We start from the raw sequence: 57,671 nt of genomic DNA on the forward strand, positions 1-57,671 counted from the left end.
TTATCCTGTTAGTTGCTACCTAACAAAATAGGGGATATGCTTTTACCGCTGCACCTGCGGACTGGGACTTGACTTAATGCCTCACCCATAAGTGTAATCAGTTATCACTAACTTCTAGGAGTTAGGCTAACCGTCCCTGGATAGGAGAACCTACCCATTTAGGTTAAACGAATCGCACACCGGACATGATATAATATCATGTCCAGTCGAGCGATCGCGATTTTTGTAGGGGTTCCCCTCACCAACAATACCTGCCAATAATTGACCATCTCAAAAACCCGCCCCCACCGGGATATTATGGTTAATCGATCGGACATGATATTAGCGATCGTTCTGATACAACCGGATTCCATATTATCTACAAACCAGGTAGTCCAATTACTGTAAAATCCTGTTGAGTGATGAGATTAGCTGGCACACCTTTTAGGCTAGCTAAGATTTGATCCGTGTTGGCAATTTTGATAAAAGTTGTAGTGTTTTCTTCAACTATGCTGAGTCGATCGACCGTTAACCCTCCCGTCAAAATTAATAAATCTTCACCTTGCGTAAAATCAGCGATGACATCGCGGCCTTCTCCCGCAGTCAAGAAAAAGTAATCGCGCCCGCTTCCCCCTTGCAGCGTATCGTTTCCGAAGTCTCCCCTCAACCAGTCGTCGCCAATTCCCCCAATCAAAGTATCATCACCATTATCGCCGTAGAGAGTATCGCTACCGTCACCCCCGAACAATCGATCGGCATCTTCATTACCAAAAATTAAATCATTGCCACTACCGCCGCACAAATAATCTTTTTGACTGCTAGCATCCCTCGCGATATTGTCAATATCTCCGAAAATCGTATCCTCGCCATTGCCGCCGCAGATGGTGTCATTTCCCAACTCTCCAAACAGCAAATCATTGCCAGAATCACCGCAAATTATATCGTTATCTTTGCCGCCGTGTAAGGTATCATTGTCCTCGCCGCCAGAAAGAGTATCTTCGCTTTCTTGTCCGTATAAAACGTCGTTGCCATTATTGCCAAAAAGCAAATCTTTTCCTGTCAAGCCACCGTCAGACGCCTCAGAAGTGCCACCAAATAAACTGTCATTACCTTCATCGCCAAGTAGGGTATCGTTGCCTTTGTCGCCCCAAACTATGTCATTATCTTTGCCTGCGATCGCCACATCAGAATCTTTACCCGCATAAATAAGGTCATTCCCAGCGTGGCCGACGAGATAGTCGTTATTTTCGTTGCCAAATATGGTGTCGCTGTCTGCATCCGCGCCAACAGTAACTGGGCTAGCAAGGCCACCGTAAATATTGTCGCTGCCGAATAAGCCCTTTAGCCAGTCGCTGCCATTGAAACCGTTGATGATGTCATTAATATTGCTGCCGGTTAGAGTATCTTTACCGTCAGTACCGTTGAGGGTATTTTCAGGGATATTCGGGCCGGGAATGGAAGTGCGATCGGCTAAAGTAATTCGATCGCACATACAGTCTTCCGAAGCAGCAGGAATTAGCGCCGGTGTGGGGGTTTCTGTTGTTGGAGATGTGGTTTGGGCGATCGAATTGTCAGTTGCGATCGGTGTTTCCCCAGGTTTAGCCGTTGGGATTGGAGTTTCTCCAGATGTCGAAATTGGTGTCGGAATTGGCGTCGGAGTTTCCGCAGGCGTCGGAGTTTCCGCAGGAATTGGCGTCGGAATTGGCGTCGGAGTTTCCGCAGGCGTCGGAGTTTCCGCAGGAATTGGCGTCGGAATTGGCGTCGGAGTTTCCGCAGGCGTCGGAATGGGAGTTTCCGCAGGAATTGGCGTCGGTGTCGGAATTGGCGTCGCAGTGGAAATAGGCGTCGGAGTTGGAATTGGCGTCGGAGTTTCCGCAGGCGTCGGAATGGGAGTTTCCGCAGGAATTGGCGTCGGTGTCGGAATTGGCGTCGCAGTGGAAATAGGCGTCGGAGTTGGAGTTGGCGTCGGAGTTTCCGCAGGCGTCGGAATGGGAGTTTCCGCAGGCGTCGGAGTCCGAGTTGGCGTCGGAGTTTCCGCAGGCGTCGGAGTTCCCGTGGGAGTTGGAGTTTCCGCAGGCGTCGGAGTCCGAGTTGGCGTCGGAGTTTCCGCAGGCGTCGGAGTTCCCGTGGGAGTTGGAGTTTCCGCAGGCGTCGGAGTTCCCGTGGGAGTTGGAGTTTCCGCAGGCGTCGGCGTCGGAGTTGGAGTTGTATCTACAATAGTCAAAACAGCACTAGAAATTGCTCCTAAATCTGCTTTGTTAGTGGGATTGTTCAGAGTTAAATTAACAGTTTCCTTCTCTTCTATCTCTGAATCATCCACAATTGGAATCGTGAAAGTTTGAGTAGTTTCGCCAATGCCAAAATTTAATGTTCCCGATTTCTGGTTATAGTCACTACCAGCATTAGCAGTGCCATTACTTGTACTGTAACTGACAGCAGCAGCCACATTAGCATCAGTGCGAGTAACGGTAATTGTGGCAAATTGACCGTTTTCATTAACGCTGTAGTTGGCGTTGCTGAAATTAAATGTGCCTGGATTAGTGAGGTTGATAATGAACGATTGGGTATCAGAAGTATCGAGTCCTTCGTTATCTCTACCGCCATTATCTCTCAGGTTTAGAGTTATATTAGCACTGCCGATCGCCCCCGGCATCGGTGTAAAGGTTAGCGTCCCCACCGAGTCGATCGCAGGTTGTACACTAAACAAAGCAGCATTATCATTCCCTACCACTTGAAAAGCCACAGTTTGTCCTGATTCGTTAGGGCCTGGAGAAATCGCAGTCGCCCATCCGGGGATGGTTTGTGGCCCCGAATTGCTGCTGAGAGTGCGATCGACCCCTTTGACAAACGAAGGTGGATCGTTGACTGGATTAACTGCGATCGAACTTGTTAAACTATTAGTGCTAAACGGCGTTGTTCCCCCAGTAACTGAAGCATTGACGCCCGCAGTACCGTTACCCACTCCGTTACTTCCATCCCATGCCCGAAAAGTAATTGTTGGTTCGCTTCCAGGGGTACTGTAATAGTCTGGGTTGGGTACAAAGCGGACTCTCGCAGGCGTTTGCAGGGAAACCCCCGTCAGGTTGATGTTAGCTTGCGCCGAGTTAGTGCCGTCACCGAGGAATAGAAAATTAGGAGTTTCGTAAGGATCTATCTGGTCGCTAAATCCTGAATAATCGCGCAGCGGGCCGGTTAGTATGATATCGCTGCCATCGGAAAGAAAGTAATTGTCACCTTGAACTCTGAGAGTGTAGTTAGTAGCAATATTGGTGTTATAAGCAACATTCTCTGCTGCAACAAATAAGCCGTTGGTTTGTCCGACTAGGTTGGGAGTAATGCCGTCGCCTTGTGCAAAGATATTGCCAGAGTTTTCAGATAGCCGCTGGAAACCGATTTCAATGGCTTTGCGATCGCTAGTAACAGCAACAATGCTAAAACCCGCCCGATTTTGATTAGTGCGGGATTCCGAGATAATTTGGAGATTAAAAGACAAGCTAAAGCCTGTAGTGCGATCGAGCGGGGGAAATGACGGATTTAAAGGATTATTTGTATAGCCAGCATAAATGCTATTGTCCGCACTGCTGTTTAAATTAACTCCATTACCGCTAAAAAATTCTGAAGCTGTAGCGGTAGGAGAAGCAAAATTTGAGTTAGTCAAAGACAGCCAATTTTGAGAACTGGGAGTGTTACCAAGTAAGCCATTATAAAGAGGAGTCGGGCCGAGCACTGTTGCTGAAGTTTCCGACACTGCACCGAAATTTGTCCAAGTATTGCCATCTGTTGAAAATTGCCAGTTACCGTTAGTATTGTCTGCAGCGGTGACTGCGACACCCAAAGGATCGCCATTAGCGTCACTTCCTAACTCGCTAGTGATGTTAAAAATACTAAAGCCTGTGTTAGCGACGCTGGGTATATTTTCATTAATTGCGATCGGCGGATTAACATTAGGAGTTGCCAAATTGGGAGCAATGTTAACCGATCGGTTGCGGAGACTGTTAATATAAATACTGTTAATTCCGCCGTTGGGCAAACCCAAGGAGCCGGGACTATCTATAGTATAACTAGCAGTTCTGTTGATGCCGCCAATAGCGCTGGAAAACTCAACATTACCCCCGTTGGGTGGTGCTGGAATTTGCACCTTAGCTGCACTCCCAAAGGCTCCGTGAGTTCCTGTTCCTGGACTCCTCCAGGCGATCGAATCTATTGTATCGGTATTTGTAGTGCTAGCATTATCAACATAAACAACATCTGACTCCGCGAAATTCCCATGAAAATTTCCGGCTGGGAGCAGCTTTGTCAAAAATCCACCTTGGGGACTCAATCGAATGTTCCAATCGTTGTTTGTTCCCGACGGTATGGGGTTGTAGGCAATCTCTTGATCGGCAGGCGAACCGCCGATCGTAAGTATTGTTCCTGCTTTAAACACAGGAGCAATACTTGCCATATTAGTAAATCGATAAGCTGAATATTTAGCTACTGTTGGCTCAGTTGAGTCGCCTACAAAATAGCTCTGAAGCTGAGTTGCGCTTACATCTTCCGTCAACAGCAGTTCCACATACTCATTCCCCTGGAATTGCCCGTCCCGCCGGAATTCGTTAATAATTATCTGTCCCATCTAGATGCACCTAAATTTGAGATGATTATGTATTAGCTGCCAACTACTATCAATTTTTTTACATTTAATTTTTATTTACGTAAATACACTGTCAGTAGTTTCTCCGTAAAGTGGCTTTTTTAAGTCATTTTTATTACTAAAATAATACCGGGAGTGCAGAGCAGTGTCAAGCAAAAGCTTGGAGTATTGTCGATCGCACTCCCGGACGCCAAAAGTGATTTGATACACTGCTCATAGGGGCAAGCTACGCGCTGTGCACCCTACATAATTAACTAAGGTGCGTACTCCGCACCTTAGTTAATTAAGTTGTGCTTACCCGAAGATGGTAAAATCATTCAGATCGATCGCACTAGCTTGCACTCCATTCAAAGCAGCCAACAGTTGACCGTTCTCACCAATCCTGATGAAAGCTGCATTAGCGCTTTGGGTAATACTAAGTTGAGAAAAAGTTAGACCGCCCGCTAACACCAGCAAATCTTCACCTTTTGTGAAATCAGTAATTTGATCGCTGCCTTCACCTGCTGTTAAAACAAAGCGATCGCGCCCAATGCCGCCGTTGAGAATATCATTTCCCAAACCCCCAATCAGACAATCGTCACCTTTGCCGCCGTAGAGAGTATCGTTGCCCTCATCGCCGCACAGTTTATCGGAACCGCCGTTGCCAAACATCAGATCGTTGCCAGCAGCGCCGCACAGGGAATCTGCCTCGCCGTTAAAGTCGATCGCACTGTCTCCGAAAATAGTATCGTCCCCATCGTCGCCACAAATGCTATCACTGCCGCGATCGCCCAACAGCCGATCGTTGCCAGTACCCCCCACCACAACGTCATTGCCCTTGCCGCCATAAACCGTATCATTGCCCTCGCCACCGCTTAGAGTATCCGCAGCATCTCCCCCATTCAAGAAGTCGTTGCCCGCACCGCCAAACAGCAAATCGCGTCCAGTCGAGTCAAGGCTAGACGGGTCAAAATTGCCGCCAAACAAGCAGTCGTTACCCTGAGCCCCAACTAGAGTGTCATTGCCCTTGTCGCCCCAAATCAAGTCATCGTCTTTGCCACCGATCGCCACATCATCGCCCTTACCCCCGAAAATGCGATCGTCGCCGCCGGCGCCGTTGAGGTAATCATTGCCATTGCCGCCAAACAGCAAGTCTTTGTCTGCATTCGGGCCAAGGGGGATATTGGTGGGCAGTCCCCCGTAAATATTGTCGTTGCCCTTTTCGCCCAGCAGAACGTCGTCGCCGTTGAAACCGCTGATAACGTCGTTGAGATTGCTGCCGATGAGGAAGTCGTCGCCGTCAGTGCCATTGAAAGTGCGATCGACAGAATTCGGGCCCGGAATCGAACCGATCGCGGGTAGGGTAATCTGTTCGCAAATGCAATCGGCATCGCCCCCTTGAACGCTGTCAGAGTCAACAGGAATTCCGGTGGGAGTCGGAGTGCCGGTGGGAGTCGGAATTCCGGTTGGGGTTGGAGTTTCCGTGGGAGTCGGAGTTTCCGTGGGAGTCGGAGTTCCGGTTGGAGTCGGAGTTCCGATGGGAGTTGGAGTTCCGGTTGGAGTCGGAGTTCCGGTTGGAGTCGGAGTTCCGATGGGAGTTGGAGTTCCGGTTGGAGTCGGAGTTCCGGTTGGAGTCGGAGTTCCGATGGGAGTTGGAGTTCCGGTTGGAGTCGGAGTTTCCGTGGGAGTCGGAGTTTCCGTGGGAGTCGGAGTTTCCGTGGGAGTCGGAGTTGGAGTTCCGGTTGGGGTTGGAGTTTCCGTGGGAGTCGGAGTTCCGGTTGGAGTCGGAGTTCCGGTTGGAGTCGGAGTTCCCGTGGGAGTCGGAGTTTCCGTGGGAGTCGGAGTTCCCGTGGGAGTTGGAGTTTCCGTGGGAGTTGGAATTTCCGTGGGAGTCGGAGTTCCCGTGGGAGTTGGAGTCGGGGTTCCCGTGGGGGTTGGAGTTCCGGTTGGAGTCGGAGTTCCCGTGGGGGTTGGAGTTCCGGTTGGAGTCGGAGTGCCGGTTGGAGTCGGAGTTCCGGTTGGAGTCGGAGTTGCGGTTGGAGTCGGAGTTGCGGTTGGAGTCGGAGTTTCCGTGGGAGTCGGAGTTTCCGTGGGAGTTGGAGTCGGAGTTTCCGTGGGAGTCGGAGTTTCCGTGGGAGTCGGAGTTTCCGTGGGAGTTGGAGTCGGAGTTTCCGTGGGAGTCGGAGTTTCCGTGGGAGTCGGAGTCGGAGGGTTATTGACAACAATGCTTGCCGTGACGATCGCAGAATCAGCTTTCCCGTCATTAGCCTTGTAGGTAAAAGAGTCTGTCCCTGCAAAACCAGCATTCGGAGTATAAGTGAAAGAACCGTTAGCGTTGAGGGCGATCGACCCTGTAGCCGGATTTGTCACCAGAATCGCCGTCAGCGGGTCATTTTCCGGGTCTGTATCGTTGATTAAGACTCCCAAACCAGTCACGTTGAGACTCGTATTAAAAGCAGTAGTATAGCTGTCAGAATTCGCCACAGGCGGGTTATTGTTGACGCTGACAGTCACGGTAGCCGGTTCCGAGCTAACTATTCCGTCGCTGACTGTGTAGGTAAATGTGTCTGTTCCAGAAAAGCCAGCGTTAGGAGTATAAGTGAAAGAACCGTCTTTGTTGAGGGCGATCGACCCTTTCGTCGGATTTGCGGCCACCGCAGCACTCAGCGTGTCCAAATCTGCGTCGGAGTCGTTGGCTAAAACTCCCGGCACTATTTTGCTGAGGACTGTTCCCGCACTGACGCTGTAGGTATCGGGTTGTGCGATCGGCGGATTGTTTGTAACGTTGATATTTGCCGAAATTGCTGGTAAAGTAGCAGCCCCGTCACTGACTGTGTATGTAAAGCTGTCGAGTCCCACGAATCCCGGATTGGGAGTATAGATAAAAGAACCATCTTTATTGAATGCGATCGTGCCGTTGTTGGGGTTGCTAAAAATATTTGCCGTCAATACCTCGCCATCAACGTCGCTGTCGTTGGCTAAAACTCCCTTGGCAACAGGCACGTTCAAGACTCGATCGTGTAGGGTAGGGTAATTTTCAGGTTGTACGATCGGCGGATTGTTGGTGACAGAGATATTCGCGATTGCTGGTAAAGTAGCAGCCCCGTCGCTGACTGTGTATGTAAAGCTGTCGAGTCCCACGAATCCCGGATTGGGAGTATAGATAAAAGAACCGTCTTTATTGAATGCGAGAGTGCCATTGGTGGGATTTGTGACTTTAGTTGCCGTCAACACATCGCCATCAACGTCGCTATCGTTGGCTAAAACTCCCTTGGCGGCAGGCAGGTTCAAGACTCGATCGTGTAAGGTAGGGTAATTTTCGGGTTGTACGATCGGCGGATTGTTGGTGACAGAGATATTCGCGATTGCTGGTAAAGTAGCAGCCCCGTCGCTGACTGTGTATGTAAAGCTGTCGAGTCCCACGAATCCCGGATTGGGAGTATAGATAAAAGAACCGTCTTTATTGAATGCGAGAGTGCCATTGGTGGGATTTGTGACTTTAGTTGCCGTCAACACATCGCCATCAACGTCGCTATCGTTGGCTAAAACTCCCTTGGCGGCAGGCAGGTTCAAGACTCGATCGTGTAAGGTAGGGTAATTTTCGGGTTGTACGATCGGCGGATTGTTTATGACATTGATATTTGCCGAAATTGCTGGTGTCGTAACAGCCCCATCGCTGACACTGTAGGTAAAGCTATCGAGTCCAAAAAATCCAGGGTTCGGAGTATAAGTAAACGAACCATCCTTATTAAATCCGAGAGTGCCATTGTTGGGATTTCTGACTTTAGTTGCCGTCAGCAAATCCTTGTCTAAGTCGCTATCGTTGGCTAAAACTCCCTCAGCCACAGGCACGTTCAGGACTTGATCGTGCAGGGTTTTGTAATTGTCAATTTGTACGTTCGGCGGATTGTTTATGACATTGATATTTGCCGAAATTGCTGGTGTCGTAACAGCCCCATCGCTGACACTGTAGGTAAAGATATCGAGTCCAAAAAATCCAGGGTTCGGAGTATAAGTAAACGAACCATCCTTATTAAATCCGAGAGTGCCATTGTTGGGATTTGTGACTAGAGTTGCCGTCCGCAAATCCTTGTCTAAGTCGCTATCGTTGGCTAAAACTCCCTCAGCCACAGGCACGTTCAGGACTTGATCGTGCAGGGTTTTGTAATTGTCAATTTGTACGTTCGGCGGATTGTTTATGACATTGATATTTGCCGAAATTGCTGGTGAAGTAGCAGCCCCATCGCTGACAGTGTAAGTAAAACTATCAGGTCCAAAGAATCCTGGATTGGGAGTATAAGTAAACGAACCATCCTTATTCAATCCGAGAGTGCCATTCTTGGGATTTGTGACTAGAGTTGCCGTCCGCAAATCACCATCCAAGTCGATGTCGTTGGCTAAAACTCCCTCACCAACAGCCACGTTCAGGACTTGACCGTGAAGGGTTTTGTAATTGTCAATTACTGCAAACGGGAGATTATTATTTGTAACGTTAATCGTAACTGTTGCTGGTTGGACAGATGAATCTGTGCCGTCGCTAACATTATAGGTGAAGGTATCAGTGCCTACAAAGCCAGCTTTCGGAGTATAAGTGAAGTCGCCGGTGAGATTTAACTTGACTGTACCGTTGCTCGCGGTTGTAACTACCACGGCACTACGCGCGTCGCCGCTGTTGGCGTCGGTGTCGTTGCTTAAGACTCCCGCCCCAGAGACGCTGAGAACTTTGTCGTGCACGACGCTGTAGCTGCCGTCATCGACGGCCACCGGGAAATTATTAACCGAGATGGTGCCGAGAGTAAAAGCGGCACTTGCTTGATCCGTGGCGTCCCCGAAAAATAGGAAGTTTGGCTGGCTGTAGGGATTGTAGGGTAAACGCGGCTGGCTGGTTGCTGGATTAAATGCCGTGTAGTTGCGTAGCGGTTGATTTGTCAGGCCTGGTATTGCTGTTGGGCCGGCAAACAGGGTGTAAGTGTTGCCTTGAACTACGAGTTTGTAGTCGGTAGCAGTGTTGATGTTAAAAGGTAAAGGTGCATTTTCCCCGCGAGTAAAGGTGGGAGCTGATGTTGGTGTACCACCGGTTTGAGCAAATATACCTCCGTTGGGGGGAAAGTTCCCCTTGGTGAAACCCAGTTCAATGCCATTTTGAGCGTCGCTGCTAATGGCGATGATGCTGAAACCGGCCCGATCGTTACTAATACTGTTTTCAGCGGTGACTGCAACTCGAAAAGAAACGCTGTAACCGTTGGTGCGGTCAAGTGCGGGAAAAGTTGCGCTGACTGGAGTAAATGTTGCTGGTGTCGGGGTCGGAGTTGCGGGAGTGTATCTGTAGTTGGTGTAGCCTGCATAGCCTGTAGTGTTATTAGCCGCCGTCACGCTCGCAGTATTAATGCCAGTGTTTGGCGAGAACGCACCTGTAGCTAGGATACCACCACCGAATGGGAAAAAAATAGGTATGGGAAGAGGTACTTGTCCGTAACCTAATTGAGTAGTGCCCGATGCCCCGATACCGACGGGCGATCCGGCTGGAAAGTTACTGCTGCCGTCGTAGAGGGTGACGCCGAAGGCAAATTGATAAGTGGCTCTTGTTGTTGGCCCGATCGCCAGCCCAGAGGACACCGCTCCTGTTGTATAATCTAATTCCCAATCTCCGCCCTTAGCCGAACTGCCGATCGGCGATCGAGAAGCAGCAATTTTTGCCTTGGTTAGCTGACTCAGTTGCTGCACAAAGTTAGCGCCCTTTTCCCCCGCCGCTACATCGCACCCGTACAGCAAAATCTCTCCACTGTCTCCCAGCGATCGCGACCAACGCTGCAATTGCTTAGCATAAGTTTTTAAATTTGTCAAGTTTAGATCGATCGCGCCTAGCAGTAAACTCGCGGGGCGGCCGTGGGAGATGATATGAATACTTTTAATATTGCTGCGATTCGCTAGTGCCTCAGTAATTTGTTCTACTCCATCCCGCGCCGCATCCAAGGTAATAACTTCTGTCCCCGCTGCGATGCCGTTGTGGAGAGTTTGGCTGTCGGGAAGGGCAGAGTCGATAAAGGCGATCGAACTAAAAACTGAACTGATAAAATTTGGCATAATACACCTTTGGTTAGATGACGGTAGGAAAATTAATGCCTGTCTACCTTAGCAAATTCACAAATTTAATGTCATGAGTAAAATTAACAATCAAGACGAATACTAATTTCCCATGAACCTGCAACAGAAGCCTTTTGATAGGGGCGGGTTTAGCCAATAATTCCTTTAAAAAACCGACAATTCCAGTACACAACTCGCTTTTTTAGGGTTCGATCGCCAAAAGTTCTTCTGCTACCAATCCTTTCTGAATTGCGAGTACAGCAGCTTGAGTGCGATCGCGCACTTCTAACTTTTGCAAAATCGCGTGGACGTGAACCCGCACAGTCCCCGGAGCAATGTACAATATTTGTGCAATTTCCTGATTGCTTTTCCCCCCCGCAACTAAAGCCAAGATTTCCTGTTCTCGCTTCGTCAGCGGATTCTCCAAAACTTCTGATTTTGACCCAATTTTCACAGGTTCAGGATTAGCAAAAACTGCCCGAATTTCCGCAGTTGCCGCCTGATCCCACCACGAAGCACCCGCCGCTACCGATCGAATTGCTAAAACCAAAGTTTCCGCCGCAATTCCCTTGAGGCAATATCCCTGAGCACCCGCACTAATCAATCTTTCAATTAAGGATTTTTGGGAATGAGATGTTAAGATTAAAACGGGAATTGCTGGATGTCGCTGTTTAATTTGGCGGCACGCTTCAATACCGCCAATTCCAGGCAAACCGACATCGAGAACTACCACATCTGGCAAGTGTTCCTGAGTCAATTCTACTGCGGTTTCGCCATCTTCAGCCTCGGCAATTACTTGCAAGCAACTTTCTTGCTGCAACCGCGTTTGCAGCCCCAACCGAAACAGTTCGTCGTCTTCAACTAGGAGAATTCGCAACGGATAAGCTGGTTTCATTTCTGTGGGATAGCAGGGAGTCGGAATCCAAATAAAGCACCGTGTGGCAATTTATTTTCTGCCCAAATTATACCGCCGTGGGCGTCAATAATTTGGCGAGATAAGTATAATCCTAATCCCGATCCTTTGGCTTGCCGATCGCTGTGTCCTTGATAAAAACGCTCGAACAAGTGGGGCAGTTCATCGGCAGTAATTCCCAACCCGCTATCGATAACTTTCACCACCTGAAAACTCGAATAAGATTCCATGATTATTTCTACCTTGCCACCGCGAGGAGAATGGTTAATTCCGTTTGTTAGCAAATTAACAAAAACGCGCTGGAGTTGAACCGCATCGCCATTTACCCACAAAGAGCGACGGAAATCTGACTCTCCGTAACTCATACTAATGTAAACTCGGCGCGCCGCCGACAAATGGATGAGTGTTGCGATTACTTCTTCTGCCAAAGCTACTAAATTTACGGCCGCAAGTTGCAGTTTTAAACCTTCGGCATCGTTGCGGTAAACATCCAGCAGCGTTTCTACTAATTGTAGAGACATTTTGTGCGATCGCGCCATTGTTTCGAGAACTTTTTGCTGACTGGCGGTGACATTCCCAAATTTTGCTGACCCAAAAGCTTTAATTGTTTCTATCGCCCCCAGCATCGGCGTTTTTAAGTCGTGACTCAAAGTAGAGACAAAATCTTCTCGGATGCTTGCTAGCTGCTGCTGCGACTGCAACTCAGCTTTAGCGATCGCGATCGTCTCTTGGTACTGCTGGTTGCGATCGCTCAAATATCCCGTCACCCCTAAAGCCATGACTGCGATCGATCTATTTGCTACAGTTGCTAGGGCGATCGATTCTCCAGGAGGAACAAACAAATTTAACAGCGTCAAAGCTGCCGATACCAGCGTAATTTGCAACTTACCCAACCGACTCAAGCGCGAATTTGCCAATAAAATCGGCCCTGTGTACAAATACCCAAACAGATACTCCGACGGCGTAGTAAATTCCAGCACTACAACGATCGCGAATAAAATTGCGATCGACCACCTCCCCCGCAAATACTTCTCTTGAATTGCCAGGTTGTCTGTGATTTTTAATAAGCTGTTTAACATCCCTTATCCATCCATTTTATATTTTATATTTACACTCTACTCTCTGCCTTATCCCTAGGGTTTTTATTCGCTAAAATTTGTCTACAGTGACGCAAAAACAAGCGTTTAGATAACATCTATATCTGCAAGTATAGATACTGCTAAATATTTAAACATTTGTCAGTCAGTGAAAATATATAGCAGCTAAGTATAACGGCTAAACAGCAACTTATACCTGCGGGCTGATTATCAAAAATCCTAACGGCAAGTATATTGATTTTTAAAAGCAGATTGCACTTTTAAGGAAGTATTGGCTCAGTTATGCTTGAAGGATTAATTCAAATCGCATTAACGCTAATCATTGTAGTAGCGATCGCCCCTATTTTTGGTAATTACATGGCGCGGGTGTACATGGGAGAACCAACCATTCTCGACCCCGCTATTAAACCCCTAGAAAAACTCATCTATAAAGCCAGCAATATCCGGTCTATAGATTCGATGACAGGTTGGCAATATGCGCGATCGCTACTGTACAGCAATGCAGCAATGGGCATATTTGTTTTCCTAATTTTCATGCTTCAAGGAGTGCTGCCTTTAAATCCCACCAGCTTAACTGCCCCAACCTGGGATACTGCGCTGCACACAACTATTTCATTCCTCACAAATACCGACCAACAGCATTACTCCGGCGAGACAACATTTACTTATTTGTCCCAGTTAACCCTGGGATTTTTAATGTTTACCTCAGCAGCTACCGGTTTAGCAGTAGGGATTGCCTTTATCCGGGGCTTGACCGGCCGTCCCTTGGGCAACTTTTACATCGATTTAATTCAATCAATCACCCGGATTCTGCTACCCCTTTCTTTAATAATTGCCTTACTTTTGCTAATTTCAGGAGTGCCGGAAACCCTCGCAGGGCCGGCCGTTGCCCGTACCTTAGAAGGCGGCACGCAAATAATTGCTCGCGGCCCAGTAGCTCACTTTGAAAGCATCAAACAACTGGGAGAAAATGGCGGCGGATTTTTTGCCATTAACTCGGCTCATCCTTTTGAAAATCCCAATCCTTTTACCAACCTGCTGGAAACACTAGCAATGCTTTCTATACCAGCAGCTATGATTCACACCTACGGCAGATTTGCCAACAACAAAAAGCAGGGATGGCTGATTTTTTGGATGGTGTTTGCCATCTATGTAATTTTGATTGGCATTGCAGCATTTGGCGAGTACGGCGGCAACCCTCAAATTAATAATTTACTGGGTTCGCAGCAACCAAATTTAGAAGGCAAAGAAGTTAGGTTTGGCTGGGCAGAAACTGCACTGTGGGCGGTGACTACCACTGGCACAATGTGCGGCGCTGTCAACGGAATGCACGATTCTTTAATGCCTCCCGGTGGTTTTGCCACTCTGTTTAATTTGTTTCTGCAAATCGTTTGGGGCGGACAAGGAACGGGAACTGCTTACTTATTTATCTACTCAATTTTGAGCGTGTTTCTCACGGGCTTGATGGTGGGGAGAACGCCGGAGTTTTTGGGACGCAAAATTGAAAAACGGGAAATTGTTTTAGCCAGCGTTGTTTTGTTAATTCACCCGATCGCAGTTTTAATCCCCGGTGCCATTTCCCTCGCATTTACCGACAGTTTGAGCGGCATCAGCAACCCCGGATTTCACGGCATTTCCCAGGTGATGTACGAATACGCTTCGGCGGCAGCCAACAACGGTTCTGGCTTAGAAGGATTGGCCGACTCTCAACCCGCACCTACCGGACTTTGGTGGAATTTAAGCACCTGTTTCAGCCTGCTATTGGGGCGCTACGTTCCAATTATTGCCCTGCTACTTTTAGCCGACAGCATGACGAACAAACAACTGGTTCCCGAAACAACCGGCACTCTCAGAACCGATTCAGTTTTATTCACCAGCGTCACCGCAGGAGTAATTATAATTCTGGGCGCGCTGACATTTTTCCCAGTTCTAGCTTTAGGGCCAATTGCCGAAGGATATGAAATTAGCAGCGGCAAATTTGAACCAGCATCGATAACTGTACCCACAACACCTTTAGCAACACCAACTCCTCCATCTCAATAGCGAAAATTCTCAACCTCACTATTCTCTCTCTCTGCGTTCTCTGTGTTCTCTGTGGTTCATTAAAAATCCCAAATCGACATGACCTCATCCCATACCCCTGATTCCCCAAAAAAACCTGCTAGAGGCTCTCGCGAGTCTCGCAAGCACACGCCAAAAGCAAATACAAAAGGCCTTTATCAAAGAGCTTTTAAACAAGCTTTTGTCAAGCTAAACCCACGGGTAATGCTAAAAAATCCGGTGATGTTTGTGGTGTGGGTTGGCACAATTGTGACTGCATTATTAACGATCGACCCGACGCTGTTCGGCCCGGTTCCCGGCGAAAATCAGAGAGTTTTCAACGGTTTAGTCACGTTTATTTTGTTCTTCACCTTGGTATTTGCTAATTTTGCCGAAGCGATAGCAGAAGGGCGGGGGAAAGCGCAAGCAGACGCACTGCGATCGACCAAAGCCGACACAACAGCCCGCAAACTCCTACCAGACGGTTCAATTCAAGAAGTTAGTTCGACATCCCTGAGACGGGGCGACCAAATTAAAGTGATCGCAGGCGATGTCATTCCCGCCGACGGCGAAGTGATTGCAGGCGTCGCATCTGTAGACGAATCTGCGATCACTGGCGAATCCGCGCCGGTGCTCAAGGAACCGGGTTCGGACATCGCCAGTTCCGTCACCGGCGGTACGCGCATCCTTTCCGACGAATTGACGCTGCGGGTGATGGCCGACCCCGGTAAGGGATTTTTGGACAGGATGATCGCGCTGGTAGAGGGCGCTGAAAGGTCGAAAACGCCGAACGAGATCGCGCTGACGGTGCTGCTGGCGGTGCTAACGCTGGTGTTTTTGATTGTGGTTGCGACGATTCCGCCCGTGGGAAATTACGTGAAAACCCCTGTGGGCGTGGTGACGCTGATTTCGCTGCTGGTGGCGCTGATTCCAACAACGATCGGCGGTTTGCTGAGCGCGATCGGCATTGCGGGCATGGATCGCGTCGCTCAGTTTAACGTGATAGCGACCTCTGGACGCGCCGTTGAGGCTTGCGGCGACGTGAATACGCTGATTTTGGACAAAACGGGGACGATCACGCTGGGGAACCGTTTAGCCGAGGAGTTCATTCCGGTAAACGGTCACTCGCTGGAGGATGTTGCGAGTGTAGCCCTTGCTGCTAGCCTGTTTGACGATACTCCAGAGGGAAAGTCGATCGTCCGTTTGGCCGAAAAATTGGGCGCAACGGTGAATTTCGATCGCACCAACGCCACAGGGCTTGATTTTTCCGCAAAAACGCGGATGTCTGGCACGGATTTGCCCGACAGGACGGAGGTTCGCAAGGGTGCGGTGGATGCGGTGAAGGGTTTTGTGCGATCGCGCGGCGGCAATATCGGCCCCGATCTCGATGCAGCTTACGAGCGAGTTTCCCGGCTTGGAGGCACGCCTTTAGGCGTTTGTCAAGGCAGCGACACCTACGGCATTATCTATTTAAAAGATGTGATTAAACCGGGAATTCGCGATCGATTTGACCAACTGCGAAAAATGGGAATTCGTACCATTATGCTCACCGGAGATAACCGGATTACAGCATCAGTAATTGCCGATGAAGCAGGCGTTGACGACTTCATTGCCGAAGCAACTCCCGAAGACAAAATCGACGTAATTCGCAAGCAACAAGCCGAGGGTAAATTAGTCGCAATGACGGGAGACGGAACCAACGACGCACCCGCACTAGCACAAGCAAACGTAGGCTTGGCGATGAATTCTGGAACCCAAGCCGCGAAGGAAGCTGCAAACATGGTGGACTTAGATTCTGACCCCACCAAACTCATTGATTTAGTTACAATTGGCAAACAATTGCTGATTACTCGCGGCGCGCTGACCACATTTTCCCTAGCCAACGATATCGCAAAATATTTTGCAATTATTCCCGCCATTTTTTCCCCCGTAGGCGCATTAAACGTCATGGGTTTAGCCAGCGGTCAATCTGCGGTTTTGTCAGCATTAGTTTACAATGCTTTGATTATTCCAGCTTTGATTCCCCTAGCATTAACTGGTGTAAAGTTTAGACCCTTGACTGCAAATCAACTGTTGCAGCGGAATATTTTAATCTACGGATTGGGCGGAGCAGTCGCGCCGTTTATCGCCATCAAAGTTATTGATGTTTTGATTACCGCCGTTGGGCTAGCATAGATCGGGAAAGCATGACAAGGATTTTGACACGGATACACGGATTAATCTCGTTCCCAGGCTCTGCCTGGGAACGCATATCCAGAGGCTATGCCTCGATTTTCCCACAAAAATCATCCAATAGAAAGACAGATATTTATTCCCAAAATAAGGAGAATTTATGAAACGGAATGATTTGCTGAATGATATTTTTCCCAGAGATTTCCAAGAAATTATTGAGTTAGCTCAAAGGCTTTGGCAGCGCCACCCAATCCCGGTGCAGCTATTTCTAGTAATGTGTTTCAATGCTATATTTGCCCCCGCTGTCTACGCTGCAGCGGGCGAAGATTTGACCCGAAAAGCTGTCTGGGGTTTAAGTCTCCTAGGTTTGGTGATTATCGCCCTTTCTATTTACTTGTTCGTAGTCATCTTTCAGCCGGAAAGATTTTAGTCAATAATTAACCATTAGCAAATAACCGATCGAGGTAATTTATGAGAGAAATAATTAGAGCCATTCGCCTTACCCTGGTTTTGTGGGGAATTACAGCCATTATTTACCCTTTAATCTTGCTAGTAATCGGCCAAAATGCCTTCAACTCCCAGGCAAACGGCAGCTTAATTACCAACCAAGGAGTTGTAGTTGGCTCTGCTTTAATCGGTCAGCCTTTCTCCTCAGAAAGATATTTTTGGGGTCGTCCCAGCACCACCAATTACAGCAGCTTTGCGACAGAAAATTACGATCCGACAAAGGGAGAAAATGTTAGTCAAAGAACGGGTGTTTCGGGAGCGAGCAACCTTGCCCCCAGTAACTCTGATTTGCTGAAACGAGGTAATGAGAAAGATGGTTTTCAGGGGGTGCAAGTTGAATTAGATCGCCTCAACAAAGCTGGTATCAAACCAACTGCTGATTTAGTCTATACTTCCGGTTCTAGCCTCGATCCGCACATTAGCGTAGAGGCAGCTCGATCGCAAATTCAGCGGATAGCAACGGTGCGATCGCTCAATCTCAATCAAGTAGAAATGTTGGTAGCTAAAAATACAGAGGGCAGATTTATTGGCATTTTCGGTGAACCGGGAGTTAACGTCCTCCAACTGAATTTGGCTCTCGACCGTTTATAATATACGTAGGTTGGGTTGAGGAACGAAACCCAACACTTCAGTTCAAGTTGGAGTTGGGTTTCACTTCGTTCAACCCAACCTACAAATGTGACTAACAACGAACAACGAACAAAGAACAACTGACAACTCAGCTATGATTCACTCTAGCGAACTTACTAACAATCCAGACGCGGTTTATGCCCAACCTAACCGCACTTACGATCGCACCTCCCGCCGGGGAAAGCACAAAATATTTATCGGCATGGCCCCCGGTGTCGGCAAAACGTTCCGAATGCTGGAAGAAGGACACACGCTCAAATCTGAAGGCATTGATGTGGTAATTGGACTGTTAGAAACTCACGGCAGGAAAGAGACAGCAGCTAAAGCAGAAGCATTGGAAATAGTGTCCAAAAAACAAATGCTACGCGGCGAAAAAATGCTCACCGAAATGGATACAGAATCTGTCATAGCACGCCGTCCTCAATTAGCATTAATAGACGAACTCGCTCATACAAACATTCCCGGTTCTCTGCGAGAAAAACGATATCAAGATGTGGAAGAAATTCTCAAGGCTGGAATTGATGTTTTCTCTACCCTTAACATTCAGCACATAGAAAGTCTCAACGATTTAGTAGCTAGAATTACCGGAGTTGTAGTGCGAGAGCGAGTGCCCGATCGCGTCCTCGAAGATGCTGACGAAATAGTCGTTGTCGATGTCACGCCGGAAACTTTAGAAGAAAGGTTGCTAGAAGGCAAGATTTATGCTCCTGAAAAAATTGAACAATCTTTAGAAAATTTTTTCCAGCGCCGTCATTTAATCGCTTTGCGAGAACTCGCCCTGCGAGAAGTCGCAGACACTGTGGAAGACGACGCAGCAACTTTAAAAGGTCAATCTTGCAACATTCACGAACGAGTTTTAGTGTGCATCTCGACTTATCCGAACTCCTTGCAATTGCTGCGGCGAGGCGCGAGGATTGCGAGCTACATGAATGCCCCATTTTATGCTGTGTTTGTCAACGATCCAGACCGATTTTTAACAAAAGCAGAAAGCTTGCACGTTGAAACTTGTGAGAAACTGTGTCAAGAATTTAACGGGAAATTTTTGCGGGTAAACGGCACTAATATAGCCAAAGCGATTTCCGAAGTAGCTAAACAGTATCGCGTTACTCAAATTGTGATCGGCGAAAGCCAGCAATCCCGCTGGAAATTGCTGCTGCGGGGTTCTTTGACTCAACAGTTAGTGCGATCGCTCAAACACGTAGATTTGCACATAATCGCTACTGAAAAAAGTGGTCTTTCTAATTAATTATTAGTCTTCAGTCATTAGTCATTAGTCATGAGTCGGATGAGAGCCGATAAATTAACCATAATACTTGTAGGGAGGGTTTCACCAACAATCTCTAATTCCCACTAACAATCTATATAAACCCGCCCACACCACTTTCGGAGGATAGCTGAATCTAGCGGACGACGGATGCGCCCGAAGCTTTTACCTGTCAAAATAGCACTTGCTATATCTGATTAAAAGTGCGATCGTTATGGTGGATGATTACATTCTCAACTTGCTAGTTATTGGCATCCTCCTGCTTACCGTTACCTTGGGTTCCGGCTGGATTTCGCGATTGCCTGTATCTTATGCCTTAATTTATCTAATTGTCGGTATCGGATTGGGGCCCTACGGCATCAAGCTGATTGACTTGCGTCCCGAAGCTGAATTTTTAGAAAGACTTACAGAATTTGTAGTTATTGTTTCTCTGTTCAGTTGTGGCTTAAAAATGAATCGCCCACTGCAACTTTGGGCCTGGAATTCCACAGCGCGGCTGATCGGTTTTTTAATGCCAATTTCGATTTTTGCAGTGGCTGCGATCGGTCATTGGTTTGTGAAATTAGATTGGGGCCCGGCGATTTTACTGGGAGCAATTCTCGCTCCCACCGATCCAGTTTTAGCCTCAGAAGTTCAGTTAGCTGATATAGACGATCGCGATGAATTGCGCTTTGGTTTAACATCAGAAGGCGGTTTAAACGACGCTTTAGCTTTTCCCTTTGTTTATTTCGGCATTTATTCGCTAAAAGATAACAACTGGTCGAACTGGTTTTCGCAGTGGGTAGCAGTTGACTTGATTTGGGCGATTGGCGCAGCTATCGTTATGGGAATTTTAGTAGCTAAAGCCGTCACCTGGATCGATCGGCAACTCCAACACTATCGACCAGCCGATCAATTAATGGAAGATTTCATTGCTCTGAGCACAATTCTGCTCACCTATTCCCTCACAGAAGTAGTCAACGGCTACGGATTTCTCGCAGTTTTTGTAGCAGGAATTGTGGTGCAGCGGAGTTACCGAAACCCAGAAAAGCCGCTTTCCCAACTGCACTTTACCGAGCGCATAGAAAAGTTAATGGAAGTAGCAACTATTTTACTATTAGGTTCGCTTTTGCGTTTAGAGCCTATGTTGGCCTATGGAGGATACTCCCTCTTAGTAGGTGGATTGTTAATTTTTTTAATTCGGCCTGTGGGAGCTTGGATTAGTACGATCTGCAGTCCTTTGCATCCCGCCAGCCGCTTGCTGTGCGGTTGGTTCGGCATTCGTGGTGTCGGTTCTATCTATTATCTTACTTATGCTTTCGGTGACGGTTTGAAAGGCGAAACCGCCGAAAAAATTGCCTGGATTACCTTTACAACGATCGTACTTTCTGTGATTTTGCACGGTATTAGTTCCACCCCGTTAATGAACTGGTACGAGCGCCGAATCAAACCTAAAGTACCTGATTTAATTTAATTAATTCACGCAACTCATACAGATTCTATGCGATATTTGTAGGAACATGGCACTGCCGTGTCCTTACCTAATCTAGGAATTTCACGAAATACTCTAAACAGGTTTCACCCCAACTAATAAAGCGAGTTCCCGCCACTTCCAATAACAGTCGGCATCGGTAAAACCAATTTCTCTAAACCAGCGCAATTGCGTTTCCACATCCAGCAATTTATTAGATGGATCGTCGGGCGAATCGCTAATACCGATCGCCTCTCGAAATCTCTCATGTAAAGCCGGAGTTGCGGACGCTACGTGCTCCAAGTTGCAAAAAATGCCTCCCGGTTCCAAAAGCTCGAAAATCTCAGTGTAAAGCGAACGTTTGCGATCGTCTGCTACATGATGAATCGCAAAACTAGAAACAACCGCATCAAACTTGCCCAAATCCGGCAGCGATTCATCAAAATTGTGCTCGATTACCGTGACATTTGGGTCATCAGCAAAGCGAATTCTGGCTTTTTCCAGCATTGTCGGCGAAAAGTCGATCGCCACACATTCAACATTTGGTCGATCGCACTTAAGCAGACCCAACAACCGCCCGTCTCCCGTGCCCACATCCAGAATTCGCTTCACATTTTTCGGCACTTCCTCCAACAAAACCGCTTCACCTTCAGTGCGGTGAGGAATACCATCAGCCTTAGCCAGATACCATAAAGCGTGTTCCGCCGAAGTCCAAAGATTCACTTGACTCATATTTTTTTAAGCCTCATAAATATCGCCGTTTTTGTGCGTAAAAATCCAACCATTATCGCTAGCTTTGGCAATTAGATCGTCATCGGGATATTCGGCACTATCTCCCGAAGTGCGTGAAGCGAAGCTATCCCGAAGGGAATCGCCAATTTCCAGATAAACAACATCTGCATTCGAGCGGTTGACTAAATGATGCCCGTCTGCATCACCCGCCGGAAAACCAGCCGCTATAGCCGGTTGCAGCACTTGCTCTCCCGAATTTGTAATCAGAGTAACTTCCCCTTCCAGAACATAGATTAACTCATCTTGACGAGTGTGCCAATGCCTGAGAGCAGAACAACTTCCCGGCGCAAGTCTCACCAAATTCACCCCAAAATTCTGCAATCCGGCAGCATCGCCCAAGCGTTTTTTAACTCTCCCCGCAACAGCAGATTGGAATTGCTGAGGGTACTTAGAACCCGTAATTTCCGGTACATTTTTAGGGTCAATAATCATATAACAAAGCTGACCGCAGTTGTGAGTTTTTTCTTCTTTCTCTTGCTTGGCGTCCTAGGGTTTACGCGCGGCTTCGCCTAACGCGCCTTCGCGGTTCGTTTTTCGGTTTTTATTATTACAAAACACGCTTAAATTCAAGATAAATACAATTTTATAGCACTTACCAGATCCCCGCCACTCTCGCCTCCCACCTCCGGCAGTTCCCCCAACTCATTAAGAATGTGTTATAAATATTGAGATTCATTAAGAAATATTGCTCAAATGCTCGTTTCCCCCTCCGGCGTCAGCAAACTCAAAGAATCTTTAAAAGAAAAAGTATTCTTTGGGAATGAGCCAACCCCCGAACTCATAGCCATCTTACTGATTTACTTCGTCCAAGGCATTCTTGGACTAGCCCGCTTAGCCGTCAGCTTCTTTCTCAAAGACGAACTCGGCATGAGTCCGGCAGAAGTCTCGGCAATGCTGGGCGTCGTCGCCCTGCCTTGGATTATCAAACCCGTCTTCGGCTTCATGTCGGACGGTTTGCCGATATTCGGCTACCGCAGACGCCCTTACATCGTCCTCTCCGGGCTGCTGGGAACCTTAGCATGGGTGAGCCTCGCAACAATTGTACACACACCGCTGGCAGCTACAGGCGCGATCGCCCTGAGTTCCCTATCCCTCGCCGTCAGCGACGTAATCGCCGACTCCCTGGTAGTCGAAAGGGCCAGAAAAGAATCCGTTACCGACGCCGGTTCCCTGCAATCCTTGTCTTGGGGCGCTGCAGCCCTCGGCGGACTAATTACCGCCTACCTCAGCGGTTCCCTGCTGCAACACTTCAGCACTCATACTATCTTTTTAATCACCGCATCTTTCCCGCTAATTGTATCAGCAACAGCTTGGTTAATTGCCGAAGAAAAAACCGACAAAAGAACCGACTTTGAAACTGTCAAAGACCAATTCAAACAACTACGGCAAGCTGTTACCCAAAAAACCATTTGGCTGCCCACAGCCTTTCTCTTCCTCTGGCAAGCCACCCCAAGCTCAGACTCCGCCTTCTTCTTTTTCACCACCAATGAATTAGGCTTTCAACCAGAGTTTCTCGGCCGAGTGCGCCTCGTTACCAGCATTGCCTCCCTCGCCGGCATTTGGCTGTTTCAACGCTTCCTCAAAACAGTTCCATTTCGAGTAATTTTTGGCTGGTCAACCGTCATAGCGACAGCATTAGGCATGACTACTTTATTATTAGTAACTCATGCCAACAGAGCTTTAGGAATTGACGATCAATGGTTCAGCATCGGAGACAGCCTAATCCTGACAGTAATCGGACAAATTGCTTATATGCCGGTGCTCGTACTCTCCGCCAGATTGTGTCCCCCCGGCGTCGAAGCAACTTTATTTGCGCTGCTGATGTCAATCACAAATTTAGCAGGACTTTTGTCCCACGAAGGCGGTGCACTTTTGACCCACTTGCTAGGAATTACCGATCGCAATTTCGATAACCTCTGGCTGCTAATAGTCATCACAAACCTGTCCACACTTCTGCCCCTACCCTTCTTAAATTGGCTGCCCGCCGACAGTACAGAAAGCAGCGATCCAAACAATCAAAAGTCTCTTCCCGTATTAGAACCAGAACCAGGCAGTTCCAAACCAGGCGGACAGCATTTCATGCCCGAATACTTTCCCGACTTAGTACCGACAGTAAGGTCACAAAGTCGCACCGCAGACAGCAAATAAAGGCAGGCACACACAGATTTTGACACGGATACACGGATGAATTTAACGGATGAATTTAACTGTGTTTCCCCATTCTCCGAATTTCCTTCTCTCTGCGCCCTCTGTGTTCTCTGCGGTTAAATCAAGAAAAGCTTATTACACCCATGCAAAACTTACAACTTTCCCCACCTCAAACAGCCGCCCAAAACCTATCATACGATCGCACAGACTGGCAGCGCGGCTACGAATCCCAACCCAACGAATCCGACTACTGGATTGACAACATAGAAGGCGAAATCCCCCCCGGCTTGCAAGGCACATTCTTTCGCAACGGGCCCGGATTATTAGATGTCAACGGCCAGCGCATCCACCATCCGTTTGACGGCGACGGGATGGTTTGTGCGATCGCAATATCCGAAGGCCGCGCCCATTTCCGCAACCGATTCGTCCGCACAGAAGGCTATCTCGCCGAACAAAAAGCCGGAAAAATCCTCCACCGAGGCGTTTTCGGCACACAAAAGCCAGGGGGCCCGCTGGCCAACATTTTTGATGTCAAAATCAAAAACATTGCCAACACCAACATCATTTATTGGGGCGACAAACTGCTAGCACTTTGGGAAGCCGCACAGCCCTACAGACTCGACCCCCGCACCCTAGAAACACTCGGCTTAGACACCCTAGACGGCGTTTTACAACCCGGTGAAGCCTTCGCCGCCCACCCCAGAATTGAAAAAGGGAAAAATGGCAAAGGAGACAGATTAGTAAACTTTTCCGTCAAGCCCGGTTTGTCGAGTACCATCACGATTTACGAATTCGACGAAAGCGGCAAACTTTTGCAGCGTCACGCCCATGCAATACCGGGTTTTGCCTTCCTGCACGACATGGTAATTACCCCGAATTACTGCATATTCTTCCAAAATCCCGTCTCATTTAATCCGCTGCTTTTCTTGTTAGGATTTCGGAGTGCATCCCAGTGCATTCAATTTTCGCCAAACAAGCCAACGCAAGCAATTTTAATTCCCCGCAACGGCACTGACGAGGTGAAGATATTAGAAACCGAACCTTGTTTTGTGTTCCACCACTGCAACGCATGGGAAGAAGGAGACGAAGTTTTTGTGGATTCAGTTTGTTACGAATCATTTCCAACTGTAGAAGCAGACGGCGATTTTCGCGAGGTTGATTTTGAGAGCATTCCAGCGGGCGAATTGTGGCGGTTTAAGTTGAATTTGCAAGACAAAACCGTACAGCATCAAGTTGTTGAAACTCGGTGCTGCGAGTTTCCAACTTTGCATCCCAAGAATGTCGGACAACCTTACCGATATCTGTATATCGGTGCTGCGGATGCTCCCACGGGAAATGCTCCTTTGCAAGCTATCCTCAAAATTGATTTCGTGACTGGTGAAAGGCAAATTTGGAGTGCCGCACCGCGTGGTTTTGCGGGGGAACCGGTGTTTGTTCCCCGTGGTTCAGGCGTCTCGCCTGAAGGTGCAACGGCTGAGGATGACGGCTGGCTGCTGGTTTTAATGTATGATGCAGCTAATCATCGATCGACCTTAGTGATTTTAGATGCTCGCGACATTACCAAAGGCCCTGTAGCGCGCTTGCATTTAAAACAGCACATTCCCTACGGCTTGCACGGCAGTTTTACATCAAATGTACTGCTTCCTATCGGTTCGTAGTTTCGCGTTGATTCGCCTGGTTCTTGCGCCGCTCGCCACAGCCCGCCGGGGGTTGAAAACCCCGGCTCACAGCGAAAGTCCTCTAAAAGAGGACTAAAACCAACATTTATTATCGCTCAAGTTTCTTCAGTCGGTTTTAACCGACTTTAGCTATGAGCCAGGGGTTTAAACCCCTGGCGGACTGCGGGAAATACTAACAACATTTTAACACATAAAAATCCCTATTAAATGCAAAGTATCAACAAAGTTAATCTCAAAAAAATACTTATTTTAATTTGCAGTCTGGTCGTAATCTTTGCAATTATCTTATCTATTTACTCTCACAATGCTAACGCCCAAGAGCCTTACAATCCATCTCCAGAAAGCGCTGTAGCGTCGAAAGGCTTGGTTGAGGTAAAAATGACATTAATTGCCGTTGACCCCATTAAAAACGAATTAGAAGCCCGCTTGCAGTTTGAACTCAAAGGTATTTATAAAAAAGGGCCAACTTACCCGGCTCAAGACTTGTTAATGACAGTTAACGGCGCAAATGTACCGGATTCGGAAATTACCTTTAAAGAAGGCAAACCGATGATTGTCCCTGCATTGAAGTTTAACTTAGTCAAAGGGAAAATTAACAATTACCCGTTTGACACCCACATTGCTAAAGTAGCTATTTCGATCGACCCGCTGCCTTCGATTGGGAAAAAGTTTGCTCCCTTTGAACTGAATCCCGTACCTCTGGAATTTAATTTCCATGCCGATGTTCCCGGTTTCGACATCAGTTATAAGCCGATGGAAGAGAATTCATCTATCTTTATTTATATCGATGTTTCTGCAACTCGATCGCTCCCGGTGAAGTTCTTTGCCTTAGTGATTATTGTGATCATGTGGGTGCTGTCAATTATGGCGCTTTTGCTAGCATTAAAAGTGATGAAATCGGGTAAGTTACCGGAAGTAGGAATGCTGAGTTGGACGGGTGTAATGCTATTTGCTTTTCCCGCTATTCGCAATGCTCAACCTGGGGTGCCTCCGGTGGGAACTGCCAGTGATTTTCTGTCGTTTTTTTGGACAGAAATTATAGTTGTGGTGGCGTTGGTGATTATCGGTAGTTGTTGGTTAAAGCGGTATCATCCGCCGATTGAATGATTTGAGATTTTAGATGTTATATTGGAATAATTCACCCGCGACATAAATCAGGGGGCTTGTAGCTTTGATACTTTCAATTAACACCCCAAAGTCAACTGTTAACTAAAATCAAAGATTCAATTTTTGACTTCCAAATTCTCAATATCCTTTGCGGGTACGCCCAAACCGCGCAAGATAGTAAAAGCTATAATTCGATATCCCGATTGATTTGGGTGCACTCCATCTGCAGCCAACAAATTCAGAGTTTTGCCCGCGTGCTTTTGATAAGTGCCGATAACTTCCCGACAAGGCGCATTCAAATCGATAAACAAGCACTGATTCTCTAACGCAATTTCTCGCATCGCGGCAATATACTCTTGCAACCTACGATTTTCTGGGCCGTCGAGAATTTCGCCGATAGGAGTAGGAGAAAGCAGTACAACTCGAATTCCTGCGGCTTTTGCCGCCAGCACCATTTGAGTTATTTTCTCCCGATATTCTGCCAGTGGCACTCCCGTGGGCAACTTGCCTTGCGGATAAAATCGCAGGTTTTGGAAGTCAAAGAAAGCGTGCCAAACGTCGTTGACTCCGACATTAATCATCACTAAATCTGGCTTTTGGTCGATCGCATCTTTCTGGAAGCGCGCTTGCATATCAGTCGCCTTGTTACCGGAGATTCCGGCGTTGACGATTTCGATTTGGCGATCGGGATAAAGGGCATTGAGATAGCGTTGCAGCAGCCAAACGTAACCTCCGGGGTATTTCCCACCCTCGGTGATGCTGTCGCCCACTATCACAATTTTGCGATTGCCGGCGAGCACGTTTTGGATTTCTGGTGGCGGCGTTGCTTGGGATACAGATTCTTTAAACACTGGAATTAAGGAGTGAAGAAGGTTGAAGGCAATAACAGCAGCAATTACGGCGATGGGAAGTCTGATTAAAACTTGCCTCAGCCGGGGTTTGGGACGGGGCGATTCCCTTCGGGATAGCTTCGCTTGACGCGCATTGGGATACACTACGCAGTTTTTTACTAAAAGTCTAACTATTTATCTCTGCAATAATATTATCCATTTCAGGGGTTTTTGTCACTTCTTTCAATAACTCAGTCCTGGACTAACAAAAACCTGGTTTGGACGCAACATCCGAAGTTATAAGCCTTAAGGCATAAACCTGGTTGTTGACCCCGCCTGCGTAAGTTGTACAGGTGAAAATACTGAGGTTTTTGTCGCCCTCATCTATCCGTGTAATTGCCATCACAAAAAAGTTCGCCAAATGTCACATAATTTCTGCTACTTACAGCACAACTTTAGAAGGGGATCGCGGTTTATAATATAGATAACTAGAAAAAAAGGTTTTCAAGCGAGGTTAAAGCAATGGTAGCAAATTCAAATTTTTTATATCCTCAAAATCGTTATTACGGTGAAGTAAAGCCAGAGAATTTAGTATTTAATGCGAATTTACAAGAGTTTTCTCAGCGAGTGGGTTACATCAGTTCCTTGACATCTAACGGTAAAATCTCTGTGGAACAGGCATTTACTCAGATCCAAACACTCTGGGAACAGGTGGAAAAGTCGAAAAAGCAGTTGGGAATTGGCGAACATCCATTTTCAGCTTGAATAATTAGCGCTTGGCTTGGAAGTTGAGTTACACGCCATTGATGCCGATCGATTAATCGAGAGCTTAAGATCAAAAAGTAGCTAGTGGCGATCGACCTTTTTGCCTATGAGTTCCGATTTAGTACCTCTCCTTCCCAAAGTATCCGTCGGCCGCCGCGCCGCGGCACTCTGCATCGACGGAATCGCAGTTTGGCTGCCCAGTTTGCTTCTGGGTACTAATGCGATCGTCCAAACCATATTTTTTGTCCTGCTGTGGCTGATCATGCGCGTAGCCATCGTCAGGAAAAACCAAGGTCAAAGTCTCGGGCGCTGGGCTTTGGACATGAAAATTGTCGATCCCAGATTCCAACGGACTCCCGGAGTGCAAAAACTGTGCAAGCGCGAGGCATTGCTGGGCTTTTGCGCGGCCTTAGCCTTCGCAGGTATAGGTGGACTCACATCTACCAACGCCGCCGTCTTGCTGCTGATGCTGCCCCTGGCGATCGACTGTAGCGTAGCCCTCACCTCCGCCGAAAGGTTTCCCCAAGCTTTCCACGATCGCATCGGCGGGACGATCGTAGTTGGAACCCGCCGTGGCTACTCCCTCGACATCAAAGTTAGAAGATTGCTTGACCAAGTGCAGAGAAATGTGAGAAGATAATAAATTGTGTTTAAATTAGTCGAAATTTATTTAGAATTATGGCTAAAGGCGTCCGCATCATAATTACTCTAGAGTGTACTGAGTGCCGTACAAACGTAAGCAAACGCTCAAAAGGCGTGTCTCGGTACACCACCACCAAGAACCGTCGCAACACGACGGCGCGGCTGGAACTCAAAAAGTTCTGCCCCCATTGCAACAGCCACACTGCCCACAAAGAGATCAAGTAGCGATTAGTCATTAGTCCTTAGTCATCAGTCATCAGTTGTTGGCAATTGATATTGATCGGCGAAAAGCAGATAATTAACCAATGCTTTCCTGACGGCTAGCAACTAACGGCTAATAACTAAAAACTCACAATCAACAGTCAACAAACAACAGTCAACAAACAACAAACCATGACTTACTTTCGCCGGCGCGTTTCGCCCATCAAACCAGGAGACCCGATCGACTACAAAGATGTAGATTTGCTCAAAAAATACGTCACAGAACGCGGTAAAATTTTGCCCCGCCGGATTACCGGTTTGACGGCAAAACAGCAGCGAGACCTGACCAGAAGCATCAAAAGAGCAAGAATTGTAGCTTTGATGCCCTTCGTAAACCAAGAAGGTTAACAGGATTTGGGATTTTGGGTTTTAGATTTTGGACTGGGAATAAGACTTGCGCGAGAACAACGTCTTTCTGTCATTAATAGTGCAGCAAGAATGCAGCGAAATAATCGCGAAATAAGATTAAGAGTCGCAGCAGCGCAAGTCTTAATCACAAGTCAAAAGTTAAAAAAAAAGCAAGAATAAAGAAAAACTTTTTAGATTTTAACTTTCACAATTGACCAGAAAAATTGCCAACATCCAAAATCTAAAATCGCAAGCTCGAAACTCGATAAGTGGCTACTGTAAAAATCCAAAATCTCAAATATAAAGCTGGCAAGTGGAGAAGGGAACGTTAGTAGAATTTAGAGTGCACGGCGACCGCCGTCTGGCAGTTGCCGATCGCCCCGACGGCAAGAAAAACTGGGTCGTGGTAGACGAAAACGGTCAACCGCACAGCATACCGCCCAAACAAATCAGCTACGAAGTAGTCGGAGAAACTTACAAACCCTCCGACATTCCCAAATTTCTCAAAGAAGTAGAAGCCTACTCAGATCCGTCGAGTTTGGAAGTCGCTTGGGAACTTTTAGTCGGTGACGGAGAAACAGCAGATCCCGAATCCCTGGCAATGCTGCTATTTTCTGAGAGTAGTGCGGCCCAGTGTTACGCGGCGTACTGTTTGCTGTCAACAGATAAACTGTATTTCAAACAAAAGGGCGATCGCTACGAACCGCGATCGGCAGCCCAAGTAGCCGAAATCAAACACCAGCAAGAAGTAGAACAGCAGCGACACCAAGAATCCCAAGGATTTTGGGATCGAGTCAAACAGCGGCTGGCAGGGGAAAATGTAGATTGGGAAAATAGCGATCGAACTCGCCTCGACGCCCTAGAACGCTTTGCCATCCTCGGAGAAGAAGCAACGCACCGCACCCCAGCCTTAGAAACTTTAGCCAGCTTACAACGATCCGAAAACCCCGAAGCAGCCTTTAGCCTCCTAGTCGATCTAGGCCTCTGGAGTACCCACGAAAACCTGTTTTTGCGGCGAAGCCAAATTCCCCTACAATTCTCCGCAAAGGTATTAGAAGTGGCCCAACGCTGCCTAGAAAATCCCCCAACCGACTCGGACACAAATCGTCTCGATTTAACTCACCTCAAGGTTTACACGATCGACGACGAAAGCACCACCGAAATCGACGACGGCCTCAGCTTAGAATTCCTCGAAAACGGCCAGCAGCGGATCTGGATACACATCGCCGATCCCACCCGCTTGCTTTCCCCCGGAGACGAACTCGACCTCGAAGCCAGAAAGCGCACCACTACGGTTTACCTGCCCACGGGAATGATCTCCATGTTTCCCCCAGCTTTGGCAACCGGGCCGATGAGTTTAATTCAAGGCAAAGAGTGCAGCGCCCTCAGCTTCAGCGTCACCTTAGACGAAATCGGCGCGGCTCAAGATTACAGCATCCACATCAGCACCATAAAACCCACCTACCGCTTGACATACGATGACGTAGACGAAATGCTGGAGTTGGGAATCGAAGCAGAACCAGAAATAGCAGCGATCGCCTCTGCGGCCAAACTGCGCCAAAAATGGCGGGAAGCCCAAGGCGCAATCAGCATTTTCATGCCAGAATCCGTCATCAAAGTCAACGGCGACGACATCAAAATCCACGTCATCGACGACTCCACCGCCCGGATGCTAGTCGCCGAAATGATGATTTTAGCCGGCGAACTAGCCGCCCGCTACGGTCAAGCTCACAGCCTGCCCATACCCTACCGCTATCAGCCACAGCCCGAACTCCCTCCCGATGAAGAATTGCTAGCCGTGCCTGCAGGCCCCGCCCGCGCTTGCGCCGTGCGTCGGTGTATGCCCCGCAGCGAAATGGGCCTCACCCCCGGACGCCACGCAGGCTTGGGTTTGGAATTATACACTCAAGTTACTTCCCCGATCCGCCGCTATACCGATTTGCTGACTCACTTCCAAATCAAAGCCCACCTGCGAGGCGAACCACTACCTTTTTCCGCTGAAGAAATACAGGACATTGTGATGTGTCTCGGCACCGCAGTTAAAGAAGCATCCACCGTCGAACGCCAAACCAACCGCTATTGGGGATTGGAATATTTGCGGCGCAACCCCGATGAAGTTTGGGAAGCCTTAATGCTTCGCTGGCTGAGGGAAGACAGCAATCTCGGATTGATTTTATTGGAAGATTTGGGTTTAGAATTGGCAATGCGATTTGGTCGATCGGTGGCAATAGGCGATCGGTTTGAAGTCAAAGTCACTCACTGCGATCCGCGATCGGATGTCATTAACTTCCAAGAAATGATATTTGAAGCCGCACAATAGGATTTTAGATTTTAGATTTTAGATTTGGGATTGCAAAAATCTGTGTTGAAGGCTGAAACTGAGGATAAATCACCTTTTTAGTCGAGTTTCCCATCTCCTCGCATCCCCTTTGTCAAGGGCAGGGGGGTAAAAAAGATGATGGGTTCATATCTAGTCCTGTAAAATAATCGTAATTCTTGTGTGGGCGGGTTTACCCCCAAGTTGTAATATAAGCCAGAAATCCCGTAAACTCGCCCCGACGAAAATATTGGGGTCGATCGACTCGACATGATATCCGATCCCAGACAGGTAATACTTTTGACATTAAATTGACACGACACGCTTTGCTATATCCTCTCTTCCTCCGTGTCCTCTGCGTCCTCTGCGGTTAATAAAACAAACTTCAGCATTCTCAAAATTGGAAGTTTTCACCCCAACCTAGTAATCTAAAATCTAAAATTTAAAATTTAAAATCGCACAATGCCCAATTCAATTAGCCAAGTTCAGCCACCGCTGGAATTCATACCCCCAGCCTACAACCCCCTAGTGATGCAAGGTTGTAAGCAAATACTCCCCTGGTGGCTGCGATTTCGGACGAGTATCAGCCACGTTCAAGCCGAAAACGTCGAAACCCTCGCCGAACTATTCCACCAATTTCAAAATCAGAAAGTTCGCTTCTTGCTAGCCTTCCGCCACCCCAACTCAGACGATCCCTACTGTTTGGGACAACTAATTTGGAAACTCGTTCCCCAGGCGGCGCGGGCCAAAGGCATTCCCCTGCAATCCCCGGTACATTCCCACTTTATCTACGATCGCGGCATTCCCCTGTGGGCCGGTGCGGGAGTCGGCTGGCTTTATTCCCAACTCGGTGGCACTCCGATCGTTCGCGGTAAGATCGATCGCGCCGGATTGCGATCGGCCCGCGATTTATTTGCCAACAGCCAATTCCCGATCGCCGCCGCCCCAGAAGGCGCTACCAACGGTCACAATGAAATAGTGAGCCCCCTCGAACCGGGAATTGCTCAAATGGGTTTCTGGTGCGTTGAAGATTTGCTAAAAGCCGCACGCACTGAAAAAGTTTTAATTGTGCCGATCGGCATTCAATACCGCTATGTCAATCCACCTTGGCAACCCCTAGAAAAACTTTTAACTCAATTAGAAATTGATTGCGGACTGCCACCCTTAGAACGCACCGATATCGCTAATTTAGAGACGGCAAATTCCGATTCCGAAAACCAAAATCATAAATTCCAATATCTACGCCTGATTCGACTTGGCGGTCATTTGCTAGCAGTAATGGAAGAGTTTTACAGCCGTTTTTATCATAAGCAAATACAGTCATCTACATCTAGTTTAACATCATTATTTCCCCCCAAAATAACGGCAAATGATTCGGACAATGAAGTAATGATTGCTCGACTGAAAGCTTTGTTAGACGTGGGTTTGCAAGTAGCCGAAGAATATTTTAACTTAAAGCCCAAAGGCAGTTTAATAGACCGCTGCCGCCGTCTGGAACAAGCAGGCTGGGAGTATATCTATCGAGAAGATATCAAAGATATTGCAGCACTTTCTCCCTTAGAAAGAGGATTAGCCGATCGCCTCGCTGAGGAAGCAAGTCTTCGGATGTGGCACATGAGACTTGTAGAAAGTTTCGTATCCGTCACGGGCAGGTACGTCGCAGAACAACTGACAGCAGAACGTTTGGCAGAAACAACTTTACTGCTGTGGGACGTACTGGCTCGCATCAAAGGGGGAAATCCTTTCGGCAGACCGAAGTTGGGCAAACAGCAGGTACAAATGACCGTGGGCGAACCCATATCAGTGAGCGATCGTTGGGAGGGATATCAAACCAGCCGCAGGTTAGCAGTTGCCGAACTCACTCAAGACTTGCAATCAGCTTTAGAAGCAATGATTAAATCGTGAACAAACCTGACTGTCAACTGAGTACAGTTAGACCGCAGGCTTCTTTTTCTTTTTTTTCAAAGGCTTTTTATAGTGAGGTAGTTCCACCCCCACTTGCTAATATATTATCAGAGTATTTCCAGATTATCAAGGGATATACAGAAATAATTGTCGCTTTGGGTACCTACACCCGACGAGCCTTTCATCCCAAGGAGTAATTTCCAACGGGGTACTTCGCGCAGCGCTCAGATTAATCCCCTTTAAATATACCGAGGGACTTCCCGGCTGGTAGTTAATTACTCAGATAAACAAGAGCTTCTAGGGAAGAAGGAATATATATTTTTCTTCACGACTTTTTTTTGTCGTGAATTATAAACAGATTGTTATAGACTTTGGGAATAGGTCTAATGAACCGCAAACCCTCACTCGACAATGAACCAATAAAAATTAACGATGACTAACAAACCTATCGATTTGTCTACTAACTCAATTAAAGTAAAACTGCTAAATAATTTAGCGCAGGAATTGCTCACACCACTCACTTCTGTCCTCGGCATGGCAAGTGTGTTGAAACAAGAAATTTATGGCCCCTTAACGAGCAAGCAAAAAGAATATATTGACGTGATCCAAGACAGCAGCCGCTCTTTGCGATCGCTAGTTGAAGAAATTTTGGAACTGGCAGAACTAGATGATTCCGCTTTCACATTGAAGCGAACCGCAGTCGATATAGAAACTCTGTCCCAGCAGGTTGTGACAATCCTGTCCTCGGCGGCAAGTAGACGAGAGCAAGAAATTAATTTGTCGATGGGGCCCGGGTCGCGCATCTGGTTGGTAGATAAAGATAAGGTTCAGCAAATGCTGCACCACTTAATTTTTAGCATTATTCAATCTGCTGGGGCAGGCAGCGTGATTCGAGTCCACGTTTCTCGGAAAGAAGACGGTATCAACATCGGAGTGTGGGTTTTTCATCCTTGGTTAGGGGAAAGTTTGCCCCATGCTAAACTCTACACCGACTACTTGTTGAAGGCCGGATCTGGTAGCGGTTCGCCATCGAACTCCGAAACCGACTCTCCCGGAGAACCGCAACTCCCGACACAGGGTTCGCAGCGATTAACGCTGGCGTTTTCTGAGTTGGCGGCTTTGGCGGCGCAGAATGCAGAGGATAGTGCACCAGTGTTAGCTGGTTACGGGGCGCGCGAACGCTTGGGGCTGCTGCTTTGCTGCCAATTGGTGGAAATTCAAGGCGGCCAACTCTCGATTCAAGGAACCCCGGAATCTGGATATCGCTACGTGCTCTGGCTGCCTTGCACAAATGCTACGGAATTGTTGGAAGGCTAAAGAAGGAAGAAGGAAGTTCGGCAACGGATTTTCTAACGGATGTAACGGATGGAAAGAAGAAGGAAGATGAAACAAGTCATTTGTTAATTAATACTGAGATGTTGCACTATTCTCAATAAGGCTTTTAGGCGCGGGCTCGCGTGTCCCCCCACAATAAATTTATTCTTTGTGGATCCGACAAGAAAAGCCTTAAGAGAGAATAGTCCAAGATGGGAGTTACTACCAATTGTCGATGCTTTTAGACTCAATTCCCAATTCCCGATTCCCAATTTCCAATTACCAATAATCAATCTAAAAATGAATTCAGTTTGGCAACAGTTAACTCTGGCAAATTTGCCGCTCTCTCAGTGGCAAAGTAGAAGTTATTTATTCAATTTGGCGATCGGCTCTTTACGCAGTTGGCGGCAGAGTAGCTGGCTGATGCAGTGGGCAGAACCCTTGGGTTTTGTTTTGCTGGCCTTGACTTTCGGTTTGGCGCCGTTTGTAAACAATGCCTTGGTGGGGGTGTTGATGGCGGCTAGCGCTGCATTTTGGGTGCTGCTAACTGTTTCGGACGATCGCCCGATCGCCTTGAGGCCGATTTACTTGCTGGTACTGCTGTACTGGGGCATAGCCACCGTCGCAACGGCGATGTCGCCGGTGAAAGTCGCCGCTGCTACTGGTTGGAGCAAGCTAACCCTGTATTTGCTGTTTTTTGCGCTGATGGCTCGGATCTTGCGAGATCCCCGTTGGCGATCGTGGTTAATTGCCGTATTTTTGAACGTCTCTCTAGTTGTCAGTTTCTACGGCGTGCGGCAGTGGATTGACAAAGTGCCGCCATTAGCTACTTGGAACGATCCGACTTCTACTCAAGCCAATGTCACGCGAGTTTACAGCTTTCTGGGAAATCCTAACTTGCTTGGTTCCTATTTGCTGCCAGCCATTGCATTGAGCGCTGCCGCACTTTTTGTGTGGAAAGGATGGGGAACAAAAATTTTAGCGCTGACGATGCTGGTGGTGAATTGCGCGTGTTTGCGCTACACGGATAGCCGGGGTGCTTGGATCGGTTTTGTGGCTCTACTGGTGGTATTTTTAGTGCTGCTGTGGTACTGGTACAGCCCTTTGATGCCTCGGTTCTGGCGAACTTGGGCGCTGCCGTTAGGGTTAGGAGGTTTGGCTGGGGCGTTAATTTTAGGAGTGGCTTTAGTGGAGCCTCTGCGCGATCGAGTTTCGAGTATGTTTATTGGTCGAGGTGACAGCAGTAACAATTTTCGGATTAATGTGTGGACGGCGGTGATTGACATGATTCGCGATCGGCCAATTCTGGGAATCGGGCCGGGAAACACTGCTTTTAATAAAGTTTACCCGCTTTATATGAAGCCGAGATTCACTGCTTTGAGCGCTTACTCGGTGCTGCTGGAAATTGTGGTAGAAACCGGTTTTATCGGTTTAATGTGTTTCCTGTGGCTGATGACTGTCACCGTCAATCATGGTTTGTTGCAGATCAAAAATCTGCGGGATGCACAATTTAACATCTCTAATTTAGAGGAAGAATCCCAAAATCCCAAATCTCAAATCCAAAATCTCAAATCGAATCAGGGGTTTTGGTTGATTGGGGCGATCGCCACTTTAGCAGGCATGATGGCCCACGGTTTTGTCGATACAGTTTGGTACCGGCCGGAAGTTAATATGCTTTGGTGGTTGATGGTGGCGATTATTGCTAGTTTTTACAGCACCTCGCACCAGCAGCAAGATTCAGCTTTGACGGAGGGCGAGTAGATAGAATTGCTGGCGGGGTTTTATCCCCGCCCGGTGGCAGGGCGGTTTCATTCTCAGGGAAATAATCGTTTTGTAGGGGTAGTGCCAAGAATGCCTACCCCCTCCACGAATGATCAAATCGATGTTTCAAATATCGGGAATCTTCACCAGGGTTTGTCCCTTGGTCGAATGAAACAGCCCTGCGCCCGGTGTGGATGCCAGCAATAGCCTAGACAGCAATGATTAAGAGTTATAACAGTTCCAAAAAAGAATGCAGCTTTATGCAAGCTGCAAACCATTATCGCCATAAGTTATTTCCAATTCTTCAATTCTTAATCTCACATCTCAAATGCTATAAGGTGCGGACGGCGCACCCTGCATACTTACTACTACATACTACATACCTGTTGCTGTAAAGTGGTGATGGTACACTCTACAAAATTTATTGAAAATAACTCTTATTCTTCGCTCTCCGGAGTCATGATGAATCTCGGACACGCATATTTTCCACCATTTCTATCTCTGCACTGTCGCATCGACTGATCCGAACTCAACAGCATTTCGACTGATTGATTAAGGGCAGGTTTAACAGTCGCAGGAGTTGGCACTGCTTTTGAGGCTTGACTTAGCTCCAGTACCGTTATAATTGCCAGTATGGTTGATGAAAGCAAAACTGTGCGTTTCATTTTTTTGTTTTTTCCTCGTTTAATCGTTGACGTGCCATCCCTATCCATATATCCTCATCGAATTCTTGAGAATCCGCATACTTTAGACAAATTTTCCACTGCGGCAGCGCTTCCTTCGTATTTTTTATCTTTTCTAGGACTTGCGCTTTTAAGCAGTAAGTTGCTGGCCCTTCACTATCAATTTTAATCGCTTCATCCAGATGCTGCAATGCCTCTGAATATCGACCCTGTTCCAGGCGAGCCCATCCCAAGTTTTTGAGTAAAGAATATTTTACTCGATCGTCCTCAGCTAATTTCAAACCTTGCCACAGGAAGTGAACTGCAGCCGGATAGTTTTTTTTATCGACTATATATAACCTAGCCAGGTTGCTGTAAGCAGCAGGCAGACCGAGTTTTGCAGCTTGCAGATATTTTTCTCGGGCGCACTCTAAATCTTGCACCTCTTCGCAAAGCCATCCTAAATTGTAAAGAGCTGTGCGGCTTTTTGGATCTACCCAGAGCGCTAACTCATATGCTTGTTGAGTATCAGCGAATCGATTGGCTTTGTAGTTTTCAAAAGCCCTATTATTAAAAAAAGATGCCAGCTCCGGCAACCCAATTTGCCAGCCGCCAAAGCCTACTGCTAGCATCAGCAAGAAGGCTCCCCACTTGGAGTTATTATGCTTTTTTACTGGCTCTTTCATGGCATTGAAAATGTTAGCTAATGGTGTCATTTTTAGCATTTTTTAACTTGAGAGTTGGGCGATATTTTTTGACCAGATTTAATTGCCACCCTAATGGCATATAATCTTACGAAATGACTCAGGTTTGAGTCCCTTTCTTATAAGAGTTTGTGAGTCCACAGCCGAATGCTTGGGTAATGTTCCCACTACCCAGAGGTATTCGAGCATAGGTTAACCATTCCTGAGACTCCACAAGCCATCCGGATATTTTCAGAAAAAAAGAACCGGGAAGCAGAAAGCAGATAGAACTCTTCTCCTTGTCTAAGTAATAATACTTAGGCAGCAGTCGATCGACAGTATGCGACTGTATGAGGAGATACAGCGTATTCCAGGTTTATGAAGTGTAGAGGGACTTACCCTGGGCCGTTTCCCTACGGGGAGCGAACGAGCTGGGGTTTAGTTAATCAACATAGAATTTGCTGTAAGGAATGAGAATTAAATAACTTCCACTCTTGAAAGTGGGATGGGCTCTTATAGCCCGTCATGAGTGGACGGGCTATAAGAGCCCATCCCACAATAACAATTAAAATTGTAAGTTATTTAATTCGCGATCCTAAGATGGACTGCGGTGAAATAACTCTAATTAAGTTTGTAGTGACGATGGAAGTCCTCAACCTCCTCCCTTGAGGATTTTGAAAAATATTATAATGAGTCATGAACCGAAATCGATTTAAAATAGCCAATCATTAATCAGCAATCACCCATCATGAACCACTAATGACTCCTGACTAATAAACATCTCCATAAATTAAATTTCTACCTTCCAGTAGCAAAGGTTTGAGTTTATTTTTTGGAGATGTCTAATAACTAATGACTAATGACTAAAATTGCTTCATCGCTCTTTCCATATCCCGCTTATCTTCGCGTTTCTTCAAATCTTCGCGCTTGTCGTACAGTTTTTTCCCTTTACCCAAACCGATATCCAGTTTTACCCAGCCGCCTTTCAAATACATTTTTAACGGCACTAAAGTCAAGCCTTTTTCTTCGACTTTGCCGATTAATTTGCGAATTTCCTGCTTGTGCATCAGCAATTTACGAGTGCGGCGGGGTTCGTGATTAAAATAGTTGCTAGCACTTCTCCAAGGCGAAATGTGAACGTTGATCAGCCACAGTTCCCCGTTCCGAACTAAACCATATCCGTCGCGCAAATTGGCTTTTCCTTCCCGAATAGATTTGACTTCGGTGCCCTTCAACTCGATTCCCACTTGGTATGTCTCTATAATTTCATAGAGATGGCGCGCTTGTCGGTTATCGCTAACAATTTTGTATCCTGGACTTTTTTCGCTCATTTTTACCTCCGATAAAATTAATTATTATAACGCTAGCTTCTCTGTAGAGAAAATCGAAGCTTGACAAAACTTAAATAATCGGTCTGGACATTACCAATTTGGCTGAGCTAAGATGTCACCAACGTGAATATCAAGCGGTATCATGCAGCGCACCAATATCACTGATTCTGCAATTCCAGATTCTGTTACTCCTCATCCTGCGGTTAATTTGGTTTGGCTGGCTCCTTTTTTGCTGGCGCTTGCTTGGTTTTGGGCCAATATCTCGGCTGTTAAGTGGCTGTTATCCTCGTTTGTTGAGATACCCACACTATATAAAATAGTAATTGGCTTTCTGATTGTAGCATTAGTAGTGCGATCGAGCGGGAACTCCGCTCGCCCCTTCGGATTTTCACCCAATTTCGTTTTAAGGCGAGATCCGCTGCTGTTAATGTTGGGTGCGGGTATTTGCTCGATCGCCCTTCAGTACATAATTGATATCAAACAAGTTACTGTCCTGCTATTTATCCTCGGAACTTACGGGCTGTGCGGCTTATTGGTGGATTCCAACTTTTGGCGAAAAAACTTACCAATTGCGGGCTTGCTTGCTTGTATTTTACCATTTAATAGTCAGTTGAATAGCGGCTTAGGTTTGCCCGCGCGAGTCCTCACTGCTCAGGTAGTAGAACAGTTGCTTTCTCTGCTGCACATTGGGGCTATTTCTTCTTACGATATTATCATTTTGGAAAACGGCATCGCTCAGGTTGACGTGCCTTGCAGCGGCATTAAAACTCTCTTAGTGGGAACGCTATTTTTGCTTGCTGCTACCTGGCTAGAAGGGCGTAAATTGAGTTTAAAATGGCTAGCAGTCGGCGCTGCTAATCTCTTAATGTTGGTATGTGCTAACGCTGCGCGGGTTGCCGTGTTAGTCCTGGTTTCAGAAGTTTTTCAACAGCCCAACATAGCACAAATTATGCACGTTCCTCTGGGAATTGTCGGTTTAGTATGTGCTTGTTTTGTGACGTGGTTAATGCTGCAACGAGTACCGAAATTTCAGCCAGAAAAAACCAGCGGTACTTCTGCAAAACCCAACTCAGAAAGACTACAAAATCACCCTTTAGCAAAACCCGGAATAATTGCAGCAGTCACAGTTTTGGCAATAATGGCTCAACTGTCTCATGTAGAAACGTCAAAAATGGCGATCGCACCTTTAACATTACCTGAATACATTAAATCAGAGTCGATTTCCCTGAATCCTAGCGAACAAAAATTCTTTGGCAACTATCCAGACACGCAAACACAAAAAATCAGATTTGTCGCCGGCAACTTGCGCGGTTCCATGCTCACCGTAGCGAGCACATCCTGGCAAACTTATCACGCCCCCGAGTTGTGTTTTGTAGCGAGCGGAATTCCCGTCAATGGCATAGAAAAAAAACAACTAACTCCTTCCGTAACAGCGCGCTGGCTGTCTCTCAAAAACAACCAATTATCAGCAGCATACTGGCTGCAATCTGCACAGCTAACTACAGATAACTTCATGTCCCGTATCGGCAGCGACCTTACCCACAAAAACCACAATTGGGTGCTAGTTTCCATTTTATTTGACAGTTCGCTACAAGCCGAGAATCAGGAAGTAAAAGAGTTTGCTGGTAACGTCTACGATACCGTTAAACAAAGCTTACAAGGAGAAATAAATGAAAATTAAACAGGTGTTTGATGGAGTTTTTAAAACAATTTTTTGGCTGTGGAATTTGACATTTTTATCGATTGTTTACTTGGGAATTTTGCCTATTCTAGGAGTGCCATTAATTAAGGCGACAATCGATGGCACTATCCCCCTAGAGTTTTCTTTGACGATGGCAGCTACGATCGCAGTACCCACTGTATGTACAGTAATAGGAGCTAGGCGTTTTGGCAAGCAACCCCTACAGCTAATGCGTTGGTTTTACGGCGTAGAAGCACCGCTATTTTTGCTGTGTTTGCTCCGCTTGTTCCTGCTGCGAGAACTCACCCCAGCTAGTTCTCAAATCATCGCTACTATTGCTTTGTGCATTGCAGCATTTTCAGTGGAAATGCTGTACGGATATCTGGGTAAAAGAGAAAATGTGCAAAATATTTTCGATTCCCAGAATTCCCATAATAAACAGCCTCGTATTTTCAACTTAATCGGAGAAAAGCGAAGTGCGTGGCTGCAATTAGGATGTCACAGTTTAATGGTAGTAGTTGGGGTTTGGGCGGCAACATTGCTGATTTATTACGCTGTACCTGTGGCATGGTATACACTTTATGGATTCTTATTTTTCGTCATTCAATTTTTCAAGTTTACCTGGGTTTCACCATTTCTGGAGATGTTTCAATACGGGGCATGGGCCTCGGCTTTAATTTGGATACCGCTATCGTTTATATTGTTTGGTTTAACCTGTAGCTTATTCGTTGTCATGCCTTCGCTGTACGGCTTTCTCTACATTCATTCCGGCCGAAAAATATGGCAGAGTTTTGCGGCACAATACGGCAAAAATAAAGCGATAATTGGAAGTTTGGGAGTCATAGCAGCTTGGCTGGCTATTTTCTCGGCTTTGCAGCAGCAGCCACAAGTTGCAGTAATGAAAATGCTGGCGACTCCCCCCGCAAATGACACGGTTCGCCAAACTTTATTAGCCAAGTCTGATATGATTCGATCCGGCTTAGTTAACGCTTATTTGTCCCCTTACCGCTACCTGAGCACGGTAGGAGAAAACAACCACATTTATGAGATATACAAAAATATTTGGATTTTCCCTGACGCAGCGGCTCAAACCTTGCAGAACAGCTATAATTTTTTAATGTCGCCGTTTTTGTATCAAGGCTCTAGTGCTGATGTGGAAAAAGCAGAAAAACTCTACGGCGAATTCTTCGATACGGAACTGCAAAAAGGCGACACAGAAGCAGTAAAACACGCGGTGCAGTCAACCTCAAATCGTGAAGAAGCGAAAGCCGGTTTGCTGAATGTCAATCAGGAAAAAGTATGGTTGCAGTCGCAAGAAGTTACAGTCAAAGAAAACGGCGACTGGGCTGACGTTCAACTCTACGAAGTTTACAAAAATCAAACGCCGAACTTGCAAGAAGTATTCTACTACTTTTCCCTGCCGGAAAGCGCCGCAGTTACAGGAGTTTGGCTGGGAGATACTGGCGATTTAAACAAACGTTTTGTATTTACGGTATCGCCTCGCGGTGCAGCCCAACAAGTCTACAATCAACAGGTAGTAGAAAGAGTCGATCCGGCTTTGCTAGAACAAATTGGCCCCAAACAATACCGCTTGCGGGCTTTTCCAATCCCGGCTAAACGAGAATTCACCCAAACAGAAGGGCCAACGGAAATGCACCTGTGGCTTACTTACAAAGTCATGCGCCAGCCCCAGGGTTGGGCGATGCCTGTTTTGGCTGAAAAACGCAACATTTTTTGGAACCAAAATACTCGCCGCACGATCGCCGGAAAAGAGGTAAAATACAGTCGCAAAGAAGCAAGAGAAACTTGGCTACCACACTTTTTGCCCGCAGTCGCACAGCAACCGCTAACCGTGCAGCAGGCGATTCTACCGGGAGGAAATATCATTTCTGCTAAGCCGTTGGCTGATGCAAATTACTCGCTACCGCAAGGCAAGAAATTTGCAGTTATTCTCGATACTTCCCGCAGCATGGCGGCGGAAAGTAAGGAAGTAAAAGAGACTTTTGAATGGTTGAAAGCTAATGCAGCAGGCAAAAATGGTGTTGATGTGTATGTCGCCAGCGCTGCGGGAATGCCACCTAAGTTTGTGGAAGATGTACGCAATTTCGATGCGGCAAAGGTGACATTTTATGGTACAATCCAGCTCAAAGATATGCTGCAACAGTTTGCACAGTTGCGGGGCGATAAAAGTTACGATAATGTATTTTTGGTGAGCGATCGCCACAGTTATGAATTGTCGGACGATCGCAAACTTAAACTTTCCATCTCTTCACCCCTATGGACAGTGCATTTGGGAGGTTTGCCCCCCGGCTACGACGACGCAACATTGAAGGCTATTCAAGATAGCGGTGGCGGAGTTTCTACAGATATGAAAGAGGCGATGCAGCGAGTAGCAACGACAGCAGCTTCGGGCGAATCTACAGTTAGCGTTGTTGACGGCTATGCTTGGAGTTATGCCAAAAATTCCAAATCAGAAAAGACACTCAAATCGGGGGCTGTTACAGAGCTAAAAGATACCGGAAATGAAGGGTTTAAACCCATAGCTGCGCGGCAGTTGATAACTGCACTTAGCAAGCAGAAAAATTCAAATCAATTGACGCAATTGGATGCGATGCACGCAGTAGCTAAAAATTTCAAAGTGGTGACTCCGTATTCTTCGATGATTGTGTTAGTTAATGACGCGCAAAGGGAGCAGCTAAAGGCAGCGGAAGCTAAGAGCGATCGATTTGACAGAGAGGTAGAATCGGGTAAGGAACAGTTGAGTAAGCCGAATAATCCTCTGAATGTTTCGGGGGTTCCTGAACCCGAAGAATGGCTGCTGTTGACGGTAGGTGCGATCGGGCTTTTGGCAGTTTTTCTCCGTCAGCGGCGCGCGAAAACGGTATAAAGTACACATGGGCGCAGAAACCGGGTTTTTACCTAATTTAGGGTGTGTAACAAAGTATTTCGTAAAAAACCCGGTTTCTTTGTCGGAGTCCGTAAGTCCTGACTAATTTATTTCTACAAAAACTCGATCGCCCTCAATCTTTACCGGATAAGATTCCAGGGAATCGGCGGGTGCATTCAAACATTTACCCGTATCTAATTTGTACTGATATTTGTGAAACGGACAGGTAATGATACCGTTGCTGACTTTACCCATGTCGATCGGATATTCTAAATGAGTGCAAGCATTGCGGTAACAAGTGACATTCATGCCTTGACGGTTCAAAATCACTGAAGTTTCGTCAACTTTTACCTTCAAGACACCCCATTCGGGAACTTGATTTAGCGCTGTTATTTCTAGCCACATATAATCTTCCTCGCTTTAAATAAATTATTGCAAATTCATGGGCGATCGTCCTTGAATGCAGCAAGGGCGATCGGTGGGGCGCTCTCCACACCTGAGAACCTAACCGTTTTCCTCGCCATTTCCCAGGTACAACCTGACGAATTCATCAGCCGCCTCCCGATTGAATGTCTGCAACGCTTGCTTAATCGCAAATACCGCCTCAGCGGATGGATCTCGTTCTTCACTCACCCAACGGCTAACGTTTGAGCGATCGATTTCCATCTTTGCCGCCAATTGATATTGACTGATATCGTATGCCTCTAATATTTTTTTGAGGGCTTTACCTGCTCTTGCCATGTTCCCGATTTTGTCAGAGAGTCATGCTCCTGTAAACGTTGCTGATTGTCATCTAGGGCGCTACACTAAGGTAGGAGCGAGATCATCCCGTGCCAGTTATGCTTGAGATAGACTAAACAAATAGCGATTGTGGACATTAACCAGCAAAAAGAACAGTTCAGTTATGCGTATATTTATGCAGTTGCTGCCTCGGCTGGCTACTCCTTCCAGATAGCAGCTAGACCATTAGATTTTGACGGCATCGATATCATTCTTGCTGGCGGTATGGGAAGTGGAATTATTCGATATCCCCGACTTGAACTCCAGGTAAAATGCACATCTAGGGATGTGATTGGACAGGAAGCAATTAGATATCCGCTCGAAGTCAAGAACTACAATGAATTGAAAGTAGAAAATATTCATACTCCCCGACTGTTAATCCTTGTAGTCGTACCCGACAATTTAGACAATTGGCTAATCCAATCTCAACAGGAACTTTGCCTGAAATATTGCGGTTATTGGGTTTCTCTGCGAGGTCAACCCCCAACCCAGAATCAAACCACTGTTACAATTTCCATACCCAGACAGAATATCTTTAATGTAAATGCTCTTACCACCCTCATGCAGCTAATAGAAGCAGGCGAAACTCTATGATAGTCACCGTTCGAGATCCCGAAATTCTCAAAAATCTACAGCCAGAAATTGTGCGTACTTACCTCGAAACGCATTGCTGGCAAGAAGTGCGACAAATTGACGATAAAGCTTCTCTCTGGAATCGCCACAGCGAAACCTCAGAAGAGTTAGAGATTCTGCTACCATTAAAACCAGAATTTTTAGACTTTCCCCGCCGGATGGCTGAAGTTTTACAAACCCTAGAAATTGCTGAAAATCGTTCCCAGATCGAAATCCTCAGCAATCTCTTGACATCAGCTCCTAACATTACCATTCAAGGCATAGTTACCAACTTGCAAGAAGGATTATCAGCAGGAAAATTAACTTTGACGGGCGTTATTGTTGGCAAGCTGCGGCGCATTCAGTTAGAACTAGCAGAACCAGTCTACGAACTGGCAGTCAAAGCTTATCAAGCCAGAATTCCGGTTATTTGTCAAGGCAATTTAGTTAAACAAGGTCGCTCTTTTTTACTGCAAAATACCCATCACTTTACATTAGATTTAGATGCCTGGTTGGAATGAATGCTATGTACTATAATCCAATACGGTTCAGTTAAGGAAAATTGTAGCGGAAATGTTGGGTGGAGTGAAACGGAGGGTTCGTTCCACGGGCCCAACCTACGCACGATCGGTTTTTTTAGCACTAACTGAACCGTATTGTACTATAATCAACCTAAAGAGCGATTGTGAAAGGATTTTCATAAAATAATTAATGTCTTTATTCTTGAGCACGTCCATGAATTGGGAGATGACCGCGAAGACTTAAAAATTATCGGTATTTATTCGACTAAAACATTAGCCGAATCTGCTAAGGCAAGAATGCTCTCCCAACCCGGTTTTATAGATGCTCCAGAAGGCTTTCATATAAGCTGTTATCCCTTAGATAAAGACCACTGGAACGACGGCTATGTCACTGTTTATTATTCTGATTCTTAACCTTTTCCCTACGGATGAATCTGACTCAAAATCACCCTCAACCTGTCATAATCATCCTTCAACAAAACACTCAAACTCCTCCCCGCTTCCACCAACCAAGATCGATCGCGCATCCGCAACTGATAAATCTCCCGAATCGCCGCCGCCGTCAGCGCCTCCACCGGCGCATTAGTCACACCCAGCAGCGTCCTCAAAAAATCCAACTGCACCGTAAAATCAATCACCTCATCCGGTTCGCAGCGATAAACCGCCTGGTGAATTTGCGGCGGGCGCGGCGGCAAATACTGATAAATTTTACCCCTCGATGGGCCGTGACCGTTCAACCTTTCCGGCGCAGCCTCAAACCCCACAATCGCCACTCGAAACTCGGTTTTTAGCATCGCAAAAATCTGCGGTTGTTCTTCCCGCAACTCTTCGAGGGACAAACCCAAAGCGCGAGCTCTGTGCACCGAGTCGATCGGGCTAGTCGTAGCGTAATAAACCACGCCGTAAATTTGATTTTTCGACTCTTCATCCTCGGCCTTCACCCAACTCCCAAAAGGCGGCATCACGGGAAAACTTAAATCTTCCGGTTCCAAACATTGAGCCAAAAACTCCGAAGTTGCCGTCTCGATCACCTCAGCAATGCGATCGGGATGGCGCTCTTTTGTAGCAAATTGGGGTAAAGGTAAACGCATAGTTTTAGTGATTAGTCATTAGTTATTAGTCATCAGTCATTAGTCATTAGTTTTGTGTTAGTTATCAATGCTATTGGGTCAGTGGCATAGACTTGGGTACTTTGGCAATTAAAGGAATTACGAATAACTTCTATATGTAGGGTGCGCACTGCGCACCTTACCCCTATAAGAAGTGCATTAAATCATTTTTTGCGTCTAGGACTGAATGACCAATTACTAATTCCTCTAGTGTTGGACTCACGCGGGTCATAAACCCGGTTTCTTCCTAGATATTTCGCTACTAAACCAAGATTTCCTGCCGAAACCGGGTTTATGAGGCGTCAATCCTGTCCCAATGACTAATGACCGCTGACTATTTCGCGCGGCCAGCCGTAGCATCGACAAGTTCCAACTGCGACAGGCGGAACGTAATCAGCTTGTCCCAATTCCCGCCTTCAAACAGTACCGCGACCTTTCCGTCGCTAACTCGCTGGACTTGTCCTTGAAAGGCGTAGTAAATCTCACCCTTATCTTTAACTCGAACTGCCGAACCTGGAAAAATCATAATTCTTTGAATGTTAAGTTTGCTCTTTATAGCTTACCGTTTCTCGTTTCTAGTTCCCAAGCAGAGCCTGAGAACTAGGCAAATCTTCGTCAAGCCGAAGACACGAGGCAAAGCCCAGAAACGAGAGTTTGTTAGGCTAAGGCTGCTACGGAAACTTTACCGGCAATGCGGCCCGCGATCGCCCGCAACTCCCTAGCTGAAGCAGAACCCGGTTGCCCCACCACGATCGGCACCCCCGAATCGCCACCTTCCCGCAACGGAATTTCCAGCGGAATGCGGCCTAACAGCGGCACTCCCAACTCAGCAGCAGTCTTTTCCCCGCCACCCGAACCGAAAATATCGTATTGCTTATCGGGCATATCGGGTGGCACAAAATAGCTCATGTTTTCCACAATTCCCAACACCGACACTCCCAACTGCTGGAACATCTTTAACCCCTTGCGGGAGTCCAACAAAGCGACAGTCTGCGGCGTCGTCACGATCACGACACCGGCCATCGGCACAGCCTGCGCCATTGTCAACTGCGCGTCTCCAGTACCCGGAGGCATATCGACAATCAGATAGTCTAAATCGCCCCAATTCACCTGATAGAGGAATTGCCGAATGATCCCGTTCAACATCGGGCCGCGCCAAATCACGGGTTGGTCTTTGTCAATTAAAAACGCCATCGACACTAATTTGACGCCGTAGTTGAAGGCGGGTTCGAGGCTTTCCCCGCTTTTTCCGTCCCTAACCATCACTTTTGCGTCCCCCAAACCCAACATATTGGGGTCGTTGGGCCCATAGATATCCGCATCCAGCAAACCCACCTTAGCGCCGGTTTGGGCTAGCGCTACTGCCACATTTACCGCCACCGTGCTTTTGCCGACGCCGCCTTTGCCGCTGGAAATTGCGATAATATTTTTAACGCCTTCAATTCCTTGGCGATCGACCACTCCCTTCTGCTGCGGCGTCTCGGCTGTCACCTCCACTGCCACTTTTTCGACTCCTGGCAACTGTTTGACCGCTTTTTGGCAATCTTCGACAATAAATTCTCGCAGCGGGCAAGCAGGCGTTGTCAGCACTAAAGTAAAACTGACGACACCGCCGTCAATTTTTATGTTACGAATCATGTTCAATTCCACCAAACTCTTTTGCAGTTCGGGGTCTTGCACGGGTCGCAGGATTTCTAAGACTGAACTAACATCGAGTGTATTGGGCATTGTGTTCTCCACCATAGCTCTGCAATTGGGTTTGCGAATTTTCGATCGCAGGTTTAAGTATATTTTTATTGCTATTTTTTAATGTAACTTCATAGCGATCGTTTGCAGACCTGCGGTGGCATAATTACATGACGACAGGATTTGGGACTCACGGTCAATCTCAAACTCAAATGCGATCGGCAAGAATTTCTACGACCGAAAGCAATTTGGTCACAATAGGCGAATTGAGCCGTGGTCGCAATTCTTCAATTCTTCAATCTAAAATCTTAAATCTTAAATCGGATGACAGTTTCTACCACACTTAAAACCGCCACTTCCCCGTTTTTGCCGCCCGCTGACTCTAGAGCTAGAGTCAGCCAATTTATGAAAACCCTACAAGACGAAATTTGTCAATCCCTCGAACAGCTCGATGGCGTTGGCAAATTTAAGGAGGACTCTTGGGAACGCTCCGAAGGCGGGGGCGGACGTTCTCGCGTCATGCGCGAAGGCGATGTGTTTGAACAAGGGGGAGTCAATTTTTCCCAAGTGTGGGGCGAAAGTTTGCCGGCTTTGATTCTGGCCAAGCACCCCGAAGCTGCAGGTCACGATTTTTATGCAACTGGCACTTCGATGGTGCTGCACCCCCGCAATCCCTACTTGCCTACGGTTCACCTGAATTACCGCTATTTTGAGGCCGGGCCGATTTGGTGGTTTGGCGGCGGTGTGGATTTGACTCCTTATTACCCCTTGGCTGAGGATGCAGCTCATTTTCACAAAACTCTGAAAGCAACTTGCGATCGCCACCATCCCGGATATTATCCGACATTTAAACTTTGGTGCGACGAATATTTCTATCTCCCCCACCGCCAAGAAACCCGCGGCGTCGGCGGCCTGTTTTTTGACTACCAAAGCGCTCAAGGCGCGCTTTACCGCGACCATCATGTCAAAGGCAAAGCCGCTGAGTGCAGCAACAACATCGGCGTCCCGGAACCTAGGACTTGGGAGTCGCTGTTCGCCTTCGTACAGGACTGCGGTCGGGCATTTTTGCCGGCTTACACCCCCATAATTGAAAAGCACCGATCGAAAGAATACGGCGATCGCGAGCGTAATTTCCAACTTTACCGCCGCGGCCGTTACGTTGAATTTAACTTGGTGTACGATCGAGGCACGACCTTTGGTTTGCAAACCAACGGACGCACCGAATCGATTCTCATGTCCCTGCCACCTTTGGTACGCTGGGAATACTGCTACGAGCCAGAACCCAACTCTCCAGAAGCCGAACTCTACTCCAAGTTCTTAAAACCGCAAGATTGGGCGAATTGGATGCCTCAGCAGTCACCGACCTGAGTTAAACTACTGGGACAGTAACCACCGCGATAGATAATAAATTTGAGGGAAGGGTCAGTGATTCATATTGATCAAAAAACCCACACGCTTCAAGACGGTACAACAGTTATCGTCTTAGCACCGACAGGACGGTTGGACATCACTACAGCTTGGCAATTCCGCCTCAAGTTGCAAGAGTGTATTTCCAAACTTAGCCGCCATGTTGTAGTGAATCTTGGTCAGGTTAACTTTATCGATAGCTCTGGCCTGACCTCACTTGTAGCAGGTATGCGGGATGCGGATAAAGTTAAGGGAAGTTTCCGCATTTGCAATGTTCATCCAGAAGCCAAACTGGTGTTTGAAGTCACCATGATGGATTCTGTGTTTGAAATCTTTGAAACGGAAGAAGAAGCTCTAGAGGGGGTGCCGCGCGCAAGTTGACCACTCTCGCTTGCATCGGTTGCGGTGTAAGCGCAATTTAAGCTTGAGGCTCACAAAAAGCGCCGGAACCCTGCACAAGAACAGGAAGCAGGTAAATTATTGCCAGCTTCCTTATGCTTTCTTCCTTTCTTGAGAGGTTGAGAGGTTCACCAAAACACTAAAGTAGAAGAATAGGTCAAGGTAAAGTCTTGCCTTCTATCCTAGATAGCTATATTTTTCTTCCTAGTTTCTTGTTGCTTCTTGCTTCAAACCAATATCTCAGCAGCAAAATCCTGACGCTTGACAAATCTAAAAGGGCCCATTAAAGCTCCCCAGATAGCCTTGCCTGTGGTGGGGCTTATTCCTTTGTCGTAGCTGAGAAATTCCTCGCCTGCGGCTTCAAATCCCAAGTCTACTTGGTAATTTTGCCCCCCGTAGGCAAAGCCGCAGCGAGTGCCCTCCGGCAAAGATGCCCGAAATCGATAGCCGTTTGAGGCTAGATTTTCCACCGCAACCGAGAGGGTGCAGCCGGGAAGGAGTTGGATTTGCTCCTTCGTTAGCTTTCCAAGCAAGTCGGGGTTGCAACCGGCTCCTTTGACGGCTGTAATGTCGTTGAACATATAATACTGAGCTTCGATAAGTTCCGGCGCTATCTGTGAGTGCCTCAGTTGCACGATGCGAGGGCGGTATGGCTTGTCTAATTCCAGAATGTTGGCTTGTTCGGCAAACAGGGCAATGCTGGGTTCGGAAAATAAAGGAACGGGTAGTGGTCTTTGCCACATACGAAGGTGGACGTACCACGCCGGCTCTGCTAGCGCTTGTTCTCGGTTGTCAAATTCGCCCGCCATGTACTGGGCTAAAGCTATTAATTCAGGAGAAATTGTCATGTTTGTTTTTTGAGGATTAGGGATTGACAAGAAAAAGTTATTGTGATATGTAAAACCATATCAAGGCTGGGCAAGTCAGAAGATGAGATTTATGAGCGATCCCAGAAGAGCTATGATTGTAAAGATACTGGGTTTTTTCCCTCATATTGCGACATATTAATTGTTGCTGCCGATCGCGCGTAAAATATTTTTGATAAAATTTTGTCTCGCAATCCGGCGGCAACGCTTAAAAAACTGGCAAATTTTGTCAGCCCGATCGCCGAATTGACCCAGCCCAACAACGGATACCGTGCCACTTACTTAAGTCGTGGAAAGATAAAAATTTTAGACCAAAGTTCAAGCTCCCAGATTTATCTGTGGGGTAAATCTAAAATCTAAAATCTAAAATCTCAAATCGACTGACTCCCCCGACTTTACTCACGCCGCGCTGGCACGCCCGCTACGGCAAAATTATTTATCTATAAGACTCAGGTGAACAATAACCGTACTGTTTCAGATACTAAGCGAAGTTTCTATACGATTCACACTCGACCGATCAACTCAATTTACCGTCGAGTGGTGGAAGAGTTGATGGTAGAAATGCACTTGCTTTCGGCGAATGCCGATTTTCAATACGACCCGATTTATGCTTTGGGTGTAGTGACAGCTTTCGATCGATTCATGCTTGGGTACGCCCCAGAAGCAGACAGACTTTCGATTTTTAACGCTTTATGCAAGTCCCTAGAAGACGATCCAGAGCGCTACAAGCAAGACGCTCAGCGATTGGAAAGCTTGGCGGATAGACTTTCGGGCAAAGAGTTGCTCTCGTGGCTCGATCGCTCGACCAGCTTTGAAGATACAGCGGATTTGCAAGCGTCTTTAGGGGCGATCGCCAGCAACCCTCAATTTAAGTACAGCCGCTTGTTCGCGATCGGTTTGTTCTCGCTATTAGAAAAAGCTGACCCTAACTTGGTAAAAGACCAAGAAACGCGAAACGACGCGATCGCCAAAGTCAGTGCGGCCTTGCACCTGCCAGAAGACAAAGTTAGCAAAGATTTAGATTTGTACCGCAGCAATTTGGAAAAAATGGCCCAAGCACGAATAGTGCTTCAAGATGTCATCCAAGCGGAACGGAAAAAACGCGAAAAACGAGAGACAAAAGTTACCGCTGGTCCTTCGGCTGACTCTTCTGACAGCAGCAATTAATCGTTTAAAAGAAGTTCGGCAGCGGATTCGCTTTCTTCGGATGTAACTGATATCTTGCACCATTCTCAATTAGCCGTAGGGGCGGGTTCGCCAACAGCCTGAAAGCTTGCAAATAGGTTCTATAAACCCGCCCGACCCACGAAAAATCCTCTTATTGATATTGCTGCAAGATGTCAGATGTAACCGATGTCACGAACAAAGAAGAAGGAGTTTTTTATTTTTTACATAAAATAGAAAACTCTTAAATTTTAATTTTTTGTTTTTGAATTCTGGTTTCTGCCATCTGATGAATCTTGCTGGCTCAGAAACTAAAAATCCCGCTTTCTGAATGGAGCGGGATCGACTTAATCAAAATAGAGCTGTTGGATTGGTACTAAGGCTGGGGTTCAAAATTAGTGGCGTTAGCTTGCAGCCAAGTGCTTAGCTGTGAAAGAACTTCGTTTCCAGAAGACTTGCCCAAAGCTGTGGGGTTTGGGGTGTCGGGCCTGTCCAAGTTGCGGGCGATCGCTGCGTTGACTTCTTTGGAAATCAAATCGTGAAGTTGCTCTTTAGCCCTAGCCCTTTGAAAGTGAGCTCCCTCTTCAGTCGTAGCGTACAGAGGTGGCAGCCTATTTAAAGCATAAGCTGCAATATCTCCCACATCCAGACTCAGGTCGCTCGTCGCCTCAATTTCGGCCACCCTAGCGATCGCATCGCTGAGCACCAACTCTTCCATCACGTTGATGAACTGTTTGCGTGGCAGAACCACAACTTCGCCAGTCAACAAAGATCCCATCAGACGATCGAGAGCCATGTACTCTTCGATCGACAATTCCGAAGCCGTATTGCAGATCCGTCCCACCTCAGCTTCCATAGACGGCGTTAAATAGCCATCTTGCAAAGCCTGTTCAACAATTTTTTCAATACTCATATATGCGTCCCCGCTCAACGGCATCATCAATAAAGTTTTGTGAAGACGCGATTGTTAGCGTCTTGAGATTCGAGTTTTGAGAGTTGAGTTGAGAATTTTTATACAAATCCTAACTCAATACTGATAACCCATAAAGTTATCTGCACACCCCAGCACAAACTTACCCCATAATTGACTGATAAATCCGTCAAAACCTGTAAAAACTCCTACTCAACTCCCTGAAGCCGCCAAGGTACAGGATCGACGGCCTGCCCGTGCACGTAAAGTCCCCAATGCAGGTGAGGGCCTGTGGAAGCCCCCGTTGATCCCAGAGTACCAATTACTTGACCTGCTTTCACGACATCGCCTTCCTTGACATCAATCCGGGCCAGGTGCATCAAAATACTGGCTACCCCCTGGCCGTGGTCAATACCAACGACATTGCCGTGGATTTTGAACCCTTGGGATTCGCGTCCCACTAGAGACACGCGACCTGCTGCTGGTGCCACTACAGGGGAACCGTAAGCACCCGCGTAATCAACGCCGCGGTGGTAGTAGTCTTGAGCAAATACCCCATTATAATAACGTCGCACCCCGTAAATAGTAGTAATTTCGCCGGAGTTGGGGCGCAACAATTTGCCGTCCCAAAATTTTTCGGGTGTCACGAGTGCTTTAAATGCGTCTACGCGATCGAACTCCGCGTCTGTACCTTCGCTGTCTTTCCCAGGCGGTAGCCAGATGGATTGAGTAGGAAAATTTCGATCGCGCACTTGGAGACTCAAGTTCTGCACTTGTCCGTCACCTGCGACTTGGATTTGGCGAGCACCGGGTTTCTCTAGGGGCGTCGTCGGTAGCAGGGCCCGAAAGCGGCCGTTGCCGATCGGAAAAGCGGGGTAGTTTTTTTGCTGTAGAGAAACTGTTGGAGTTTCCCCGCCGTTACCGTCAACCTGAATCATTACTGACAGCGTATCTCCCAGTTGGGGATTTGTCGGCGTCACAACTACCTGCAAAGCTTGTACCGGCAGGGCAAAACTCAGAAAGCCAGCAACAATTCCCCCGATCGAACCAGCGGTTAGCTTGTTTGCTTTCAACTGCCCCCACCGCAAAATCCGACCCGTAATTATTTCCGTACTTAGCCCGCAGTTGTCTCGATTCACAGTCATTACCATCACTAGCAGTCCTTAACCTTTCTCTCGCTGATATATTTTTAACTATCTAGACTAACTCTAGCAATCCGCAATAAAAATTTCTGTAGTGCGGGGAGGAAAGCCCGCTTCAGCCAGACGCTCACACTACCGTTTCCACTACAAATTTAGGAGAACCCAAGTTTCAACAGAAACACTCTTCATGTCTAAGCGGATGGGATTATATTTTATCAGTCCTAGCTACTGTTACATAACTTTTAACAATTGCTATTAGTTATATTTCACGGCGCTACAACAAAATTATTTTTAATTCCTCTGCTGTTAAATCACTTCTTTCTTGGCAGTTTATTTTCGGATAACCTTGCTAAAACTCTCTAGTTATTGTAGCCTACTTTTGAGTAAATAGTATTAATTCCCAATTTTTCAATCTCACATCTAAAATGGTAGGAGATAAAAATTGAGAATTGCTATAATTTGATTACCTAAATTTACAGAGATTCAAAGGTAGCGGTGAAACCATCTAAGGTCAAGCATTCTTCCATAAATTCCTCTACATCGTTGACATTCTCAAGCTGATATTCCATGATGCGTTGACCATCACCTTTCATCTTTTTGGAAGAGGAAGGCGTGGCAGGATATTTGGCAGCGATCGCTTTGAAAGCTTTGGAATGGGTATCCCAGCTTTCAGCAGAACATTTTATGATTAAAAGCCACATGATTAAATTCCTCCTTGGGTTTGGTTTACTAATAGTCTAACACGAGTAAAACTTAGAGCGATAGTGCCGAAAAATCAAGGGATTCTGTTGTTTTGAAAAAAGCTAAAAGCCGAGCGACTATGTGAGCAACACCACCCTTAACATTAGACTCAACATTCAAAGGCATCACCGGATCGTGGAGTGATAAGCGTAACAGAAACCAGCCAGATTCGCTAGGTGACGTGCAGGAAATTCGCAAACCTTCGTAGTTATTGGGAACTATTTTCCAGTCTGCTTGGGTTGAGACAAATTGTTGCAGTTGTTCAATAACGCGAGATCCGTGAGCCTTGAAATCCTCCACACCAATTTTAATCCGAAATTCGGCACTTTCTTCTGGTTCTTTTAAATTCGCAATTAAATCTGGCAAAGATTGGTTTGCTAGCTTTGACTTAGCCAATTCAATCAATAATTTGCTGACCAAATAAGCGCCATCATCCAGAAAGTAATTTTCTTTCAAAGCTCCATGTCCAGAGGTTTCAATCGCCAGCCATGATTCCTGTCCGGCTTCATTGAGGCGAATCGACTCGTCAATCACATTTTTGTAGCCGCGTTTAAAGCGATGGTGAATTCCTTTTAAATCTTGTTCGATGAATTGTGTCAAGCCATCGGAGGTGATAGAATCGGTGACAATGGTAGAGCCTGGGTGTTCTTGTAATATAATGGCAGAAATCAAGGCAATTAAGCGATTGCGATTGAGTTCCTTGCCAACTTGATCGACGGCCGCACTGCGATCGACATCGGTATCAAAAATAATCCCAAAATCAGCTTGATTTTCAATTACCGCTTGACAAATTGACTGCATTGCCTGTTTATCTTCGGGATTTGGCACATGATTGGGGAAAGTACCATCGGGTTCTAAAAACTGACTGCCCGTAGTGTCTGCACCTAAAGGTTTTAAGACTTTATCAACATAAAAACCACCAGCACCGTTGCCCGCATCCACAACAATTTTTAGTCCTGTCAGCGGCTGCTCAAAGTTATCGGGATGATTGACTGCTTCCCGGATTTTTGTAACAAATTGGTTAGCATAAACAGAGATGAAATCATGCTTTGTAATGTTACCGGGCGATGCGGCTGGCTGGAATTTATTGCTTTGCGCTATTCCTAAGATATCTGTAATATCCTGTTTTTGTAACCCACCTTTGGCGGTGAAAAACTTTAAGCCGTTGCGATTAAAGGGCAAATGGCTAGCAGTGAGCATAATTGCGCCGTCGCAATCAAAACCAGGGGTAATGGTACTCATAAACATGGCGGGGGTTGAGGCCATGTCAAAGTCGTACACTGTTGCCCCAACTGAGGTGATTCCCTCCATGACAGCTTGCATTAAGGTTGGCCCTGATAGGCGACTGTCACGCCCGATCGCGATCGTTAATTCTGCCGCTGGTTTCTTGACTTTTTGCACCAGCCAACTGACAAATGATTTACCTAAGATTGTCGCAATTTCGGGGGTGAGGTTGACTTTTTCATTGGGAACGCCTTCGAGGGCGATACCGCGAATGTCTGAGCCATTTTGAAGTTTTGTCCAGTTGAAGTTTTGCATAATAATTGATGGTAAGTAAAAAGATCGGAGTCGGCTGTAGAAACTGATCGTACAAACTTTCGTTTGCTGCTAGACGGTTCGAGTCAGTTTCGCCGATCGTCTTTCGCGGACTAATAAATAAACAGGGGAGAAATTTGGGATTTGGTATTATATCATGTCCGGTCGATTACCCCTAATACGGTAGGGGTTCCCCTCACGAAAAATATCTGCCAATAATTGACAATCTCAAAAACCCGCCCTTTTAATCGCTCGATCGGACATGGTATTATTAGTCATTACGGTGACAGAGTTTTTCAATTCAATCAGCTAATCGGCATTTAAGTTGTATTTAAAGAAACAATCCCAGTCTTGTGGGTGGGATTTGAGCAACGCCCAAAATATCCAATTGAAATGTTGACCCGCTTACTGAGAATTTTGACCCCATCACCGCTAAGCTTAAGCTCTAATTTCTTAGTCGCGTTCCACGCTGTAAATTGCTTGCAAGCGGAACTCACCATGAGCGGGAACTTCCACAATATCTGTAGCTGCATTGGTCGTTTCTACGCAGAGTAAGCGCTGATAATCTGCATCATCAAGGTCGGCCATATTTGCAGAAATTGTCACCCAGGGATTCCACACTACGACGGATTTACTACCAGAGGATTTAATGCGAATACGGCGATTGAGGGCGCTATCGTCAATGACTAATTCATTGGTGACATCGAGATAAATGCGATCGACTTCACCTGTTACTACCACTGCACCCACTTGAGTCTTTTCCACCCCACCATCCGCTTTATCAAGATATTGGCTATTTTCTAAACCTAAAACCTGCACGCGGTTGATATCCCCGACTTGGAAATAGGTGTGGAAAGCTTGGGTGAGGGGAAATGCTTTGTCGCCTAGATTGCGGGTGATTAATTCTACAGTGAGGCTGGTGCCGATCGTAATCTCG

At 46.9% G+C, this 57,671-nt stretch carries 46 protein-coding genes (1 of these 46 running past the window's edge); 25 read left to right on the forward strand and 21 right to left on the reverse strand.

Annotation, left to right across the window (positions count from 1 at the left end):
- Positions 1-358: 358 nt before the first annotated feature.
- From QT973_RS19970 to QT973_RS19985, 4 genes are all read right to left on the reverse strand, one after another.
- Positions 359-4,594 (reverse strand): choice-of-anchor Y domain-containing protein, encoded by a 4,236-nt coding sequence (locus QT973_RS19970; RefSeq protein WP_333392037.1) that lies wholly within the window; start codon positions 4,592-4,594, stop codon positions 359-361.
- A 312-nt stretch (positions 4,595-4,906) separates the two neighbouring features.
- Positions 4,907-10,675, reverse strand: coding sequence for a tandem-95 repeat protein (locus tag QT973_RS19975; RefSeq protein WP_333392039.1), 5,769 nt, complete (start codon positions 10,673-10,675; stop codon positions 4,907-4,909).
- Positions 10,676-10,877: 202 nt separating this feature from the next.
- Positions 10,878-11,570, reverse strand: coding sequence for a response regulator transcription factor (locus tag QT973_RS19980; RefSeq protein WP_333057210.1), 693 nt, complete (start codon positions 11,568-11,570; stop codon positions 10,878-10,880).
- Entirely contained in the window at positions 11,567-12,667 is a 1,101-nt protein-coding gene (locus QT973_RS19985; RefSeq protein ID WP_333057211.1) for a HAMP domain-containing sensor histidine kinase, read from the reverse strand. Before QT973_RS19985 ends, QT973_RS19980 begins: the two co-directional genes overlap by 4 nt.
- Positions 12,668-12,967: 300 nt before the next feature.
- On the opposite strand from QT973_RS19985, the gene kdpA reads away from it, so the two are divergent.
- From kdpA to QT973_RS20015, 6 genes are all read left to right on the forward strand, one after another.
- Positions 12,968-14,728, forward strand: coding sequence for a potassium-transporting ATPase subunit KdpA (gene kdpA / locus QT973_RS19990; RefSeq protein WP_333212152.1), 1,761 nt, complete (start codon positions 12,968-12,970; stop codon positions 14,726-14,728).
- Between the two features lie 78 nt (positions 14,729-14,806).
- Positions 14,807-16,900, forward strand: coding sequence for a potassium-transporting ATPase subunit KdpB (gene kdpB, locus QT973_RS19995; RefSeq protein ID WP_333392041.1), 2,094 nt, complete (start codon positions 14,807-14,809; stop codon positions 16,898-16,900).
- Positions 16,901-17,057: 157 nt separating this feature from the next.
- Positions 17,058-17,327: a K(+)-transporting ATPase subunit F gene (gene kdpF / locus QT973_RS20000; protein ID WP_333264105.1), complete on the forward strand. Its 270-nt coding sequence runs from the start codon at positions 17,058-17,060 to the stop codon at positions 17,325-17,327.
- Between the two features lie 41 nt (positions 17,328-17,368).
- Entirely contained in the window at positions 17,369-17,995 is a 627-nt protein-coding gene (kdpC, locus tag QT973_RS20005) for a K(+)-transporting ATPase subunit C (RefSeq protein ID WP_333057216.1), read from the forward strand.
- Between the two features lie 133 nt (positions 17,996-18,128).
- The gene (locus QT973_RS20010; RefSeq protein ID WP_333057217.1) at positions 18,129-19,280 is read left to right on the forward strand and encodes a universal stress protein; all 1,152 of its coding nucleotides are present in this window, start codon (positions 18,129-18,131) and stop codon (positions 19,278-19,280) included.
- Positions 19,281-19,482: 202 nt separating this feature from the next.
- A complete protein-coding gene (locus QT973_RS20015; RefSeq protein ID WP_333340425.1) occupies positions 19,483-20,751 on the forward strand; it encodes a sodium:proton antiporter in 1,269 nt (422 codons plus the stop codon).
- A gap of 93 nt (positions 20,752-20,844) precedes the next feature.
- On the opposite strand, the gene QT973_RS20020 is transcribed toward QT973_RS20015, so the two are convergent.
- Both QT973_RS20020 and QT973_RS20025 read right to left on the reverse strand, forming a co-directional pair.
- Entirely contained in the window at positions 20,845-21,480 is a 636-nt protein-coding gene (locus tag QT973_RS20020; protein WP_333057219.1) for a class I SAM-dependent methyltransferase, read from the reverse strand.
- A 6-nt stretch (positions 21,481-21,486) separates the two neighbouring features.
- Positions 21,487-21,972: a cupin domain-containing protein gene (locus QT973_RS20025; RefSeq protein WP_333212159.1), complete on the reverse strand. Its 486-nt coding sequence runs from the start codon at positions 21,970-21,972 to the stop codon at positions 21,487-21,489.
- 261 nt (positions 21,973-22,233) lie between these two features.
- On the opposite strand from QT973_RS20025, the gene QT973_RS20030 reads away from it, so the two are divergent.
- The 3 genes from QT973_RS20030 (at position 22,234) to QT973_RS20040 (ending at position 26,474) form a co-directional block, all read left to right on the forward strand.
- Positions 22,234-23,688 carry a folate/biopterin family MFS transporter gene (locus QT973_RS20030; RefSeq protein WP_333057221.1) on the forward strand — a complete coding sequence of 485 codons (1,455 nt, stop codon included), beginning with the start codon at positions 22,234-22,236 and terminating at the stop codon, positions 23,686-23,688.
- 143 nt (positions 23,689-23,831) lie between these two features.
- A complete protein-coding gene (locus QT973_RS20035; protein ID WP_333212162.1) occupies positions 23,832-25,346 on the forward strand; it encodes a carotenoid oxygenase family protein in 1,515 nt (504 codons plus the stop codon).
- A gap of 228 nt (positions 25,347-25,574) precedes the next feature.
- The gene (locus tag QT973_RS20040) at positions 25,575-26,474 is read left to right on the forward strand and encodes a DUF4436 family protein (RefSeq protein WP_333057223.1); all 900 of its coding nucleotides are present in this window, start codon (positions 25,575-25,577) and stop codon (positions 26,472-26,474) included.
- 116 nt (positions 26,475-26,590) lie between these two features.
- On the opposite strand, the gene QT973_RS20045 is transcribed toward QT973_RS20040, so the two are convergent.
- Positions 26,591-27,325, reverse strand: coding sequence for an SGNH/GDSL hydrolase family protein (locus QT973_RS20045; protein WP_333274174.1), 735 nt, complete (start codon positions 27,323-27,325; stop codon positions 26,591-26,593).
- Positions 27,326-27,826: 501 nt separating this feature from the next.
- Here QT973_RS20045 and QT973_RS20050 point away from each other — a divergent pair.
- From QT973_RS20050 to QT973_RS20085, 8 genes are all read left to right on the forward strand, one after another.
- Positions 27,827-28,069: a DUF7219 family protein gene (locus tag QT973_RS20050; protein WP_333057225.1), complete on the forward strand. Its 243-nt coding sequence runs from the start codon at positions 27,827-27,829 to the stop codon at positions 28,067-28,069.
- A 106-nt stretch (positions 28,070-28,175) separates the two neighbouring features.
- On the forward strand, positions 28,176-28,709 hold the full coding sequence (locus tag QT973_RS20055; RefSeq protein ID WP_333392044.1) for an RDD family protein: 534 nt from the start codon (positions 28,176-28,178) through the stop codon (positions 28,707-28,709).
- 38 nt (positions 28,710-28,747) lie between these two features.
- A complete protein-coding gene (gene rpmG, locus QT973_RS20060) occupies positions 28,748-28,936 on the forward strand; it encodes a 50S ribosomal protein L33 (RefSeq protein WP_006631376.1) in 189 nt (62 codons plus the stop codon).
- 168 nt (positions 28,937-29,104) lie between these two features.
- Entirely contained in the window at positions 29,105-29,320 is a 216-nt protein-coding gene (gene rpsR / locus QT973_RS20065) for a 30S ribosomal protein S18 (RefSeq protein WP_006631377.1), read from the forward strand.
- A 313-nt stretch (positions 29,321-29,633) separates the two neighbouring features.
- Positions 29,634-31,640, forward strand: coding sequence for a ribonuclease R family protein (locus QT973_RS20070; RefSeq protein WP_333057227.1), 2,007 nt, complete (start codon positions 29,634-29,636; stop codon positions 31,638-31,640).
- A 459-nt stretch (positions 31,641-32,099) separates the two neighbouring features.
- Positions 32,100-33,542 carry a 1-acyl-sn-glycerol-3-phosphate acyltransferase gene (locus QT973_RS20075; RefSeq protein ID WP_333057228.1) on the forward strand — a complete coding sequence of 481 codons (1,443 nt, stop codon included), beginning with the start codon at positions 32,100-32,102 and terminating at the stop codon, positions 33,540-33,542.
- A gap of 432 nt (positions 33,543-33,974) precedes the next feature.
- Complete coding sequence (locus QT973_RS20080; protein ID WP_333057229.1) at positions 33,975-34,859, forward strand: histidine kinase dimerization/phospho-acceptor domain-containing protein; 885 nt, start codon at positions 33,975-33,977, stop codon at positions 34,857-34,859.
- Positions 34,860-35,156: 297 nt separating this feature from the next.
- Entirely contained in the window at positions 35,157-36,617 is a 1,461-nt protein-coding gene (locus tag QT973_RS20085) for an IctB family putative bicarbonate transporter (RefSeq protein WP_333057231.1), read from the forward strand.
- 437 nt (positions 36,618-37,054) lie between these two features.
- Here QT973_RS20085 and QT973_RS20090 read toward each other — a convergent pair whose 3' ends face one another.
- From QT973_RS20090 to smpB, 3 genes are all read right to left on the reverse strand, one after another.
- On the reverse strand, positions 37,055-37,282 hold the full coding sequence (locus QT973_RS20090; protein WP_333057233.1) for an Osc7112_2153 family protein: 228 nt from the start codon (positions 37,280-37,282) through the stop codon (positions 37,055-37,057).
- Positions 37,279-37,995, reverse strand: coding sequence for a tetratricopeptide repeat protein (locus QT973_RS20095; RefSeq protein ID WP_333057234.1), 717 nt, complete (start codon positions 37,993-37,995; stop codon positions 37,279-37,281). Before QT973_RS20095 ends, QT973_RS20090 begins: the two co-directional genes overlap by 4 nt.
- A gap of 830 nt (positions 37,996-38,825) precedes the next feature.
- Positions 38,826-39,293, reverse strand: a complete 468-nt coding sequence (gene smpB / locus QT973_RS20100) for an SsrA-binding protein SmpB (RefSeq protein ID WP_006631384.1) — start codon at positions 39,291-39,293, stop codon at positions 38,826-38,828.
- A 142-nt stretch (positions 39,294-39,435) separates the two neighbouring features.
- On the opposite strand from smpB, the gene xrtO reads away from it, so the two are divergent.
- Positions 39,436-40,974, forward strand: coding sequence for an exosortase O (xrtO, locus tag QT973_RS20105; RefSeq protein WP_333392047.1), 1,539 nt, complete (start codon positions 39,436-39,438; stop codon positions 40,972-40,974).
- Positions 40,964-43,861 carry a TIGR02921 family PEP-CTERM protein gene (locus tag QT973_RS20110; protein ID WP_333392049.1) on the forward strand — a complete coding sequence of 966 codons (2,898 nt, stop codon included), beginning with the start codon at positions 40,964-40,966 and terminating at the stop codon, positions 43,859-43,861. The genes xrtO and QT973_RS20110 overlap by 11 nt, the downstream gene beginning before the upstream one ends.
- 102 nt (positions 43,862-43,963) lie before the next feature.
- Here QT973_RS20110 and QT973_RS20115 read toward each other — a convergent pair whose 3' ends face one another.
- Both QT973_RS20115 and QT973_RS20120 read right to left on the reverse strand, forming a co-directional pair.
- A complete protein-coding gene (locus QT973_RS20115) occupies positions 43,964-44,266 on the reverse strand; it encodes a Rieske (2Fe-2S) protein (protein WP_333057237.1) in 303 nt (100 codons plus the stop codon).
- 99 nt (positions 44,267-44,365) lie between these two features.
- The gene (locus QT973_RS20120; RefSeq protein WP_333057238.1) at positions 44,366-44,602 is read right to left on the reverse strand and encodes a helix-turn-helix transcriptional regulator; all 237 of its coding nucleotides are present in this window, start codon (positions 44,600-44,602) and stop codon (positions 44,366-44,368) included.
- Between the two features lie 129 nt (positions 44,603-44,731).
- Here QT973_RS20120 and QT973_RS20125 point away from each other — a divergent pair, with 129 nt between their 5' ends.
- The 3 genes from QT973_RS20125 (at position 44,732) to QT973_RS20135 (ending at position 46,188) form a co-directional block, all read left to right on the forward strand.
- Positions 44,732-45,235 (forward strand): DUF4365 domain-containing protein, encoded by a 504-nt coding sequence (locus tag QT973_RS20125; protein ID WP_333057240.1) that lies wholly within the window; start codon positions 44,732-44,734, stop codon positions 45,233-45,235.
- Positions 45,232-45,774: a hypothetical protein gene (locus QT973_RS20130; RefSeq protein WP_333057241.1), complete on the forward strand. Its 543-nt coding sequence runs from the start codon at positions 45,232-45,234 to the stop codon at positions 45,772-45,774. Before QT973_RS20125 ends, QT973_RS20130 begins: the two co-directional genes overlap by 4 nt.
- Positions 45,775-45,972: 198 nt before the next feature.
- Positions 45,973-46,188 (forward strand): DUF7336 domain-containing protein, encoded by a 216-nt coding sequence (locus QT973_RS20135; RefSeq protein ID WP_445251582.1) that lies wholly within the window; start codon positions 45,973-45,975, stop codon positions 46,186-46,188.
- An 8-nt stretch (positions 46,189-46,196) separates the two neighbouring features.
- Here QT973_RS20135 and QT973_RS20140 read toward each other — a convergent pair whose 3' ends face one another.
- From QT973_RS20140 to QT973_RS20150, 3 genes are all read right to left on the reverse strand, one after another.
- Complete coding sequence (locus tag QT973_RS20140; RefSeq protein WP_190736623.1) at positions 46,197-46,865, reverse strand: HAS-barrel domain-containing protein; 669 nt, start codon at positions 46,863-46,865, stop codon at positions 46,197-46,199.
- Positions 46,866-47,217: 352 nt separating this feature from the next.
- Complete coding sequence (locus tag QT973_RS20145) at positions 47,218-47,409, reverse strand: NAD(P)H dehydrogenase subunit NdhS (RefSeq protein ID WP_015175937.1); 192 nt, start codon at positions 47,407-47,409, stop codon at positions 47,218-47,220.
- A gap of 131 nt (positions 47,410-47,540) precedes the next feature.
- Positions 47,541-48,611, reverse strand: coding sequence for an Mrp/NBP35 family ATP-binding protein (locus QT973_RS20150; protein WP_333057242.1), 1,071 nt, complete (start codon positions 48,609-48,611; stop codon positions 47,541-47,543).
- A 282-nt stretch (positions 48,612-48,893) separates the two neighbouring features.
- Here QT973_RS20150 and hemF point away from each other — a divergent pair, with 282 nt between their 5' ends.
- A complete protein-coding gene (hemF, locus tag QT973_RS20155) occupies positions 48,894-49,937 on the forward strand; it encodes an oxygen-dependent coproporphyrinogen oxidase (RefSeq protein ID WP_333392051.1) in 1,044 nt (347 codons plus the stop codon).
- A gap of 57 nt (positions 49,938-49,994) precedes the next feature.
- Complete coding sequence (locus tag QT973_RS20160; protein WP_006631392.1) at positions 49,995-50,357, forward strand: STAS domain-containing protein; 363 nt, start codon at positions 49,995-49,997, stop codon at positions 50,355-50,357.
- 245 nt (positions 50,358-50,602) lie between these two features.
- Here QT973_RS20160 and QT973_RS20165 read toward each other — a convergent pair whose 3' ends face one another.
- Complete coding sequence (locus QT973_RS20165; protein ID WP_333392053.1) at positions 50,603-51,223, reverse strand: chromophore lyase CpcT/CpeT; 621 nt, start codon at positions 51,221-51,223, stop codon at positions 50,603-50,605.
- 471 nt (positions 51,224-51,694) lie between these two features.
- Between QT973_RS20165 and psb29 the strand changes: the two genes are divergently transcribed.
- Positions 51,695-52,408, forward strand: coding sequence for a photosystem II biogenesis protein Psp29 (psb29, locus tag QT973_RS20170; protein ID WP_333057246.1), 714 nt, complete (start codon positions 51,695-51,697; stop codon positions 52,406-52,408).
- Positions 52,409-52,781: 373 nt separating this feature from the next.
- On the opposite strand, the gene QT973_RS20175 is transcribed toward psb29, so the two are convergent.
- The 5 genes from QT973_RS20175 to QT973_RS20195 form a co-directional block, all read right to left on the reverse strand.
- Positions 52,782-53,318, reverse strand: coding sequence for a late competence development ComFB family protein (locus QT973_RS20175; RefSeq protein WP_006631395.1), 537 nt, complete (start codon positions 53,316-53,318; stop codon positions 52,782-52,784).
- A gap of 206 nt (positions 53,319-53,524) precedes the next feature.
- The gene (locus QT973_RS20180) at positions 53,525-54,466 is read right to left on the reverse strand and encodes a M23 family metallopeptidase (RefSeq protein ID WP_333057250.1); all 942 of its coding nucleotides are present in this window, start codon (positions 54,464-54,466) and stop codon (positions 53,525-53,527) included.
- Positions 54,467-54,930: 464 nt separating this feature from the next.
- Entirely contained in the window at positions 54,931-55,158 is a 228-nt protein-coding gene (locus QT973_RS20185) for a hypothetical protein (protein WP_333057248.1), read from the reverse strand.
- A 52-nt stretch (positions 55,159-55,210) separates the two neighbouring features.
- On the reverse strand, positions 55,211-56,737 hold the full coding sequence (locus QT973_RS20190) for a phosphomannomutase/phosphoglucomutase (RefSeq protein WP_333057249.1): 1,527 nt from the start codon (positions 56,735-56,737) through the stop codon (positions 55,211-55,213).
- 450 nt (positions 56,738-57,187) lie between these two features.
- Positions 57,188-57,671: the 3' portion of a D-hexose-6-phosphate mutarotase gene (locus tag QT973_RS20195; RefSeq protein ID WP_333058639.1), read on the reverse strand. 422 nt of this gene lie beyond the right edge of the window; only the last 484 of its 906 coding nucleotides appear in the window; the start codon falls outside the window, past its right edge; its stop codon occupies positions 57,188-57,190.

It is taken from the genome of Microcoleus sp. Z1_A1, from assembly GCF_036700305.1.
In the GTDB taxonomy this organism is placed as follows: domain Bacteria; phylum Cyanobacteriota; class Cyanobacteriia; order Cyanobacteriales; family Microcoleaceae; genus Microcoleus.

Coding starts and splice junctions, on each gene's coding strand:
- QT973_RS19970 (WP_333392037.1), bottom strand. CDS start 4,594: ATGGGACAGATAATTATTAACGAATTCCGGCGGGACGGGCAATTCCAG.
- QT973_RS19975 (WP_333392039.1), bottom strand. CDS start 10,675: ATGCCAAATTTTATCAGTTCAGTTTTTAGTTCGATCGCCTTTATCGAC.
- QT973_RS19980 (WP_333057210.1), bottom strand. CDS start 11,570: ATGAAACCAGCTTATCCGTTGCGAATTCTCCTAGTTGAAGACGACGAA.
- QT973_RS19985 (WP_333057211.1), bottom strand. CDS start 12,667: ATGTTAAACAGCTTATTAAAAATCACAGACAACCTGGCAATTCAAGAG.
- kdpA (WP_333212152.1), top strand. CDS start 12,968: ATGCTTGAAGGATTAATTCAAATCGCATTAACGCTAATCATTGTAGTA.
- kdpB (WP_333392041.1), top strand. CDS start 14,807: ATGACCTCATCCCATACCCCTGATTCCCCAAAAAAACCTGCTAGAGGC.
- kdpF (WP_333264105.1), top strand. CDS start 17,058: ATGAAACGGAATGATTTGCTGAATGATATTTTTCCCAGAGATTTCCAA.
- kdpC (WP_333057216.1), top strand. CDS start 17,369: ATGAGAGAAATAATTAGAGCCATTCGCCTTACCCTGGTTTTGTGGGGA.
- QT973_RS20010 (WP_333057217.1), top strand. CDS start 18,129: ATGATTCACTCTAGCGAACTTACTAACAATCCAGACGCGGTTTATGCC.
- QT973_RS20020 (WP_333057219.1), bottom strand. CDS start 21,480: ATGAGTCAAGTGAATCTTTGGACTTCGGCGGAACACGCTTTATGGTAT.
- QT973_RS20025 (WP_333212159.1), bottom strand. CDS start 21,972: ATGATTATTGACCCTAAAAATGTACCGGAAATTACGGGTTCTAAGTAC.
- QT973_RS20030 (WP_333057221.1), top strand. CDS start 22,234: ATGCTCGTTTCCCCCTCCGGCGTCAGCAAACTCAAAGAATCTTTAAAA.
- QT973_RS20035 (WP_333212162.1), top strand. CDS start 23,832: ATGCAAAACTTACAACTTTCCCCACCTCAAACAGCCGCCCAAAACCTA.
- QT973_RS20040 (WP_333057223.1), top strand. CDS start 25,575: ATGCAAAGTATCAACAAAGTTAATCTCAAAAAAATACTTATTTTAATT.
- QT973_RS20050 (WP_333057225.1), top strand. CDS start 27,827: ATGGTAGCAAATTCAAATTTTTTATATCCTCAAAATCGTTATTACGGT.
- QT973_RS20055 (WP_333392044.1), top strand. CDS start 28,176: ATGAGTTCCGATTTAGTACCTCTCCTTCCCAAAGTATCCGTCGGCCGC.
- rpmG (WP_006631376.1), top strand. CDS start 28,748: ATGGCTAAAGGCGTCCGCATCATAATTACTCTAGAGTGTACTGAGTGC.
- rpsR (WP_006631377.1), top strand. CDS start 29,105: ATGACTTACTTTCGCCGGCGCGTTTCGCCCATCAAACCAGGAGACCCG.
- QT973_RS20075 (WP_333057228.1), top strand. CDS start 32,100: ATGCCCAATTCAATTAGCCAAGTTCAGCCACCGCTGGAATTCATACCC.
- QT973_RS20080 (WP_333057229.1), top strand. CDS start 33,975: ATGACTAACAAACCTATCGATTTGTCTACTAACTCAATTAAAGTAAAA.
- QT973_RS20085 (WP_333057231.1), top strand. CDS start 35,157: ATGAATTCAGTTTGGCAACAGTTAACTCTGGCAAATTTGCCGCTCTCT.
- QT973_RS20090 (WP_333057233.1), bottom strand. CDS start 37,282: ATGAAACGCACAGTTTTGCTTTCATCAACCATACTGGCAATTATAACG.
- QT973_RS20095 (WP_333057234.1), bottom strand. CDS start 37,995: ATGACACCATTAGCTAACATTTTCAATGCCATGAAAGAGCCAGTAAAA.
- smpB (WP_006631384.1), bottom strand. CDS start 39,293: ATGAGCGAAAAAAGTCCAGGATACAAAATTGTTAGCGATAACCGACAA.
- xrtO (WP_333392047.1), top strand. CDS start 39,436: ATGCAGCGCACCAATATCACTGATTCTGCAATTCCAGATTCTGTTACT.
- QT973_RS20110 (WP_333392049.1), top strand. CDS start 40,964: ATGAAAATTAAACAGGTGTTTGATGGAGTTTTTAAAACAATTTTTTGG.
- QT973_RS20115 (WP_333057237.1), bottom strand. CDS start 44,266: ATGTGGCTAGAAATAACAGCGCTAAATCAAGTTCCCGAATGGGGTGTC.
- QT973_RS20120 (WP_333057238.1), bottom strand. CDS start 44,602: ATGGCAAGAGCAGGTAAAGCCCTCAAAAAAATATTAGAGGCATACGAT.
- QT973_RS20130 (WP_333057241.1), top strand. CDS start 45,232: ATGATAGTCACCGTTCGAGATCCCGAAATTCTCAAAAATCTACAGCCA.
- QT973_RS20140 (WP_190736623.1), bottom strand. CDS start 46,865: ATGCGTTTACCTTTACCCCAATTTGCTACAAAAGAGCGCCATCCCGAT.
- QT973_RS20145 (WP_015175937.1), bottom strand. CDS start 47,409: ATGATTTTTCCAGGTTCGGCAGTTCGAGTTAAAGATAAGGGTGAGATT.
- QT973_RS20150 (WP_333057242.1), bottom strand. CDS start 48,611: ATGCCCAATACACTCGATGTTAGTTCAGTCTTAGAAATCCTGCGACCC.
- hemF (WP_333392051.1), top strand. CDS start 48,894: ATGACAGTTTCTACCACACTTAAAACCGCCACTTCCCCGTTTTTGCCG.
- QT973_RS20165 (WP_333392053.1), bottom strand. CDS start 51,223: ATGACAATTTCTCCTGAATTAATAGCTTTAGCCCAGTACATGGCGGGC.
- QT973_RS20175 (WP_006631395.1), bottom strand. CDS start 53,318: ATGAGTATTGAAAAAATTGTTGAACAGGCTTTGCAAGATGGCTATTTA.
- QT973_RS20180 (WP_333057250.1), bottom strand. CDS start 54,466: ATGGTAATGACTGTGAATCGAGACAACTGCGGGCTAAGTACGGAAATA.
- QT973_RS20185 (WP_333057248.1), bottom strand. CDS start 55,158: ATGTGGCTTTTAATCATAAAATGTTCTGCTGAAAGCTGGGATACCCAT.
- QT973_RS20190 (WP_333057249.1), bottom strand. CDS start 56,737: ATGCAAAACTTCAACTGGACAAAACTTCAAAATGGCTCAGACATTCGC.